General features: G+C 39.9%; 61 protein-coding genes (1 of these 61 only partly in view). 41 read left to right on the top strand and 20 right to left on the bottom strand.

The genetic code is table 11. The features are described 5' to 3' along the window. Both J2S77_RS00865 and J2S77_RS00860 read left to right on the top strand, forming a co-directional pair. Positions 1-421, top strand: the 3' portion of a protein-coding gene (locus tag J2S77_RS00865; RefSeq protein ID WP_306973770.1) for a MetQ/NlpA family ABC transporter substrate-binding protein. Its footprint begins 398 nt before the window's first position; only the last 421 of its 819 coding nucleotides appear in the window; the start codon falls outside the window, past its left edge; its stop codon occupies positions 419-421. 115 nt (positions 422-536) lie between these two features. After that, entirely contained in the window at positions 537-1,244 is a 708-nt protein-coding gene (locus J2S77_RS00860; RefSeq protein ID WP_306973768.1) for a DsbA family oxidoreductase, read from the top strand. Between the two features lie 43 nt (positions 1,245-1,287). Here J2S77_RS00860 and J2S77_RS00855 read toward each other — a convergent pair whose 3' ends face one another. Together J2S77_RS00855 and J2S77_RS00850 are read right to left on the bottom strand one after the other, a co-directional pair. Next, positions 1,288-1,935, bottom strand: a complete 648-nt coding sequence (locus J2S77_RS00855) for a GDSL-type esterase/lipase family protein (RefSeq protein ID WP_306973766.1) — start codon at positions 1,933-1,935, stop codon at positions 1,288-1,290. Positions 1,936-2,011: 76 nt separating this feature from the next. Continuing rightward, positions 2,012-2,365, bottom strand: a complete 354-nt coding sequence (locus J2S77_RS00850; RefSeq protein WP_306973763.1) for a hypothetical protein — start codon at positions 2,363-2,365, stop codon at positions 2,012-2,014. 152 nt (positions 2,366-2,517) lie between these two features. On the opposite strand from J2S77_RS00850, the gene J2S77_RS00845 reads away from it, so the two are divergent. Beyond that, complete coding sequence (locus J2S77_RS00845; protein ID WP_306973762.1) at positions 2,518-2,751, top strand: hypothetical protein; 234 nt, start codon at positions 2,518-2,520, stop codon at positions 2,749-2,751. Positions 2,752-2,870: 119 nt separating this feature from the next. After that, a complete protein-coding gene (locus tag J2S77_RS00840; protein ID WP_306973760.1) occupies positions 2,871-3,173 on the top strand; it encodes a hypothetical protein in 303 nt (100 codons plus the stop codon). Positions 3,174-3,189: 16 nt separating this feature from the next. Here the strand turns inward: J2S77_RS00840 and J2S77_RS00835 are convergent, their stop codons facing one another. Next, positions 3,190-3,669: a hypothetical protein gene (locus J2S77_RS00835; RefSeq protein ID WP_306973758.1), complete on the bottom strand. Its 480-nt coding sequence runs from the start codon at positions 3,667-3,669 to the stop codon at positions 3,190-3,192. 223 nt (positions 3,670-3,892) lie between these two features. Here J2S77_RS00835 and J2S77_RS00830 point away from each other — a divergent pair, with 223 nt between their 5' ends. The 3 genes from J2S77_RS00830 (at position 3,893) to J2S77_RS00820 (ending at position 7,455) form a co-directional block, all read left to right on the top strand. Further along, a complete protein-coding gene (locus J2S77_RS00830; protein ID WP_306973756.1) occupies positions 3,893-4,831 on the top strand; it encodes an MBL fold metallo-hydrolase in 939 nt (312 codons plus the stop codon). 147 nt (positions 4,832-4,978) lie between these two features. Beyond that, positions 4,979-6,238, top strand: coding sequence for a YeeE/YedE family protein (locus J2S77_RS00825; protein ID WP_306973754.1), 1,260 nt, complete (start codon positions 4,979-4,981; stop codon positions 6,236-6,238). Positions 6,239-6,450: 212 nt separating this feature from the next. Further along, entirely contained in the window at positions 6,451-7,455 is a 1,005-nt protein-coding gene (locus J2S77_RS00820; protein ID WP_306973753.1) for a DUF3231 family protein, read from the top strand. Between the two features lie 450 nt (positions 7,456-7,905). Here J2S77_RS00820 and J2S77_RS00815 read toward each other — a convergent pair whose 3' ends face one another. Next, positions 7,906-8,550, bottom strand: a complete 645-nt coding sequence (locus tag J2S77_RS00815; protein WP_306973752.1) for an HD-GYP domain-containing protein — start codon at positions 8,548-8,550, stop codon at positions 7,906-7,908. Positions 8,551-9,144: 594 nt separating this feature from the next. Here J2S77_RS00815 and J2S77_RS00810 point away from each other — a divergent pair. Together J2S77_RS00810 and J2S77_RS00805 are read left to right on the top strand one after the other, a co-directional pair. Next, positions 9,145-10,224 (top strand): alanine racemase, encoded by a 1,080-nt coding sequence (locus J2S77_RS00810; protein ID WP_306973750.1) that lies wholly within the window; start codon positions 9,145-9,147, stop codon positions 10,222-10,224. Between the two features lie 87 nt (positions 10,225-10,311). Then, positions 10,312-10,563, top strand: coding sequence for a hypothetical protein (locus J2S77_RS00805; RefSeq protein WP_306973748.1), 252 nt, complete (start codon positions 10,312-10,314; stop codon positions 10,561-10,563). A 36-nt stretch (positions 10,564-10,599) separates the two neighbouring features. On the opposite strand, the gene J2S77_RS00800 is transcribed toward J2S77_RS00805, so the two are convergent. Together J2S77_RS00800 and J2S77_RS00795 are read right to left on the bottom strand one after the other, a co-directional pair. Continuing rightward, positions 10,600-11,508, bottom strand: a complete 909-nt coding sequence (locus J2S77_RS00800; protein WP_306973746.1) for a pseudouridine-5'-phosphate glycosidase — start codon at positions 11,506-11,508, stop codon at positions 10,600-10,602. A gap of 1 nt (position 11,509) precedes the next feature. Beyond that, complete coding sequence (locus J2S77_RS00795) at positions 11,510-12,601, bottom strand: carbohydrate kinase (RefSeq protein WP_306973744.1); 1,092 nt, start codon at positions 12,599-12,601, stop codon at positions 11,510-11,512. Between the two features lie 230 nt (positions 12,602-12,831). Between J2S77_RS00795 and J2S77_RS00790 the strand changes: the two genes are divergently transcribed. The 14 genes from J2S77_RS00790 to J2S77_RS00725 all read left to right on the top strand — a co-directional run bounded on the left by J2S77_RS00790 (position 12,832) and on the right by J2S77_RS00725 (position 28,157). Continuing rightward, positions 12,832-14,418 carry an ATP-binding protein gene (locus J2S77_RS00790; protein ID WP_306973742.1) on the top strand — a complete coding sequence of 529 codons (1,587 nt, stop codon included), beginning with the start codon at positions 12,832-12,834 and terminating at the stop codon, positions 14,416-14,418. Positions 14,419-14,423: 5 nt separating this feature from the next. Then, positions 14,424-15,104: a response regulator gene (locus J2S77_RS00785; protein WP_306973740.1), complete on the top strand. Its 681-nt coding sequence runs from the start codon at positions 14,424-14,426 to the stop codon at positions 15,102-15,104. A gap of 450 nt (positions 15,105-15,554) precedes the next feature. Continuing rightward, complete coding sequence (locus J2S77_RS00780; RefSeq protein ID WP_306973738.1) at positions 15,555-16,619, top strand: tripartite tricarboxylate transporter substrate binding protein; 1,065 nt, start codon at positions 15,555-15,557, stop codon at positions 16,617-16,619. Between the two features lie 76 nt (positions 16,620-16,695). Further along, entirely contained in the window at positions 16,696-17,154 is a 459-nt protein-coding gene (locus J2S77_RS00775) for a tripartite tricarboxylate transporter TctB family protein (protein ID WP_306973736.1), read from the top strand. Between the two features lie 12 nt (positions 17,155-17,166). Next, positions 17,167-18,660: a tripartite tricarboxylate transporter permease gene (locus J2S77_RS00770; protein WP_306973734.1), complete on the top strand. Its 1,494-nt coding sequence runs from the start codon at positions 17,167-17,169 to the stop codon at positions 18,658-18,660. A gap of 12 nt (positions 18,661-18,672) precedes the next feature. Beyond that, a complete protein-coding gene (locus J2S77_RS00765; RefSeq protein ID WP_306973733.1) occupies positions 18,673-20,076 on the top strand; it encodes an SLC13 family permease in 1,404 nt (467 codons plus the stop codon). A gap of 106 nt (positions 20,077-20,182) precedes the next feature. Beyond that, the gene (locus J2S77_RS00760) at positions 20,183-21,319 is read left to right on the top strand and encodes a sensor histidine kinase (protein ID WP_306973732.1); all 1,137 of its coding nucleotides are present in this window, start codon (positions 20,183-20,185) and stop codon (positions 21,317-21,319) included. A 1-nt stretch (position 21,320) separates the two neighbouring features. Further along, a complete protein-coding gene (locus J2S77_RS00755) occupies positions 21,321-21,956 on the top strand; it encodes a response regulator transcription factor (RefSeq protein ID WP_306973730.1) in 636 nt (211 codons plus the stop codon). A gap of 113 nt (positions 21,957-22,069) precedes the next feature. After that, positions 22,070-22,999: an ABC transporter ATP-binding protein gene (locus J2S77_RS00750; RefSeq protein ID WP_306973728.1), complete on the top strand. Its 930-nt coding sequence runs from the start codon at positions 22,070-22,072 to the stop codon at positions 22,997-22,999. Positions 23,000-23,016: 17 nt separating this feature from the next. Beyond that, entirely contained in the window at positions 23,017-24,276 is a 1,260-nt protein-coding gene (locus tag J2S77_RS00745; RefSeq protein WP_306973726.1) for an ABC transporter permease, read from the top strand. After that, on the top strand, positions 24,273-25,376 hold the full coding sequence (locus J2S77_RS00740; RefSeq protein ID WP_306973724.1) for an ABC transporter permease: 1,104 nt from the start codon (positions 24,273-24,275) through the stop codon (positions 25,374-25,376). Before J2S77_RS00745 ends, J2S77_RS00740 begins: the two co-directional genes overlap by 4 nt. A 198-nt stretch (positions 25,377-25,574) precedes the next feature. Beyond that, on the top strand, positions 25,575-25,757 hold the full coding sequence (locus J2S77_RS00735; protein ID WP_306973722.1) for a hypothetical protein: 183 nt from the start codon (positions 25,575-25,577) through the stop codon (positions 25,755-25,757). A gap of 119 nt (positions 25,758-25,876) precedes the next feature. After that, the gene (gene putP, locus J2S77_RS00730; RefSeq protein ID WP_306973720.1) at positions 25,877-27,400 is read left to right on the top strand and encodes a sodium/proline symporter PutP; all 1,524 of its coding nucleotides are present in this window, start codon (positions 25,877-25,879) and stop codon (positions 27,398-27,400) included. A 136-nt stretch (positions 27,401-27,536) separates the two neighbouring features. Then, complete coding sequence (locus J2S77_RS00725) at positions 27,537-28,157, top strand: metal-dependent hydrolase (RefSeq protein ID WP_306973718.1); 621 nt, start codon at positions 27,537-27,539, stop codon at positions 28,155-28,157. A 19-nt stretch (positions 28,158-28,176) separates the two neighbouring features. On the opposite strand, the gene J2S77_RS14415 is transcribed toward J2S77_RS00725, so the two are convergent. The 3 genes from J2S77_RS14415 to J2S77_RS00715 all read right to left on the bottom strand — a co-directional run bounded on the left by J2S77_RS14415 (position 28,177) and on the right by J2S77_RS00715 (position 30,879). Further along, positions 28,177-28,476 (bottom strand): TIGR04104 family putative zinc finger protein, encoded by a 300-nt coding sequence (locus tag J2S77_RS14415; protein ID WP_370871755.1) that lies wholly within the window; start codon positions 28,474-28,476, stop codon positions 28,177-28,179. Between the two features lie 14 nt (positions 28,477-28,490). Next, positions 28,491-30,407 carry a 3'-5' exonuclease gene (locus J2S77_RS00720; protein ID WP_306973716.1) on the bottom strand — a complete coding sequence of 639 codons (1,917 nt, stop codon included), beginning with the start codon at positions 30,405-30,407 and terminating at the stop codon, positions 28,491-28,493. Positions 30,408-30,522: 115 nt separating this feature from the next. Beyond that, positions 30,523-30,879 (bottom strand): hypothetical protein, encoded by a 357-nt coding sequence (locus J2S77_RS00715; RefSeq protein ID WP_306973713.1) that lies wholly within the window; start codon positions 30,877-30,879, stop codon positions 30,523-30,525. A gap of 247 nt (positions 30,880-31,126) precedes the next feature. Here J2S77_RS00715 and J2S77_RS00710 point away from each other — a divergent pair, with 247 nt between their 5' ends. The 3 genes from J2S77_RS00710 (at position 31,127) to J2S77_RS00700 (ending at position 35,359) form a co-directional block, all read left to right on the top strand. After that, positions 31,127-31,537 carry a (deoxy)nucleoside triphosphate pyrophosphohydrolase gene (locus tag J2S77_RS00710; protein WP_306973711.1) on the top strand — a complete coding sequence of 137 codons (411 nt, stop codon included), beginning with the start codon at positions 31,127-31,129 and terminating at the stop codon, positions 31,535-31,537. 10 nt (positions 31,538-31,547) lie between these two features. After that, positions 31,548-34,436: a DEAD/DEAH box helicase gene (locus tag J2S77_RS00705; protein WP_306973710.1), complete on the top strand. Its 2,889-nt coding sequence runs from the start codon at positions 31,548-31,550 to the stop codon at positions 34,434-34,436. Between the two features lie 71 nt (positions 34,437-34,507). Continuing rightward, positions 34,508-35,359 (top strand): patatin-like phospholipase family protein, encoded by an 852-nt coding sequence (locus J2S77_RS00700; protein WP_306973708.1) that lies wholly within the window; start codon positions 34,508-34,510, stop codon positions 35,357-35,359. Between the two features lie 35 nt (positions 35,360-35,394). On the opposite strand, the gene J2S77_RS00695 is transcribed toward J2S77_RS00700, so the two are convergent. After that, positions 35,395-36,330: an NADP-dependent oxidoreductase gene (locus J2S77_RS00695; protein WP_306973706.1), complete on the bottom strand. Its 936-nt coding sequence runs from the start codon at positions 36,328-36,330 to the stop codon at positions 35,395-35,397. A gap of 366 nt (positions 36,331-36,696) precedes the next feature. Here J2S77_RS00695 and J2S77_RS00690 point away from each other — a divergent pair, with 366 nt between their 5' ends. The 3 genes from J2S77_RS00690 (at position 36,697) to ggt (ending at position 40,883) form a co-directional block, all read left to right on the top strand. Next, positions 36,697-37,632: an acetamidase/formamidase family protein gene (locus J2S77_RS00690; protein WP_306973704.1), complete on the top strand. Its 936-nt coding sequence runs from the start codon at positions 36,697-36,699 to the stop codon at positions 37,630-37,632. Positions 37,633-38,176: 544 nt separating this feature from the next. Next, positions 38,177-38,941: a MerR family transcriptional regulator gene (locus J2S77_RS00685; RefSeq protein ID WP_306973702.1), complete on the top strand. Its 765-nt coding sequence runs from the start codon at positions 38,177-38,179 to the stop codon at positions 38,939-38,941. Positions 38,942-39,269: 328 nt separating this feature from the next. After that, positions 39,270-40,883, top strand: coding sequence for a gamma-glutamyltransferase (gene ggt, locus J2S77_RS00680; protein ID WP_306973701.1), 1,614 nt, complete (start codon positions 39,270-39,272; stop codon positions 40,881-40,883). 39 nt (positions 40,884-40,922) lie between these two features. Here the strand turns inward: ggt and J2S77_RS00675 are convergent, their stop codons facing one another. Beyond that, complete coding sequence (locus tag J2S77_RS00675; RefSeq protein WP_167261264.1) at positions 40,923-41,372, bottom strand: Lrp/AsnC family transcriptional regulator; 450 nt, start codon at positions 41,370-41,372, stop codon at positions 40,923-40,925. Between the two features lie 123 nt (positions 41,373-41,495). Between J2S77_RS00675 and J2S77_RS00670 the strand changes: the two genes are divergently transcribed. The 3 genes from J2S77_RS00670 (at position 41,496) to J2S77_RS00660 (ending at position 43,349) form a co-directional block, all read left to right on the top strand. Further along, positions 41,496-42,068 (top strand): chromate transporter, encoded by a 573-nt coding sequence (locus J2S77_RS00670; RefSeq protein WP_306973698.1) that lies wholly within the window; start codon positions 41,496-41,498, stop codon positions 42,066-42,068. After that, positions 42,065-42,598 (top strand): chromate transporter, encoded by a 534-nt coding sequence (locus J2S77_RS00665; protein ID WP_306973696.1) that lies wholly within the window; start codon positions 42,065-42,067, stop codon positions 42,596-42,598. The genes J2S77_RS00670 and J2S77_RS00665 overlap by 4 nt, the downstream gene beginning before the upstream one ends. A gap of 592 nt (positions 42,599-43,190) precedes the next feature. Beyond that, the gene (locus J2S77_RS00660) at positions 43,191-43,349 is read left to right on the top strand and encodes a hypothetical protein (RefSeq protein ID WP_306973695.1); all 159 of its coding nucleotides are present in this window, start codon (positions 43,191-43,193) and stop codon (positions 43,347-43,349) included. A 300-nt stretch (positions 43,350-43,649) separates the two neighbouring features. Here the strand turns inward: J2S77_RS00660 and J2S77_RS00655 are convergent, their stop codons facing one another. Continuing rightward, positions 43,650-44,585: a DMT family transporter gene (locus J2S77_RS00655; protein WP_306973693.1), complete on the bottom strand. Its 936-nt coding sequence runs from the start codon at positions 44,583-44,585 to the stop codon at positions 43,650-43,652. A 15-nt stretch (positions 44,586-44,600) separates the two neighbouring features. Beyond that, positions 44,601-45,203 carry a YczE/YyaS/YitT family protein gene (locus tag J2S77_RS00650; RefSeq protein ID WP_306973691.1) on the bottom strand — a complete coding sequence of 201 codons (603 nt, stop codon included), beginning with the start codon at positions 45,201-45,203 and terminating at the stop codon, positions 44,601-44,603. 162 nt (positions 45,204-45,365) lie between these two features. Here J2S77_RS00650 and J2S77_RS00645 point away from each other — a divergent pair, with 162 nt between their 5' ends. Both J2S77_RS00645 and J2S77_RS00640 read left to right on the top strand, forming a co-directional pair. Further along, a complete protein-coding gene (locus J2S77_RS00645) occupies positions 45,366-45,845 on the top strand; it encodes a PaaI family thioesterase (RefSeq protein WP_306973689.1) in 480 nt (159 codons plus the stop codon). A gap of 16 nt (positions 45,846-45,861) precedes the next feature. Beyond that, on the top strand, positions 45,862-46,122 hold the full coding sequence (locus J2S77_RS00640) for a hypothetical protein (RefSeq protein WP_306973688.1): 261 nt from the start codon (positions 45,862-45,864) through the stop codon (positions 46,120-46,122). A gap of 21 nt (positions 46,123-46,143) precedes the next feature. On the opposite strand, the gene fni is transcribed toward J2S77_RS00640, so the two are convergent. Together fni and J2S77_RS00630 are read right to left on the bottom strand one after the other, a co-directional pair. Then, positions 46,144-47,169 (bottom strand): type 2 isopentenyl-diphosphate Delta-isomerase, encoded by a 1,026-nt coding sequence (gene fni / locus J2S77_RS00635; protein WP_306973686.1) that lies wholly within the window; start codon positions 47,167-47,169, stop codon positions 46,144-46,146. Positions 47,170-47,373: 204 nt separating this feature from the next. Beyond that, entirely contained in the window at positions 47,374-47,550 is a 177-nt protein-coding gene (locus J2S77_RS00630) for a hypothetical protein (protein WP_306973684.1), read from the bottom strand. A 145-nt stretch (positions 47,551-47,695) separates the two neighbouring features. Here J2S77_RS00630 and J2S77_RS00625 point away from each other — a divergent pair, with 145 nt between their 5' ends. Continuing rightward, positions 47,696-48,643, top strand: a complete 948-nt coding sequence (locus tag J2S77_RS00625; RefSeq protein ID WP_306973682.1) for a nucleoside hydrolase — start codon at positions 47,696-47,698, stop codon at positions 48,641-48,643. 101 nt (positions 48,644-48,744) lie between these two features. Here J2S77_RS00625 and J2S77_RS00620 read toward each other — a convergent pair whose 3' ends face one another. Continuing rightward, positions 48,745-49,593: a VOC family protein gene (locus J2S77_RS00620; RefSeq protein WP_306973680.1), complete on the bottom strand. Its 849-nt coding sequence runs from the start codon at positions 49,591-49,593 to the stop codon at positions 48,745-48,747. A gap of 202 nt (positions 49,594-49,795) precedes the next feature. Between J2S77_RS00620 and J2S77_RS00615 the strand changes: the two genes are divergently transcribed. Then, positions 49,796-50,788 carry an HNH endonuclease domain-containing protein gene (locus J2S77_RS00615; protein ID WP_306973678.1) on the top strand — a complete coding sequence of 331 codons (993 nt, stop codon included), beginning with the start codon at positions 49,796-49,798 and terminating at the stop codon, positions 50,786-50,788. 96 nt (positions 50,789-50,884) lie between these two features. Here the strand turns inward: J2S77_RS00615 and fosM are convergent, their stop codons facing one another. Beyond that, a complete protein-coding gene (gene fosM, locus J2S77_RS00610) occupies positions 50,885-51,307 on the bottom strand; it encodes a FosM family fosfomycin resistance protein (protein ID WP_306973676.1) in 423 nt (140 codons plus the stop codon). Positions 51,308-51,522: 215 nt separating this feature from the next. Next, positions 51,523-51,846: a nucleoside triphosphate pyrophosphohydrolase gene (locus J2S77_RS00605; RefSeq protein WP_306973674.1), complete on the bottom strand. Its 324-nt coding sequence runs from the start codon at positions 51,844-51,846 to the stop codon at positions 51,523-51,525. A gap of 136 nt (positions 51,847-51,982) precedes the next feature. Here J2S77_RS00605 and J2S77_RS00600 point away from each other — a divergent pair, with 136 nt between their 5' ends. From J2S77_RS00600 to J2S77_RS00590, 3 genes are all read left to right on the top strand, one after another. Further along, the gene (locus J2S77_RS00600; protein ID WP_306973672.1) at positions 51,983-52,627 is read left to right on the top strand and encodes a YusW family protein; all 645 of its coding nucleotides are present in this window, start codon (positions 51,983-51,985) and stop codon (positions 52,625-52,627) included. A gap of 110 nt (positions 52,628-52,737) precedes the next feature. Then, on the top strand, positions 52,738-53,259 hold the full coding sequence (locus tag J2S77_RS00595) for a YusW family protein (RefSeq protein ID WP_306973670.1): 522 nt from the start codon (positions 52,738-52,740) through the stop codon (positions 53,257-53,259). A gap of 75 nt (positions 53,260-53,334) precedes the next feature. Continuing rightward, entirely contained in the window at positions 53,335-54,009 is a 675-nt protein-coding gene (locus J2S77_RS00590) for an HAD family hydrolase (RefSeq protein ID WP_306973668.1), read from the top strand. 41 nt (positions 54,010-54,050) lie between these two features. Here J2S77_RS00590 and J2S77_RS00585 read toward each other — a convergent pair whose 3' ends face one another. Continuing rightward, the gene (locus tag J2S77_RS00585) at positions 54,051-54,506 is read right to left on the bottom strand and encodes a nucleoside deaminase (protein WP_306973667.1); all 456 of its coding nucleotides are present in this window, start codon (positions 54,504-54,506) and stop codon (positions 54,051-54,053) included. Between the two features lie 173 nt (positions 54,507-54,679). Between J2S77_RS00585 and J2S77_RS00580 the strand changes: the two genes are divergently transcribed. Both J2S77_RS00580 and glyA read left to right on the top strand, forming a co-directional pair. Continuing rightward, a complete protein-coding gene (locus J2S77_RS00580; RefSeq protein ID WP_306973666.1) occupies positions 54,680-55,330 on the top strand; it encodes a GntR family transcriptional regulator in 651 nt (216 codons plus the stop codon). A 14-nt stretch (positions 55,331-55,344) separates the two neighbouring features. Beyond that, a complete protein-coding gene (gene glyA, locus J2S77_RS00575) occupies positions 55,345-56,679 on the top strand; it encodes a serine hydroxymethyltransferase (protein ID WP_306973665.1) in 1,335 nt (444 codons plus the stop codon). A 155-nt stretch (positions 56,680-56,834) separates the two neighbouring features. Here glyA and J2S77_RS00570 read toward each other — a convergent pair whose 3' ends face one another. Beyond that, the gene (locus J2S77_RS00570) at positions 56,835-57,005 is read right to left on the bottom strand and encodes a type II toxin-antitoxin system RelE/ParE family toxin (protein WP_306973664.1); all 171 of its coding nucleotides are present in this window, start codon (positions 57,003-57,005) and stop codon (positions 56,835-56,837) included. Positions 57,006-57,016 lie beyond the last annotated feature (11 nt).

The raw sequence follows: 57,016 nt of genomic DNA, 5'->3' as shown, positions 1-57,016 counted from the left end.
AACCAATATGGGACGTGCGTTATTATTGCTTGAAGAAGCGGGTGTCATCACACTAGAAGAAGATTTTAATGGCTATGGGGACCTAGATAAAGTTGTTGAAAACCCTAAAAATATTGAATTTGAGCCGATTGTTGCTGCACAGACGCCTCGGGTCCTGCCTGATGTTGATGTGTCGTTAATTAACAATGGTGTAGCGCGCGAAGCAGATTATCAACCGAATGAAGACTCGATCTTTATAGAAGGTGATACGGCAACGCCATACATTAATATAATTGCGGCACGTGAAGATAATGCTGATCGTGAAATTATCCAACGAATTGGAGAAATTCACCAGCAGGAGCGTGTTCATGAATTAGTTATAGATTTGTATGACAATGCATTGATCCCAGTTTCAGCTAGTTTAGAGGAAATTGGCTGGTAATATGGTAGCCACTGACTAAGGTCAGTGGCTTTTTATGTAAAATCGAATCAGTTGATTTTTCAGTCCTATATCCTTAATAATAAGAGTTGAATGGATGTCAGAGGAGGCATGTTTTATGAAGGTAGATATTTGGTCGGACGTGGTTTGTCCGTTCTGTTATATAGGGAAGCGCCGATTCGAGCAAGCGCTAGAACAATTTGAAAATCAAGATGACGTGTCAGTTGCATTTAAGAGTTTCCAGTTAGACCCAAACGCTAAACCAGGTCAATACCAAGATATTCATGAAATGTTAGCGACGAAGTATGATGTTCCGTATGAACAAGGGCGTGAAATGAATCAACAAATGGCTCAACAAGCCAAAGAGGTTGGCCTCACGTTTAATATGGATCAGATTATTCCGACGAATACTTTGAACGCGCAACGCTTGATTCAGTTTGCGAAACAAGAAGGTAAAGGCAATGCCCTAAATGATTCACTGATGCAGGCGTATTTTACAGAAGGTTTAGATATGAATGATGAAGAAGTTTTAGCCGATCGCGCTGAATTAGTTGGATTAGACCGTGAAGAAGCGTTGAATGCCTTGCAATCAGGAGCTTATCAATCGAATGTAAACCGAGATATTCAAGAAGCAGGCGATATTGGGGTTCAAGGTGTTCCGTTTTTTGTTTTCAATGAAAAATATGCGGTAAGTGGTGCTCAACCTGTTGAAACGTTTGTCGAAGTACTTGAAAAAGTTTATGAAGAAGAAAAACAAGAACCGAAACTTCAAATGATGCACACACCATCTAAAACCGAATACTGTGATGACGACAATTGTCAGTAAATATTAAAAAGACCCGAGTTCATCGGGTCTTTTTTTAGTATATTTAAAGTTGCAAATAACTCAAAGGTTCATACCCTGTTTCATTAATTTTTTTAGCAATCAATTGATAGCCTTTGCGGTTAGGGTGTACCCCGCCAAAAGACAGTACACGGCGGCCCCTAATCGAAATGGGCGTTAAAACGTCAACATAGCGAACGAGTGGTGATTCCATCGAGTGTAAGATGGCATTAAATCGATTGATCCAAAAAGCGCTATAAGGTAAGTGGGGGAACGGGTTGTATAACCCAATTAATCGAATGAAATAAGGTGAAGGGTGATAATATTTAATGAGGTGAAGCGTCCAAATGATTTCAATCAAATTTTTATAAAAAGTTTCTTCTGCTCGTTCAAAGACAATGGGGTTAAACGTATTTAAAAAATGATCGTGAGCCTCTAGCAAATCGTTACTACCAATCGTGATCGTGATAATATTAGCTGGAGCCAATCGCCTTTGAATAGTCGAATCATTTAACAGTTGTTTTAATTCGCTACTCATCATGCCTCGCTGTGCAAATAGCTCTGTTCGAACGGGCTGTTTAAATACATTGGTAATCGCATTGCTATATGAATGAATAAAACCGCGATGAAAAAACGCTCCAGTTCCGAGTGTTATTGAATCGCCTAATGGTCGGTAATAAATGGTCCTTTCCAAACTGAAAACCACCCTTCGTATCGCCTTATTACATAAGATGCAAGTGAAGGCGAATACGTATGGGTGGTTGTGAAGATTAGTAAAAGAAAGGGAAGAAAATTCGATTCAAAAAGCGGAACGGAAAGCGATGACGTCTAAATCGTCTGAACCGTCTTGGGTAACGTCCTGGTCCGCCGTAGCCTTGACCATATCCAGGGCCACCATAGCCCGGTCCATAACCTTGCCCGTAACCACCTCCATAACCGTCATCAAACCGATCCTGTTCCATGTCGCCCCATGGCATTATTAAAGTCACACTTTGATCATCCACGTCATCAATAATACCATCGAACATTTGACCATCTTGTGTTTCGAGATGAACAAAATGCATCTGATGCTGTCTGCAAAGATGGTGGAAATCCTCTTCCTTTGGCTTCTTATATGGATTCATACAATCCCTCCTTAACGTATCACTCATACGATATGCAAGATAGCTTGATATGTTTAACTAGGACATTTGTCACAACTTCGACAAATATAGTTTAACAACAAAACTAAAGCGGGTAATTGATGAACATAAAGTTAATTAAAGGAGGATCAAATATGGCTGATGAAAAGAAAGAGTATGTTGAAAAACATGAAGAACCAAGTCGCACAGGAGCAACCGCGATTAAATCAGTAACCGCAATTATTATTACACTATTAATCTTAGGTTTCTTAGTATTTTACGTCTTCCCAATGTTCGGTGGTGGCAATAGCCAAGGCGTTGATGGAAGTAATGTTGAAATGAGTTTGAATGAAAATTACAGCAATGTGATCAACTTAGATGTTTCATAATGATACGGTAAAGTGAAACAGTGTTCCCTAAAATGTTTTTGTTCAGTTGTACAACTGTTTTAAATGTAGTCATTTAACCGTAAAAGACGGGACATTGTATTAGATGAAGGAGGGTTAGCATGGTAGATGAAAAAAAAGAACATGTGGAAAGACATGAAGATCCAAGCCGTACTGGTTCAGCGGCAATCAAGGCGGTTACAGCAATTGTTATCACTCTATTAGTTTTAGGCTTCTTTATCTTTTTTGTATTTCCAATGTTCGGAGATGATGGCGGTGGTGATGAAGAAGATGTTAATTTAGAAGTTGATATGAACGAAGATGGTAGTGATGGAGATAGCGGTAATAGCGGTGACAGCGGTGACAGCAGTGACAGCAGTGATTCTGGTGATGACAGTAGTAGTGATGACGAAGGCGAAGAATAATTCAAAACACGCTGACTCAAAGTGTCAGCGTGTTATTTAATGAAGCTACAAAAGTAAAGTAATGTTCTTTCTGTTCCAAAACATCCATATTTAGCCACTTGGCTGCTTGCATTAAGGCTTCGTTTTCTGTTGGTACATGTAAATAAATGGATGTAAAAGAGTTGTGGCTTATATGAAGAAGTTCTTCTAAGACAATTTGTATTAAGGTGGTAGAATAATAGAGGTTATTTAAATAAGGACCGACCACCCATGCCTCATAGTCTCCCTCTTCATAAAGTAATCCCGTGAATCCTATGGAATCTTTGTTTAAATAGATCATCATGGCGCAATGATGGAAATGATTTTGATAGGATTCGATGGCCTTTTCTAGGTCTTTAACATTATTTAAAAATGGGTAACCATTTTTTCTTGATGAATCGTTTGCATTGATATGAATGATGTCATCAATCGTGTTAAAGTCGTTTGGTCCTGCAGGCCTAATGTTTAATGGTCCCATAAAGCGACCTCCTACAAAAAGAGTAGTTAAATAATACCATATAACTAGAAATTTTGCAGTTATTAGATACTAATATTACCAAATTTAAATTATTTAATTCCTATAGGTTGTTCAAAATTAATCAAATAATGACTAAAACGGAAAAGGTTATTCATTAAGAAGGAATATAAGCGTTTACAAACGAATGATATAACTAAAGTAGATCTTAGAAATGAGGGGTATGATGTCGAAGTTAGAAACGCTAGATTACGGTGTAACGTTAATTGACTTATATGATTTAAATCTACCTAATCGGACAGGGAGTTATATCATTCGAGATGAGGCATTAACAGTCATAGAGACGAGCGCAAGCCCGTCAATTCCTTTTTTAATTGAGGGATTAAAAGAAATGGGGGAGGACCCTGGAAATGTGGAACATATTATTGTGACGCATGTCCATTTAGATCACGCAGGAGGAGTAGGGTTGTTACTCCAAAATTGCCCGAACGCAACAGTACATGTTCATCCACGGGGAAAACGGCATTTAGCTGATCCTACTAAACTTGTTCAAGGAGCAAGAGCCGTATACGGTGACCAATTTGATGAACTGTTTGATCCTGTCTTGCCTGTGCCTGAAGATCGATTTGTTGAGCAGGAAGATGGGAGTGAACTGACAATTGGTTCACGGTCACTCACATTTTACGATACACCAGGTCACGCCAAACATCATCTGTCGATTCATGATTCGAAGGCGAATGCGATTTATACGGGAGATACGATCGGCGTTTATTATCCGCATCTATTACCTTATGGTGAAACATTCGTCTTACCATCGACGTCTCCTAATCAATTTGACCCAGAAGCCATGTTAGAATCGCTAAGACGAATCGAAGCACTTGAAGTAGATGCGATTCATTTTGGCCATTTTGGACGTTCGACGGAGCCACAAGTTGTTTACGAGCAAATGCGGGATTGGTTGCCGATATTTTTGGAGCTAAGTGAAGAAGCGGTTAGAACGGAACCAGATCATCAAGTTGAAGCTGTTCGTCAAGCTTTGATTAATCGGGTTGTAGCGTATCTAGATAGTCTTGGAGTAGCGCGAGATGATGAGGTGTACCAACTCCTTGAAATGGATATGAGTGTTTGCGCGCTTGGTTTGGTGGATTATTTAAAGAAAACTTAGGTGGACGATAATCTCCTGTTAAAAAATAGCAGGAGATTTTTTATGTGATTTGAAGTTTTTTGATTGACGAAACAAGGGTGTAGCGAATATAGTAATCTATGTAATTATAATTCCGATTAAATTTATCAGAAAAAGGTGGTTTTCAAATTGGCAACAAAAGTACAGCCGGTTGATGAAGTAAAAGACCCTGTTACTGTCAAAGAAGACGAGACAGGTTTAAATAAACCACAAATGAAGCTAATTATTGCTGCGTTAATTGTAGCGGCAGGATTAATGGTTCATTTGATGGTCTCTTATAGTGGCGTTCAAGCCTTATTATTAGTGATTGGTCTCTTGTTAGGCTATACGCTGTTTCATGCGCGCTTTGGTTTTACCTCAGCATTTCGTCGGTTAATGTCGGTCGGTAATGGTAAGGCAATGCGCTCGCATATGGTCATGTTAGCGGCAGCTGTGACCTTGTTCGCTCCAATTCTAGCATTTGGTGTTTCATTTTTTGATACACCAGTGTCGGGGTATGTATCTCCTGTTGGTGTGAGTTTACTAGTGGGTGCCTTTTTATTTGGAATTGGCATGCAGTTAGGTGGTGGCTGTGCATCAGGTACGCTTTATGCCGTTGGTGGCGGTCGTACGGTGATGCTTGTGACATTACTATTCTTTATTGTAGGTTCAACGATTGGAGCGGCTCACCTGCCGTTCTGGACTGAAGATTTACCAGCTTATCAACCCGTATCACTCGCTGAAACAACTGGTTTCGGTTATGGTGGTGCGTGGTTGTTGTCGATAGCAATTTTCGGGTTTGTCGCTTGGTTGACGCTCGTCATAGAACGTCGTCGTAACGCGCCAAAAATGGCGACAGTTCCATCGACTAAAGGATGGAAACGTTTATTCCGTGGCTCTTGGCCATTATTCGCAGCAGCGATTGCGTTAGCTGTCTTAAACGCCCTTACCCTTATGACGCGTGGTTCACCGTGGGGTGTCACGTCAGCATTTGCTCTTTGGGGATCTAAAGCAGCAGACTTTATTGGCTTTGATGTCGCAAGTTGGGCTTATTGGTCAGGCGAAAGTGCTCAGGCGCTAGAAGCATCGATTTTAACGGATTCAACGACGGTGCTTAACTTCGGTGTCATTATAGGTGCGTTTATCGCATCAGCAGCAGGTGGCTTGTTTAAATTTACTCGTCTAACAAAAGGCAATGTTTCGGCTGCTGTGATCGGTGGTTTATTCATGGGCTATGGTGCTCGTTTGGCCTTTGGTTGTAATATTGGTGCTTACTTTGGTGGTATTGCATCATTTAGTCTACATGGTTATATCTGGGGCATTCTAGCTCTAGCAGGAACATTCTTGGCCCTGTATCTACGGCCTCTCTTCGGTTTATCCGTACCCAAATCTAAAGATTCATTCTGTTAAACAAATCCCTCATGTGCCTGAAATCGCACATGAGGGATTATTTATGGATTGGAATAGTGAACCAAAAGGTATTGCGATTGCCGTGACTCGTGATTCCGATGTTACCTTGATGACTTTCAACCATTTCTTCAACAATCGTTAACCCAACTCTTCTGTTAGAACTTCCCTTATAAAGTCCAGTATTTTGGGGAGGGTATTAATGAGGTGATTACATGGATAAAGAAGAATTAAAACTCACATCTGCTGAAGTCGGGACATTGTGGGGCGAATATGTAAATGGAACAGCTGTTGATATTATCAATAGATACATGCTATCCATTGTCGAAGATGATAAAATAAAATTACTTTTCGAAGATGCGATCAAGATATTTGATACACAAAAAAATCAGATAAAACTATTTATGGAAAACGAAGGATTTCCAGTCCCAGTTGGTTTTACTGAATCAGACCTTAATAAAGGGACTAAAAGATTATTTTCTGATATTTTCTGTTTGCACTATTTACAAATGATGACGCTTCATGGCTTATTAGGACATTCTACTTCACTTAGTTCTTCTGTTAGAAAAGACCTAAGGCATTTTTATGATTCATGTAGTAATGATGGGATGAGCATGTACCATCGAACAACCGAGTTGCTACTGGAAAAGGGACATTTACAACGAGACCCTTATTTTTATCCTGATAAGAAACCTGAATTTGTTACAGGACAGGAATTTATAGATGGTTATTTTGGAGATAAACGTCCATTAGCCTCAACAGAAATTATCGCTCTATCTCTTAATTTAAAAAAGAAGATAATGGAAAAAACGCTTTCTATCGGATTTAGCCAAGTAACACAATCGAAAGAGGTTAGAAAATTTTTAGAAAGCATCCAAAATGCATCTGACAAGCAAATTCAATCATTAGGAAAAATACTAAAAGGAGATAATTTGCCCGTTCCTGTGTCTTGGGAATCAGAAGTTACTTCTTCTCAAGAATCTCCCTTTTCAGATAAATTAATGTTATATCATATTGGGGTCTTATTACAATCTTCACAATCTTACCACGGGTCAGGTCTTTCATCTGCGATGCGAATAGATCTCACGACAACATATGAGAAAATTATATTAAAGAATCTAACGATTACAAAAGAATGGTTCAATTTAATGACTGAAAATAAATGGTTAGAACAACCACCACTCGCTCCGAATAGAAAGAAACTCGCAAAAGACAAATAGTATATATAATGTCTACTTAAATAAGGAATTTATATTTTCAGGGGTTTTTCAATGTTATCTCCATAAAATGAGATTTATAAGCTTGTGGTTTTATCAATTACTGTAATATTATGAATAAAAAATGTGTAACGTAATGATTATTCTTTTGTCAGGTATCTTTTTGGGTTAGAACGTCTGTCTAACTTTAATTGGCAAACTGTCATTTAAACCTTGTTCTTTATATGATTTCACTAGGTCCTTAACATAAATTTTATTTGCTCTAATTGGTGTTGTAGGTTCACCCATCCTCCTATATTTATCATTGAATTCATCATCGAGTAGGAATTCTTCATATGTTATTATTTTACTGTCTAGATAAATATAAGCTAATGAATTAATAAAAAGTGCTCCCAACTAAAAACAATTAAAGCCAGGCTAAAGCTATCTAATGCAAGTATATTGATTCTAATGTTACAAAAAGTCTGTCGGTTCTTCAATTTCTTTATATATTTTCTCTAAGAAAGCTGAATCATAAGTATCATACCAAGAATCAGGAAGCTCTAATTTTATTAACAAGTCAATAAAAGTTTCTACCAAATTACCATCAAATTGGGTCCAAGAACACCTCTTTAGTTCTTCGAAAGCCTCATGATAGGACATTTTGGTTAGTTTGTAGTTTCGAATATCATAAGTCATCGTATCGAAGGAATCACATATTCGAATAATACGCCCTTGCACTGAAATTTCTTCTCCTACTAAACGACGTGGATAACCAGTGCCATTCCAATCTTCATGATGGTCTCTGATAAACTCAGCAGCACGTGTTCTCCCAAGCTCTTTTCGAACAATGGAATTGCCAATATGGCTATGACTTTCTACAATAGTTTTTTCAATAGTATTAAGCTTACCTGGTTTTAATAATATTTCTTTCGCGATACCAATTTTACCTATGTCGTGTAAAAAAGCTGCAACTCTTAAATCATCATCATAACACCCCACTTTTTTAGCTAACATTGTGGATAGATACATGACACGTAATGAGTGATGTTTAAATAACTGTAATACCTCATTATCTTGGGCTATGTTTTCAAAAAGCGATTCTGGACTACGTTTCATAATAAATCCTCCTATTTGAGCCTAATTTAAGATGATTAATCATTTTAAATTAGTTTACCAAAAAACTGTAGAGAAACAAAATTTAAAAATATCATCTTTTCAATCTCCCCACTTTATTATTTTCTCATTTTTGAGTGTAGGGCAAATCCTGAATTATTTATGTACAATACACGAATCTATCTTAACTGAAATGCATGTCACGAAAAACTTTTGTTAATCGTGTATCCCTTTCCAATGTTTATAATAATTTCACTTCTTTCTTGAACTTCTACCTATATTTATTGCCCATTGTGAAACAAAAATCAGTGAGACACCGAATAAACAAGATGAACGAAATGATTACGGCAAAATATAAAGCATTCGCTAAGCTAGGATACGCTAATGCTGCAAATAGTCGGCCAGTTAATAGACCGGCTAGCCAATTAATCAGTAATAAAAGGGCATCAATGATTGCTGTTGTGATTGCCGCAGTGTCCCTCCTCTAATGTCTTGATGATACATAAGAAATATGAAAGTTTGATGAAAGCGATGAAGGATTTTCATTAATTTAGAAAGCTCATGTTACGATTAGGATAGCAGAGGAGGGAGTTCATGATGACTGAAGATACGCCACAATTATGTCTGAATGCCAAGGTTATGGAAAGAAATTTAGATCGATTAGCGACGTTTGCTAAAGAGAATGAGTTAAGTTTCAGGCCACATGTCAAAACCCATAAAAGTAAACAGATTGCACGAAAGCAAATGGACGCTGGTGCTGTCGGAGTAACGGTTGCTACTTTAGATGAAGCGGAAGTGATGATTGATGCTGGGATTCCATCCGTGATGGTTGCTTATCCCATCACAAAAGCCGAAAAGATAGCTCGTTTAAAAACGTTAGCTGAAAGAGCGCATATGATTGTCAGTATTGATACAACAGTTGGTGCCGATCTCTTAAGCGAAGCGTTTGTACAAGAATCAGTGGATGTCTGGTTGAAAGTGAATTCAGGCCTTAATCGTTGTGGGGTTGAACCAGGTGAAGAAGCAGCTAAGCTCGCTCAATATGTGTCGGAATTACCAGGGTTGAATTTGACGGGAATTTATACGCATGCAGGTCATGCCTATGGTGCTACATCAGAAGATGAACGACTGGCAATAGCAAAGCAGGAAGCGGAAAGTGTCGTTACAAGTGCTGGACGCTGTGAAGATGCTGGCATCACGATCCCTCATCGTAGTATAGGCACCACACCAACTGTTTTTGATGCAGGTGTGTATGATGGTGTCACGGATATTAGGCCTGGGAATGCGATATTTTATGATATGGTTCAAGTTGGCTTAGGTGTCGCAAAGCCTGAAGATTGTGCTGTGACGGTAAAAGCAACCGTCGCTTCGAAACATACGAACCGACTTGTGATTGATGCAGGAAGTAAAGCCCTATCACTAGAAAAAGGCGCTCACGGTAATGAATCAGTCGTTGGATTTGGCTATGTCGCCGAACACCCTGAACTCATGATCGAAAAATTGTCTGAAGAACATGGCGTAATCCCGATTGACCCCGATTCTAATTGTCCGTTAGCGATTAACGACACGATTCACATCATTCCTAATCATGCTTGTGTGACGGTGAATTTATTTGATTCATATGTTGTTTCGACAGGTGAAATTTGGTCGGTCGATGCTCGAGGCGGCTCGAAGTAATGACTACTCGTCGTTTTCTATCCACCTATTTCAAAGGAATAAATATTAAAGCAGCCTCGCATATTAAAGGCGAGGAGGCGATGGGTTATGAGCGAAAAAGAAAAATCAACCAGTGAAGGTCGGCCAGAAATGATAGACCACGGCGTCATTGTAAGGCCTGAAGGAGAAGATTGGCATGTGTATATAGTGGATCAAGAAGATGATGTAGAAACCTTCGACACAAAAGGAGAAGCGTTAAAGCGAGCGGATGACATCTCAGATGAGTATGAATCATTTGTTCAGTTGCTCGATGAAAACGGCGATGTGGATAATAATTTAACTTATGATGATGTGCAATAAAAAAGCAGTGGCAACGGAGCCACTGCTTTTACATATTTATTGATGATATGAAGCGGCGATTTGACCTGCAACTTCAGCATTGTGATAGACAAGCGCTAGATTAGTTTCTAGACTTTGTCCATCAGTAAGTGATTTCACTTTGCTTAGGATGTAGGGTGTCACATCTTTACCTGTCACATTCTCAGCTTTAGCATCACTTAAAGCTTGTTCGATCACGCTTTCGATTTGATCGAAAGGGATCTCTGAAGCTTCAGGTACAGGGTTCGCGATCACAGCGCCACCCTCTAAGCCAAGCTGCCACTTCGTTTGTAATGTTTTCGCCACGTCTTCAGAATTGTCAATTTGGAAGTCGACATCGAATTCGCTTTCGCGTGAATAGAACGAAGGGAAAGTGCTCGTCTTGTAACCAACAACTGGTACACCATGTGTTTCTAAGTATTCAAGCGTACGGCCGATATCTAGAATCGATTTCGCTCCAGCACAGACGACTGCTACGTTAGTTTGAGCTAATTCTTGTAGGTCAGCTGAAACGTCCCAAGTATATTCACCTTCACGGTGGACACCACCAATACCGCCTGTCGCAAAGACACGAATACCTGCTAAATTAGCTGCAATCATCGTTCCAGCTACGGTTGTCGCACCAATTTCTTTCTTCGCAATGACGTGACCAAAGTCACGACGGCTTACTTTATGAATGCCTTCTTCTGTCGCAAATGTATAGAGCTCTTCTTCTGTTAGACCAATCTTAATCTTCCCGTCCATAAGACCGATCGTTGCAGGTACAGCTCCTTGATCACGAATGATATTTTCAACTTTTTTCGCCATATCCATATTTTCTGGGTAGGGTAATCCGTGTGAAATGATGGTTGATTCGAGTGCAACGACTGGCTTTCCGTTTTCTAGAGCGTCACGCACTTCTCCTGTATAAGATAAAAATTGTTCCATCTTAATTCAACTCCTTTAATTTGTTATAAACCGTTTCGACGGACAAATCTTCTGCACAAGATTGTTCTGACTCTAGGGTGACGGTTGCGCAACCAAGTCCAAAACGACAAGATTCACTGAGTGACATTTGTTGTGTTGCCCCGTAAATCACACCTGAAGTAAAAGCGTCACCAGCCCCTGTGACATCCTTCACATCAACGGGTAAGGCTTCAATAAAACCTGATTCGTCTTGGCTATAGTAATAAATACCTTTTGCGCCCAATGTTAAGACGACTTGTTGTACACCTTGATCAAGCAACTTTTGGCACGCTAAAGCGTAATCTTGTTCATGATTAATCGTGATGCCTGATAAAGTTTCGGCTTCTTCTTGATTAGGTAAGATTGTGTGTACGCCTGTTAAATCTTTAGGTAATTTCTCTGCCTTAATGGATGATACTGGGTCAACAAAAACTGTTAATTGCTGTTTAGCTGACTGTTCAATGACTTCTTGTAAGGCATCAGTAGCAATATTCGTATCAAGGAAAATCGCATTGGCTTGCTTTATATGCGACCATTTTTGCTGAATAAGCTGTTTGGTTAATGCGTCATAAATGGCCATATCTGCCATAGAGACAACGAGTTCACCACTAGGGTCAAGGAATGCGCTGTATGTTCCTGTTCGCTCTTGAGATAAGGTCATCATCATTTGTGTATCTAGCCCAAGTTTGAAAGATGCATCACGCAACCATTCGCCTTCTTTATCCTGCCCGACAACAGTGGTCAAGCCAGGCCTTAGATTTAAGCGGGCTAAGTTTTCGGCAACATTACGAGCGACGCCGCCTAAGGATTCCTCAGTTTTTACAGGGTTTGATGACTGAAGCCGTACTGCTTGTAAGGCGTGGGCTTTACGGTCAACATTAGCACCCCCGACGCAAGCAATCGTTTGTTCATCATTAAGGACGTATGCACGACCTTTAATGCGTCCGGCTTCGATTAATCGCTTGATATAATTTGCAACAGCTGGACGCGATAGCCCAATCTGATCAGCAAGTTCCTGTTGGGTAATATATGGATTGAATCGTATGATTTGTAGAATCTGTTCCTCTTTATCCACAGACTCACCTCCTTAAAATGAAAGCGTTTCACTAACTATAACAAAAGTTTAAGATATAAACATATGTTTGTAAAGTAAAAAATGTTCATGTTTTAAACTTTTTATCAGTTAATAGAGTTTGAGTAAGTCTATTGTATAGCCCCTTGAAAGCGAGTTAACGAGTTTCCTATTGTCGCATTTAAAATTTAAGGATAAACTGAATGTGATTATAATTAAGGGAGCTAAGCTCTATGCTGAAAAAAGTCTCACTCCGAACAAAAATATTAACGTCCGTTATTTCTCTATTATTAATTGTGACAGTCTTTATTACAGGCGTTTACTCATACATAGAATGGAATCAGACGAAGGACCAGATGGGGCAACGTGCGCTTGATGTGGCGACTTCGATTTCTTTAACGCCAGAAGTCATAGAAGCGTTTGATGATGAGAACCCATCTGAGACGATTCAGCCCATTGCTGAGAGTATTCGTGAACAAGTCGGAGCAGAATTTATCGTTGTCGGAAATAAAGATAGCATTCGTTACTCACATCCACTTGAAGAACGAATCGGTAAACGAATGGTTGGTGGCGATAATGATCAAGCGTTAATTGATGAAGAGTACTATACCTCAGAAGCAGTTGGATCACTCGGGCCATCCTTACGCGGGAAAGCGCCGATTTTTAATGACCAAGATGAAGTGATTGGCCTTGTATCTGTTGGGTTTATGATCGAGGATATACGAAGCGTGATTTTCAGTCGCCTACAAATCGTCTTTATTATTGCAACTATTATTCTAGGTGTCGGTATAGTAGGTAGTATCGCCTTAACGCGGAGCATTCGTGATGATATTTTAGGACTTGAACCGCATGAGATTGTGAATTTCTACCGCGAACGAAAAGCTGTATTACGGTCAGTGAAAGAAGGCATCATCGCAATAGATGGCGATGGCTATATCACGATTATGAACCATTCTGCACGGGAAATGTTAGATTTAAGCGAGGACATGAAATATCAACATATCAATGATATTCTACCCAATACGAAAATGCTAGATGTGCTTCATCAGGGCGAAGCGGTCTATGATGATGAAATGATGTTAAAAGATCGCGTCTACATTGTGAACCGTATGCCGATTTTAGAAGAAGGAGAGGTTGTAGGGGCTGTTGCCAGTTTCCGTGATCGGACAGAATTACAGGGTATGATCAATACGCTGTCAGAAGTGAAACGGTATTCTGAAGATCTAAGAGCTCAAACACATGAGTATACGAATAAATTACATGTGTTATCCGGCCTACTTCAATTAGGGCATTATGATGAAGCCATTAACATGATTCAAGAAGAATCGAAACAACATCACCAGCAAACGAAAACATTATTTTCTAGCATTGAAGATCAAGCTGTACAAGCAATTTTACTCGGAAAGCTAGGGAAAGCTTCGGAGCAAAAAGTCAACTTAGCCATTGATCCTGCAAGCACATGTGCTCCGTTACCAGCTCATGTAAGTACGTCGAAACTTGTGACGATATTAGGTAATTTAATTGATAATGCATTTGAAGCCGTTCAAAACCAAAATGATCCTCATGTGACCTTCTCTGTATTAGATTACGGTCGAGATGTGATTTTTGAGATTAGCGATAATGGTCCGGGTATCCCAATAGATGAGCAACAGACCATTTTTGATAAAGGTTTTTCTACAAAGGATTATGATCATGACCGGGGTTATGGATTATCTGTTGTCGATGAAGTGGTCAATGAATTAGACGGGTCGATTGAATTGTCGAGCCAAATCGGTCAAGGTACAGTCTTCACTGTTTATATTCCGAAAGAAAGCAGGTGATGAAAGTGGCGTTAAAAATAGCCATTACAGAAGATGATTACCGTGTTGCTTCTATTCATGAAGGGTTTTTAGAGAAGGTGCCTGATTGCGAGGTTGTCTTCAAAGCTTTGACAGCAGAAGACACATTAACGAAGTTGAGTCATCATGATGTGGACTTGATATTGTTAGATATTTATATGCCTGATCGTTTAGGGACAGATATCATAACTGAAATAAAAGCTATTCATCCTCATATTGGTATCATCATGATTAGTGCTGGAACTGACCGTGACATCGTCGAACAAGCCTTACAGAATGGTGTTTTTGATTATATTATTAAGCCTGTAACAATCGAGCGATTTGTTGAAGCGGTTGAATCCTTTAAAGAATTTCGGGCTTCATTAGACGAACGAGACGAGGTTGATCAACGTTTCTTAGATGACTATTTCGGTAGACAAAAAGGTGGAAAAAATGAGTCCTTGCCAGAAGATACACCAAAAGGCATTGACCCATTAACACTTAAAAAGGTTCAAGACATCTTGCAAAAAGAAGTCGGCATAACAGCAGAAGAGATGGGCGAACAAATGGGGGCATCTCGCACAACAGCTAGACGCTATTTAGAATATTTAATTTCAGAAAATGAATGCCAAGCAGAATTAGAATATGGAATCGTAGGTCGCCCAGAACGCCGCTACTACAAGAGCTGAGGATTAACCTCAGCTCTTTTTTTAATAGCCCTGTTAAAGTTTAGTGTTGATTTTCAAATGGTGTAGCACTTAGTTGTTGAATTGTGAGAAGCGAAGGTGGCGACTCCTGGTCGACTAAAAGCGGTCACGTCCTGTGACCAACGTCGACATTAGGCCGTCCGGGCCGTCACAGGAACAGCACGTGTCTCGAGACCCCGCAGGCCGCGTTTTTTGGCCGAGGAGGCTCGAGCCGTGCCCGCGGAAAGCGTCCACCGGTAGCGGATTACAATATCAACAACGGACTTTAACAAAGCCTTTTTTAATAAAAACGTGAACAAAATGAACAAAATGCTAAAAATGTATCTAATGTTACTTATTTTGAAAACGGTTACATAACTAATTGTTTGAATTATCATAGAAATCACTTAAGAAATTATGACAATTCATTAAACATTTTTGGGAGGTTTACTTATGAGGAAGGTTCTTGCAAGTTCACTATTTGCGCTTATGCTCATTGTTTTAGCAGCATGCGGTGGGGGAGATAGTGAATCAGCCGAAGGAAACGGAAGTGACGAGTCATCAGAGAGCAGTGGTGACAATGGAGAGTCAAGTTCAGAAGAAAGTAGCTGGACACCAGCTGGTTCAATTGAAGTCGTTGCACCAGCTGGAGCAGGTGGTGGCTGGGATACGACAGCTCGTATGACCGCGCAAACGCTTACAGAAGAAGGCATCATTGAGCAAGACATGGGTGTTGTAAACAAACCAGGTGCAGGTGGTGCTGTTGGTTGGTCTTATATCGCAAACCAAAACGACCCACATAATATTTTCGTATCATCTTCACCACTATTATTAGTGCCTTTAAACGGTCAATCAGAACATACTTATGAAGATTTTACACCAATCGCAAACGTGATTGCAGACTACGGTGCATTTGTGACAGGCCCAGATGCTGAATGGGATACATTAGATGAATTATTCCAAGATATGAAAGATGGAAATGCTTCAGAAATTACGGTAGTTGGTACATCTGCTCCAGGTAGTATGGACCATATTCAATTTATTCGTTTCGCACGTGCAGCAGGTGTTGACGTGTCAAACATCAGTTATGTATCTGACCCAGATGCAGGTGGTGTAACGCAGGTCATGAACGGCAGTGCTGACGTATTTTCAACAGGAATTGGTGATGTGACAGAGCAGATCCGTTCAGGTGATGTGAAGCCTTTAGCTGTTACATCTGAGGAACGCTTAGACGGCGACACTTTAGGAGAGATTCCAACAGCAAAAGAACAAGGTATTGATGAAACGTTCGTTAACTGGAGAGGTTTCTTTGGCCCGCCAGACATGACAGATGCTCAGGTTGCCTACTATGAAAACAAACTTAAAGAAATGAGCGATTCAGAAGCCTTTGCTGATATTCGTGAGAACTATGCTTGGGATGAAATGTATATGGATAGTGAAGAGTATCAGACATTCTTAGAAGAAGAAAACCAGGTATTCAAAGATATTCTAAGTGACTTAGATATGCTAGAGGAATAATGAATGGTTTGGAAGTCAACGGATATTCCGTTGGCTTCTGATTATTTTTTGATATATGCCAGAGGAGGTGTCATTGATGACCCGAAACGTCAACAGAATAATTGGGCTGATTTTAGCGTTATTGGCTACAGGCTATTTATTGCTGAGTTATCAGTTACCAACGTATGACTATATTCCAGTTGATGCTGATGTGATTCCGAAAGCTTTGGGTTGGTTGTTATTAATTTTGTCAGTCGCCTTATTCTTTTCAAAGGATCAAGATTCAGAAGAGCAGAAAGCGAAGCGTCATGTCGCTAAAAAAGATGTTAAAGCTATGGCCGGCGTTTTTGGTATTACTTTAATTTATATCATGCTACTTGAAGTGGTTGGCTTTATTGTGATGACGTCTATATTTGTCTTTTTCTGTTCACTCTTTTTAGGATATCGTCAACATGTTGTGAATGCGATTGTATCGATTAGTTTTCCTATATTTATTTATAGTATTTTCGTCTTTTTACTCAATATTAATCTACCGCAAGGCATATTACCGTTGTAAAGGAGGGGAACCATGGGTAGTTTAGAAGAAATCTTAACTGGCTTTCAAGTAGCCATTAGTTTAGAAGGGATCATGTTTGTGTTGCTCGGGGTCTTTGTCGGGACATTTATCGGAATGTTGCCCGGTTTAGGACCAATTACAGCAATTGCTATTATGATTCCCATTACATATGGAATGGATCCTGCCTTAGCCCTTGTTATGATGGCTGGTGTTTATTATGGTGCTGTCTTCGGTGGGTCAACCTCATCTATATTATTAAATGCACCCGGTATTTCAGGAACAGTAGCCTCGTCATTTGATGGTTATCCGATGGCGCAAAACGGTCAAGCTGGTAAAGCACTCGCGATTGCAGCGATTTCGTCATTTATTGGTGGTACAATCAGTGTTGTTCTACTAATGGCTTTCGCTCCAATGCTTTCAAGTGTGGCGGTCTCGTTTGGTCCTCCAGCTTATTTTGCCTTGATGTTACTTGGGTTAACAGCTATTGCTAGTTTATCAGAAGGTTCGACTTTAAAAGCATTAATATCTGCTGTCGTTGGTTTTATGGTCGCGACGATTGGAATCGACCCACAAACAGGTACGGCTCGATTTGATTTTGGTGTGCCTCGTTTATTAGATGGGATTGATTTCTTAGTCATTGCACTCGGTTTGTTCGCGATTTCTGAAGTTGGTTATCTCGTGATTAATCGCTTCAAAGCTTCTTTCGCCAGTGCTAAGGAGCTAGGCAGTTTAAAACTATCAAAACAAGATTTGAAAGATATTAGTGGCCCTGCTGGACGCCAATCGATTCTAGGGTTTATTTTAGGGATTTTACCAGGTGCAGGAGCAACAATCGCTTCCTTTATCGGGTATATTTCTGAGAAGCGTATTTCTAAAAATCCTGAGAAGTTCGGTAAAGGGTATATCAAAGGCTTAGCTGGTCCAGAGACCGCAAATAATGCTGCAACAAGTGGTTCATTCGTTCCGTTATTAAGCTTAGGTATTCCAGGTTCAGGTACGACTGCTGTTATGCTAGGTGCTTTCTTAGTGCTAGGGATTCAGCCTGGACCAATGTTAATGGGGGATCACCCTGATGTGTTCTGGGGTGTCATTGCCAGTATGTACATTGGTAACATCTTTTTATTAGTTTTAAACTTACCGTTAATCCCGTACATTGCTCGAGTGTTAACAACGCCTAGGCCGCTCCTTATTTCACTTGTCATGATGTTCAGTTTAATCGGTGTTTATTCAATAAGTTTCAGTACATTTGACCTTTACTTATTACTAGGTTTTGGTGTGCTTGGTTTCTTAATGCGTATGTTTGCATTCCCAGCGCCACCATTTATTCTAGCATTTATTCTAGGTGGCATGATGGAGCAATCGTTTAGACAGGCGATGACGAGTTCGCAAGGTAATCTATCTGTCTTCTTTACGAACAATATTTCACTAGCGCTTATTATTCTATCAGTGCTTTCATTCGCATTCCCGATTATTCAATCGATGCGTCAAAAGAAAAAACAAGCATAGAAGGTCGTTAATATGTTAGACATTTTAAAATCAAATCGTGCGATGTTGATGATTTGGGCGGTGATGATTGGTGGATTTATTGTTGCGAAGCAGACCGTTTTAGAACCGCTCGCATCTAATCAACAATACACATTATTGGTTTTAGTGATTGCGATTTATTTATGGACTTTATCAACGATGCCTCAAGGTGCTGCTAGTATCTTTGTACTGGCACTCATGATTGCGCTAGGGGTTGTTGATGAACCAGATCAGGCGTTCCAAGGTTTCTTGACGTCTGGTCTTTATTTTATTGTGCTTTTATCATTGATTAGCCAGGTACTCGTCACGGTTGGATTAGACCAAACGATCGCGAGTTGGTTCCAACGGTTTAGTGGTGGTCATCTTGGACGAATTATCATTAGTTTGCCAATACTGATGATTTTGTTGCCGATCTTTTTACCGTCTGCAGTTGCCAGGTATAAAATTTTGGCGCCGTTAATTACCAAAATGAACGAATTTAATGGCTTAGGGCACGATAGTTTGTTTCATAAATTTGGTTTGTTTGTGATTAGCTTTTTAAATCAGAAGGGAACGTTCATTGTTTTTACGGGAGGCGGTTTTTCCGTCATTGCTTATCAGCTCATGGTGGAGTATGGTGTTGTAAATGCCCAGTGGTTAGAATGGATTGGAATCATGGCACCACCATTGATGGTGATGGCCGTATTGTCTTCAATATTCGTATGGTTATATTTAAAGGCTAAAACAGATGTCCCTTATGAAATGACTGAAACTAATAATAGATCATTCAACCAAAATGAAAGTAAGTATAATCGGCATCCCCAGTTTAAGATTGTGGTGTTAGCTTTTGTGGCTATGGTGTTAGCCTGGATTGTGACAGATCCCGAAGCTGTTCCGATTATTTTACCACCTATGGCGATGATTGTCTTTTTGGCTTTGCCTGGTATTGGTTTAGTGGATAATCAGTTGATTCGTCAATTTGATTGGGAAACGTTTTTACTGTTAGGTACTTCATTTTCATTAGGGTTTATTATGGCTGATAATGGGACGGCGGATGTCATTGCACAAGGTTTGCTACAGCTTGTGCCAAGTGACTTCAATAGCGTGTTGATGGTCGGCCTAATTGTATTATTCATCATTTTATTACGGTTGATGTTTACCAACGGATCGTCAGCTATTGTTGTTATTTTCCCAATTGTGATGTCGTATGCTGATTATGTGAACGTCAGTCATGTTGCGTTGGCTTTTCTTACGATGATGGTAGTTGGAGGGACGATTTTAATCCCGATTCATGCCCCAACCACGTATTACGCAAGTCAAACTGGCATTTTTTCTAAAGGTGAGCAATGGATTGTTGCGCTGATATCGACTTCAGTGACGGCTCTAGTTGCCATTCTTGCTGCATTCTTTTATTGGTAAATCAATTAATAAATCGCCCAACTGACTGTTACAAAAATCATTTGTAGCAGTCAGTTTTTTGTTACACTTTAAATAGATATGTGTTCTTATTAAGGTGGGGAGCTTTTTGAAGCAATTTATTATTTGGATCGTATTACATATAATCTTTTGGGGAGTGTTAATATCACCATTTTTCACTAATGTCAGTGATCACATATGGCGTATAAGTGGTGTGGCAGTCTATTTTACATTGATGTTTATGACACCGTTATTCCGCGATAAACAGCGCGTACTTGTTGTGATATTCGCTTCGCAAATCATGTTGATTACTAGTATTTTCTTTCCTTTTGGTGCTTTTAATTATTATCTAGTTGTATGGTTGGTTTTAGCGTTGGTTTTGGTAGAGTCAGCGGTATTGTTAAGCTTCCGAGCGTGGCTAGTGGTGATGGCGTTTAGTCTGTTACCAGTCGTGAGCCTTATCATGCGGGCTGAAATGGGAACAAGTTTGATGACCTTTGTATTATTATATATGACCTTGTTGTTAACGGGCGTCGCCTATTATCACTGGCAAAATCAACGGCATCGAGACTTAATAAATCGCTATGAAGAGCTTTCGAGTGATTTCCGTCAACTAAAGCGTCGAGTGACGGATCAAGAAGAGCTTGTACGTCAAGAAGAGCGTCATATGATTGGTCAAGAAATCCACGATTCTGTTGGTCACAAGTTAACCTCGATGATTATGCAAATAGAAGCGATTCGCTTAACATCGGAATCAGTTAAAGCGTCAGAAACTGAACAATTGAAAGCTTTAGCCGAAGATAGTTTGAATGAAACGCGCAAGGCTGTTCAAACCTTTAAGCAGAAAGAAGTCGGTGGCTTGCAAGGTGTGTTGCGTCTCATTCGTAAACTAGAATTAGAGAGCTTTATTCAAATTCACTTCTCGGTGAAACATGGTGCTTTTGCTGCGCCCTTAACGGGTGAACAATCATTTGTTGTTTATCGGTGCGTCCAAGAAGGGTTAACGAATATTATGAAACATAGTCAAGCAAGACATGCCCAAATCACTTTCGATGCTCCTGGAGGTAGTTTATTTCGTTTCGAGATTGTTAACCCAATTGAAAATGCCGTTTCGTTTGAAAATGGTTATGGATTAAAGTCGATGCAAGAGCGTTTAGAAAAAGTTGGTGGTGGCGTGAAAGCATACCATGTTGAGAACGAGTTTGTGTTAAAAGCTTGGATTTATCTGAACGAACGGGAGGGATAAGATGATTAAAGTGTTGTTAGCTGAAGATCAAACGATGGTCCGCCAAGGGTTGAAAGTCATGATCGAATCAGACTCTGGGATTCAGGTGACTGGTGAAGCTGGTGATGGGAAAGAGGCGATTGACCAGTGTGAAAGTAAATTGTTTGATATAGCGATTTTAGATATTCGTATGCCTGAGATGGATGGAATTGAGACGGCAAGAATTATTCGTTCACGTTGGCCGCAGATGAAGATTCTTATGTTAACGACTTTTGATGATGATCAATACGTGATGGATTCGCTCAAAATCGGCGTAAACGGCTATATGCTAAAAAACGGAGATACTGAATCGTTAATTCGTTCGATTCGAAGTGCCTTATCTGGCGGCTTGACGTTAGAGGATCATGTGGCTGCCAAAGTAGTCCCCTCCCTTATTAATGGCCAATCAGAAGAACCGACAGTCGCAGAGCATATTACACCTCGTGAGCGAGCAATACTTTCTTGTATTGGTGAAGGATTGAATAATCAAGAGATTGGTGAACGACTGGGGTTGTCGATCGGTACAGTTAAAAATAATACGAGTATCATCCTGGATAAGTTAGAATTACGTGACCGAACGCAGTTAGCTATTTATGCAATCCGTCATAATCTGGCGTAAATTTAAATGACTGAAGTCATGATTATATGACAGTGAATGACTAGAGTCAGTATTGGCTCTAGTTTTTTTCGTATACAATGAACTTAATTAGATGAAGGTGAAGGAGTAATCACATGTTAGAAACCGTGCAATTAAGCAAACAATTTAAAGGTAAAACGGTTGTCGATGAAGTTGACTTATATTTAGATCAAGGGGAATCAGTAGGGTTGTTAGGCCCGAATGGTGCGGGGAAATCAACGACTATCTCAATGATTTCATCCCTGTTAAAACCAACGTCAGGCGATGTGACTTTAAACCAGCAAAGTATTATTAAAAACCCAGCTGAGCTAAGGGCAGTTCTCGGAGTCGTTCCGCAGGATATTGCCTTATACCAAGAGTTATCGGCTTATGAAAATCTCAAGTTTTTTGGTCGAATCTATGGTGTTCCCAAGCAGCAACTTGAATCAAGAATTCAAGAAACACTTGAGATTGTCGGCATTAAAGAAAGGCAACAAGGCTTAATTAAGACATTCTCAGGTGGAATGAAACGACGCGTTAATATTGCAACAGCCTTGTTGCATAACCCGAAAATACTAATCCTAGATGAGCCGACAGTTGGTATTGACCCACAATCAAGACATTATATTCTCGAAATGGTGCGTCAATTAAACCAACAGGGAACAACGGTGTTATATACGAGTCACTACATGGGAGAAGTCGAGCAACTATGTGACCGCGTGTATATTATGGATCATGGTCAAGTAATCGCAAAAGGGACGAAGGCAGAGTTATTAAGTATATTATCGAATGAAGATACCATCAACGTACAGTTGGATCGTATAGACGACGAATTTTTATCGTCTGCTCGAGCAATTGATGGTGTTCGTAAAGTTGAAGTGTCTGGCAATAGTATTCATATTATTGCAAAGCAGGAACGTCAAATTGTTAGCCAATTGGTAAAAATAAGCGATCAGTTTGATGTCCAAATTAAGAACTTCCAAATGGAGACGCCAAGTTTAGAAAATGTGTTCTTGCATTTAACAGGACGAACATTAAGAGATTAATAGGGGGTGGAGTCAGCATGTGGGCGTTTCTTACAAAAGATTTATTATTGTTTTGGCGTGACCGTAAAGAAGTAGCAGTTATTATTTTATTACCGATTGTTTTAGTGGTCTTGTTGAGTTTAGTCGTGCCAGGCATGTTTGGTGAAGAAACATCAGAATCATATGATCTAGACTTGGCATTGGTCGTTGAGGATCAGCAAGACCAAGGATTTGAACGATTTCAGGAAGAAGTCGAACCATCTAATGATCAGTCACAACAAATGATAGATCAACTACAAGCGATGCCTCCAGTCGATGGGCTAGTAGCTTATTTAAATAGCCCGGAACTTGCAGAATGGGTCACTGTTAATCAGATGGACCTTGACCAGGCGCAAACGCAAGTAGACGAGGGAGAGCTAGATGCAGCTTTAATTATCCCAGAGCATTACACCTATCAGTTGCTAAACGAAATGGTGTTGGATGAACCATCTGAAGCGACATTGCAGTTTCAAGCTAGTGGGCAATCGCAAGAGGTAGATATGTTGCGTCAAATGATACAACGTTATCTGGATCAAATCAATTTGCAATATGCGGTCGCCAGTTCTGGCAGTCAAGTTGACTCGGCGAATGACAATTTACCTGAAGGTGGTGTGGAAAACGTAGAAGGTCAATCGATGTTCAGTATGGAGCATTATTTTACGTTCTCAATGGCCGCGTTGTTCACATTATTTTTAGCAGCAACAGTTGCTACTCGAACAGGGATCGAAAAACGTGAGCAGACATTTAATCGAATTGCTTTAACTAATGCGCCACCACTTTATTATTTAATGGGTAAGACTATTAGTACGTTTATTTTAGCGTGGCTGCAAATGATGTTCGTTCTGGTAGGGGCTCATTTGATCTTAGGCGTATTTACAGAAGAAGGGCCGACATTTTGGGTTGGTTTAATCGTGATGGCAACTTTATATGCATTAGCTATTGCTGCCATATCGTCGATTATGACGTCTACGATGTTACGTGTGAAAAATAACGATACAGGTGATGGAATCTTTATGGCTGTTGTGATGGTATTAGGTGTAATTGGCGGGAACTTTGTACCGATTAATGTATTACCAAACTGGTTACAACAAATTGGTGAATTGACACCGAATGGCTTAATATTAGCGACATTAACCGAATGGGTGCAAGATCAAACGTATTCGTTGCTGGTAATGCCTACTGTTATATTAGTTGCCATCATTGTCACAGCCTTATCGATTGGTATTGCGGTGTATCCGAAGCGAGGTGAACAATCATGAAACCCATTTTTCTAGCCCAATTAGCTAAAGACCGGCGCAATCCATTTTTAATCATTTTGTTAGTTGTTGTTAGTATAGTTGCGACTGTTCTATTTACAAGCGGTACTCAAGCGCCGATGACTATTCAGATTTATAGTGAAGCGGATCAAGCAGAAGCGATTGAAGATAAGTGGGCGGACCTGTTATCAGAAGGGACTGATATGACATTTGAAGTCACTGAAGCGGATCAGGTCAAGGAGAATATTAAACAAGGACAATCAGAAGTCGCCGTGAAGTTGTTGGAGGATGACTATAAACTTGTGACGGCATCGAACACACCAACGATTTATTATGTCGAACAACATGTTCGTGCTGTATTTGAACGTGAAGCTCGCATTGAAGCGGCTGTTTCTGATGCTGACCAACAGGGTGAAATGAGAGAGGCAATACAAACGGAATTGAATGACCCGCTCATGACAATGGATGTCCAATCTACATCAGGTGAACCGTTAACTAATTACGATATGGGTATACAATTAATGTTTGCCTTCACTTTGCTTGTCGCGATGTTCATTATCGGCTTTCGTGTTAATAATGTATTGAAAGACAAAGTGTATCATATCTGGAACCGTGTCATTCTATCACCTGTGAGTAAAACGAAAATGTATGCTGGTTATTTGTTGTATGCTTTTACAATTGGGTTTGTCCAAACAGCTGTTGTCTTAGTGATTTTTAATTATGTGTTGGATTATGATCTCGGTGAGCGATTCGGTTTGGTGTTATTGGTTTTAGCGGTGTTCACATTTAGTATGGTAAGTGTCGCGATGTTGTTCACCGGTTTCGTCAAAGGACCGGAACAATTCTATGCACTTTATCCATCAATCATTCCGCTTATTCCATTAATTAGCGGCGCTTACATGATGCCAGGTACGATTAGTAACCCTGCACTCGTTTTCATTGGTGATCTGTTTCCTTTATCGCATGCTATGGATGCCCTGGTTGATTTGGCGATATATGACGCCACTTTTCAAGAAATCGTGCAACCGATTATGCTTATGATTTTGATTAGTGTCATTTCGATGGGAATTGGTATTAACTTAGTTGAACGAAGAAGTAGTTAATACAATCCACACGAACCCATTCGCTCCTCCAATAAAGATTGATGGTTTAGTTTAAAGATTTAGCAGGTAAAAGCAATTTTGTGTCGAATAAGATGCATATAAACATGAAGTCTCTTAGACAATCATAAAATATATTAGCGTTCACACGACAACTCTTGATATGATGAAACAAAGGAGCTTCTTTAGGAGGCGTTTCTGATGTTCATCACGCATGAAATAGTCATCATAATCGTCGTTTTTGGCTTTGCGGCTTTGGTGACTTACGTGTTGAAAGATGTTGTTCAGAGTGAGAAAAGTGGATACTCATATCTGTTGATTGTGATCGCCGTATTCATTTATGTGATTATTGGCTTCGTTGTATTTGAACTACTATTAAATTAAGGGGGAGATTGGATGGAGTACAGCATTTCATTTGGTACGTATTTCTGGCTATTTGTGCCGATGTTGCTTGTCGTCGTTCTATCGTTCATATCATGGGTGAAAGGACGTGACAAATCATAATGGGTACAGCTACTTTAACGACGTTTATTGTGTATCTCGTTGGGATGTTGGTGCTTGGTATTATTGGTTATCGGTTAACGAATAATCTATCAGACTACTTCTTAGGTGGCCGTAAGTTAGGCCCAGGTGTAGCCGCATTAAGTGCAGGGGCATCTGATATGAGTAGTTGGCTGATTCTCGGTTTACCAGGGGCTATTTACTTAGGTGGTTTCGGTGAAGCCTGGCTTGCTGTTGGTTTAACGATTGGTGCGTATTTGAACTGGCAGTTTATTGCGAAACGTTTGCGTATTTATACAGAGGTGTCTAGCGATGCGATCACATTGCCAGACTTCCTAGAGAAACGCTTTCGTGATAACTCGCGTTTATTACGTAGCGCTTCAGCAGCCGTCATTTTGATCTTCTTCACAGTTTATGTCGCCTCTGGTCTAGTGGGTGGCGCTGTCTTATTCAGCAATACATTTGGTTATGATTATATGGTCGCATTACTCATTGGTGGAGCTGTCATTATCGCGTATACGTTCTTAGGTGGCTTTATTGCGGTAAGTTGGACGGACTTCATACAAGGAATTCTCATGTTCTTGGCTTTAATTGTTTTACCGTTTGTCGCCATATCCGAACTAGGTGGCTGGAGTGAAACTGTGAGCGTAGTGGGTGAATTATCAGAAGGAAGCCATTTAAACATGATCCAAGGTGTTAGCATGATTGGCATTATTTCCTCACTCGCATGGGGGCTCGGTTATTTCGGTCAACCACATATCTTAGCACGTTTCATGGCGATTCGGACACATAAAGATGTGCCAAAAGCACGTTTAATCGGAATGAGTTGGATGGTCTTCTCATTATTCGGTGCGATTTTTGTGGGGATTGCAGGTTTTGCCTATGTTGGAACAGAAGCGGTCCAATCGGAATTAGCTAATCGTGGAATTGAAGCATCAATGGACGGTAGTATGTTGATGCTTGCCAATGAAGAGGCAGTCTTTATTGCGATGACCCAATTATTAACGCATCCTGTCGTAGCTGGTGTATTACTAGCAGCGATTTTAGCGGCGATTATGAGTACGGTTGACTCCCAGTTACTCGTGTCATCATCAGCTGTTGCCGAAGACTTTTATAAAGGCTTTTTCCGTAAGAATGCTTCTAACAAAGAGTTAATCTGGGTGGCGCGTATTTCAGTTATTGTGATTGCGTTAATCGCCTTAATCATCGCAAGTGACGATGAAAGTCGAGTGCTTGATCTCGTCGCCAACGCCTGGGCCGGCTTTGGTGCCTCGTTCGGTCCGATTGTCGTGCTTAGTTTATTCTGGAAACGTTTAACGCGAAACGGTGCTTTAGCAGGTATTGTTGTTGGTGCTGTGACTGTCTTAACATGGGGCCAAATCGATCCGTTTGATGGCTTGTATTCATTAGTACCTGGGTTCTTGTTTGCGACGATTGCAGCAGTTGGTATTAGCTTGCTTGGTCGCGGACCTTCAAAAGAAATTCAAGATGAATTTGAAAAGACGAGAGAAATGTCTAGATCATAAAAGTTACGTTACAGTTGAAATCCTTCCTGCTTTTAAAGTGGGAAGGATTTTTTGTGTCTAAAGGCTGATGGTGCTGAATACGGGAGAGTTGGTATGATGATAAACGTCACTCACAACAAGAAAGGGTCGAGACATCATGATGGCAAAAGGGCATCAAGCCATGGGGTTAACGTGGGGTGTAGCTGCGGTTACATTCGAGAGATGGTTACCGCTCGATTTAAACGGTGTACCTGAAACGTTATTATTTTTAACGGTCGTTTTAATAGGTGCTTTATTACCTGACGTTGACTCTAAACAATCTAAAATAGGACGCTATGTGTATCCGATTTTCGCTGGTGTGGTCGCTTTAATTGTTATAGGGGCTATATGGCGTCCTGATATGTTAGCCATTTTTACAGAACAACGCACGAGCTTTTTATTAATCGGAATGGGACTCATCTTACTCATGTTAACGTCACACAGAACGTGGACACATTCTTTAGTTTTTGTCGTAATTGTAGGCGTGGTGTTAACGACGTTGCAGACGTCATTTGATATTTCGGAAACGCTGCAATACGGATTTTTAATCGGTGTCGTATCGCATATTTTCGGTGACTACTTAACTAAGCAAGGAGTACCACTACTTTATCCACTCAGTCAGAAGAAGTTCAAGTTTATATTGTCTTTTAAAACAGGTTCACCAGTTGAAAACGTCGTGGTCATGGGATTAGTAGGACTATGTGTTTGGATGTTGGCTAGTTCTGTGATGCCTTTTTAATGAAACTTGGAACATTTGATTAAATGATATTCTGTTCCTCATTCGATAAGGTCAGCATTGAACAATAAGCAATGAAATAAACTGGGGTTAAAACTGCCAACATAGTAATCCCCCACCAAGGTGATATATTAAAGAGCAAAGGGAGAAACATCGTGATCGGGATAAATAAGGTGGCCACCCCAAATCGTCTATGTGTTTCCTTTGATATAAATTGTGTGCCACCACAGTAAGGGCATGATAGGCGTGTGTCTAATACAAATGCGTGCTTCACCGTGTCCTTAAAAGTCCATGTATTGAAGCAGCGTTGGCATGTTGGCATAATTAAACAACTCCTTAACCTGAGCGTTCATCTTGTGAATTGGTTTGCTGGGCTTTTGCTTCTTCTAAATACTGGGTGAAAGCTGATTCATGTGAATATGACAAGCATAGATACTTGTGTGCTCGCGTCATGGCGATATAAAGTAAAGCAGCCTCTCGCTGTGTGTCCTCTTCGTATTTGAAAGGCATTTGATCTATATTCACGATAAAGACAGCTTGAAAATCGAGGCCTTTACTTGATTCGATCGTGCTAATTTTGACCTGACCGTCGCTTTTTTCATACTGTCGTTTACTTGAAGGACTTTCACTAATCCAATAATGTGGGATATCATGTGTCTTCAATTGGTGCTGTATAGCCCCGATATAATCTTGATGTGACGTTCGTTTCACACGATACAAGATGACCATCTCATCGAAGGGGACATGATGATCTTGGTTTAATTTATGAATAATACGTGAAACTTGCTTCATTTCATCTGTGAAGCGGTCAGCTTGAAAAATAAAGGGTTCAGGTCCTTTACGTGGCGTTGTTTTTGGTGCTATGATCTCACCTTCGAATTCGTGCTCTGCGACTTTGTGCTGTAACTCAGAATTATTTCGGTAGAAGTCCCATGCAAAACGAACAATTTGCTGTGTGTTACGATAATTAATTGATAAAATTTTCGATCGTCCTTGAAAACTAAGCCCCGTATCCTCTACATAACTGCGTTTTCGTTTATAAATATTTTGTGCACGATCTTCAACGATTAACAGTGATTGTGTTGCTGGATTAAGTAAGTGACTAACAAGTGTGAGCCATTCTTGTTCAAAGTCCTGGCCCTCATCAATTAGAATCGCATCATACTGTTGAGCTAATTGGTTATTGGATTTTAGTGATTCGATTAAGTTTGGGATCTGTTCGTCTTTGACCTTGAAATGGTTATATAAAAACGAATGAAAATTATAGACTTCGATACTGCCAAACGACTTTCGGTCTTGCATTTCATTGTCAAAGAGAGACCCTTGATCCCCTTCACTTTCAAGCTCGTGTACTTTTATATCGATTTGTTGTTGTAAATAATTCGCTAGCGAAATGTTGTAGCACAGAATGAGAATATTCCAATCAGGATTTTCTCTCGCTAAAATGGCAGCCCGGGTCGCTAGGATCAATGTCTTGCCACTACCAGCCACACCACGAATAAGACGATTTCTATCTCCTAAATTCTTCGCATAATTCTCCTGATGAATATCCATCGTTTTTAAATTATGCATTGATAACAAGATTTGATCTTGATGTGGTGCCGATTGTTTAAACTCACCACTAATTCGCACTTCAGGAAACAATTTGTGACGGATTGCATCAATATCAGCTTGCGGAAGTGGTTCGCGTAACCTGAAATTCACTTTAAACATATTCATCAATTTTTCGATTAAGACCGATTCAGAAAAGTGACTATGTTCTGGGTCAATTTCATCCCGTGCAAAGCAGAACTGCGGATCGATCACGCTGTACAATTGTTCACGTGACATCTGTTCGGTATATAGTCGTGAAAATACAGCCCCGTACCCACACGGAAATTTTAAGTTATGTTGATTTTTACCTTCTGATTGCAGTAAGTGATTGTCTTTTTTGAGATGATTCATTAAATGGAACGTGAACTCCTCCGCCTTTTTATACGGATTCTTCTCCATTGCCTGTTGTTGATTACGTCCAAAAATCAACCACTCATCCTTGTTCGCCTTCACAATCGTATTCAGTGTCCAATCCTTCACCTCGATCACAACCACACCTAAATCCGGCCCGATAATGACAAAGTCCGGCCGTCTCCCATGAATCTCAGGTTCATAATACACGATGTAATCCTCTGGTAAGTAGTCTTTTAACGTACGAAACAAAATTCGTTCACCCGTCGTTGCAGACGTCCGAATCGTTTCCGGTACTGTATGCGCCATTGTCGTCACCTTTGTTTTGTTTGTTAGGGATATTTTAACATAATATGGGACTAAAGGTGTGTTAGTAATAGGATTAACTCAAAAATTTAAATAGATATAATTAATTGGATATAGGTTATTGTTTACGCTTAAAACTTTTTAGGCCTCGTGCAACCATACTGATTGGGACGAGAATAAAAAAGAAGAACGGAATGAGATATCCTAATATATGGTCTTGGCTAATAAATCCTTGTTGCATTGTTATGGCTGAAAACAAGACGATAATCGAAATTAATAGATATATATAATTGAAAAGGTTGTTGTTATATTTTCTTTTTATGATGATATAAATAAATGCTAGTGTAAGAGCAATAGATGAAACCATCAAATAGTTTAACATGTTTGTTATTAGTATAATGTCAAATAAAGTTAAGAAGGATAAGCTCCAAAAGGCAATTATGACGCCTACTAATAATTTTTCATATGTTTTCATGAATAGCCTCCGGTTTAATAAGACTTGTTTACAGAGATACAACTATTATTAAAAAAAGGTTCATTCTTCATTTTTTCATAAAGATATAGGTTCAATAGAGTTGAATCCTTATCGTTCAAATGGTAAGTCAATATTAACATATTATGGAACTATGGGTTACATGTTACTTCTTAAAATGATATTTTATTTTTAATATTCTTATTTTGTTATAATGTAAGTATAATATTGCTTAGTTCGGAGGATTCGTATGAAAAAAGATATATATGTTGTTGGAGCAGTAATTATAAAAGATGATAAAATTCTCTGTGCTCAAAGAGGAAATAAATCGACCCTTGCCTATAAATGGGAATTTCCTGGTGGCAAAGTGGAAACCGATGAAACACCTCAAGATGCATTGAGACGGGAAATTGATGAAGAGTTTCAGTGTCCGATTCACATTGGCGACCAGGTAGAACATACTGTTTATGAATACGATTTTGGTGTGATTCATTTAACTACGTTTTACTGCACATTAGTCGAAGGTGAACCTATTTTGACGGAACACGTGAAAATAGATTGGTTAGCAGCAAATGAGTTATCTCTATTAGATTGGGCACCAGCTGATATACCAGCTATCGAGCAAATTGAATTAGACTTCTCTGTAAAGAACAGTTCCTAAGGGGGATACCATGGAGAGCTTTGTACAGGACCTAGAAAACTCACTGCGGAAAGGGTTTATTGACCGCTATGTAAAAAGTAGTGAAGCTTATAAACCACAATTATTGATCAATGACCAACAAAGTCATCACACGGTTTTATCGGCATTTCATGAAGAATTAGAGAATTGTGATTCATTTATTTTTTCTGTTGCATTCATTACTGAAAGTGGACTGGCAGCTTTGAAAGCATTACTGCATGACCTTAAGAAAAAAGGAATAACAGGTAAAATTTTAACGTCAACATTTTTGCATTTTAATCAACCAAATGTGTTCCGCGAGTTGTTAAAAGTTACAAATGTCGAAGTACGATTAACGGATGTTAAAGGATTTCACGCAAAAGGATACATATTCGAACACGATTCATACCAATCCTTAATCATCGGTAGTTCAAATCTGACAGCGCACGCATTGAAAGTGAATCATGAATGGAATGTGAAGCTGAGTTCACATGATAATGGCGAGTTAGTCAATCATTTTAAAGAGCAATTTGAAGATGTTTGGGATGGGTCTCAGCCTTTAACGTCTGAATGGATTGATCAATATGAACTGATGTATCGACCAATAGAACAAGAGCGATGGTCAGAAAATGTCTTTGAATTTCCTGGAGAGTATCAATTTAATTCGCTAGAAAAAGCAGTAAATGTCACGCCGAACAAAATGCAAGAAGCAGCCTTGCATGAAATAGAAGTAGTTAGAGATCAGGGACATGATAAAGGGTTAGTCGTATCTGCGACCGGAACAGGGAAAACCTTTTTATCTGCGTTTGATGTCAGGCGCTACAAACCGAAGCGAATGTTATTCATTGTTCACCGTGAGCAAATATTGAAAAAAGCATTAAAAGATTATAAGACGATTCTGGGTGGTAAAGATGATGATTTCGGCATATTGTCTGGTTCAAGCAAGGATCTGAATGCTAGATATTTGTTTGCGACGATTCAAACAATATCTAAAGATGAAACATTGCAACAATTAGATCCAGAATTATTCGATTACATATTAGTTGATGAGGTCCACAAAGCAGGTGCTCAATCTTACCAAAAAGTGATCAATCATTTCGAACCACAATTCTTAATGGGTATGACTGCAACGCCAGAACGTACAGATGATTTTAATATATATGAGCTATTTGATTACAACATTGCTTATGAAATACGCTTACAAGAAGCTATGGAAGAGGATATGCTTTGCCCCTTTCATTATTTCGGTGTGACAGACTTCGAAATCAACGGAGAAACAATCGACGATACGACTAAATTATCCCAGTTAGTCACGAAAGAACGAGTTGAACATGTTTTAGAGAAAGTGCATTATTACGGTTATTCAGGGGACCGTGTTAAAGGCTTAATCTTCTGTAGCCAAAGGGAGGAAGCTAAAAAATTATCTGTGTTGATCAATGAACGAGGTTATAGAACGGTTGCCCTAACAGGTGAAGACTCTCAAGATGTGAGATTAGAATATGTTAATAAACTAGAAAGTGGAGAGCTTGATTACATTCTTACCGTCGACATTTTTAATGAGGGAATTGACATTCCATCGATCAATCAAGTGGTTATGTTACGTCAAACGGAATCAAGCATTATTTTCGTCCAACAATTAGGAAGAGGGTTACGAAAACATGATTCGAAAGACTTCGTAACGGTGATTGATTTTATCGGTAATTATAAGAAAAACTATTTGATTCCCGTTGCTTTATCAGGTGACCATTCACAAAACAAAGATAATATTCGCCGTAAAACAGTGGATACAAGCTATATTACAGGTGTATCAACCATCAATTTTGAAGAAGTCGCTAAGAAACATGTTTTTGAATCTATTAATAACGAAAACTTATCCCAATTAAAGATTTTAAGAGAAGAATTTAAACAACTTAAACATAAACTGGGTAAAGTTCCTTATTTATATGATTTTTTAAACCACGACTCAATTGACCCAGATGTAATTGCCGAAAAATACGATAATTATTTTGAGTTCTTGCATAAAGTAGGGGTGAAGGAACTACCTAGTATCGGTTTACAGGAATATAAGGCACTAACAATGCTATCGAAAGAGGTTTTAAATGGAAAACGACTTCAAGAGATCGTTTTATTAGGAATGTTAATCGAGCACGGTTCGATCACAGAGGAAGACTATATAAATAGGTTATCTAGCATCGGGTGTGAAACAGACCAGAAGACTATTAATTCAGTAAAAAATATGCTCAATTTATCGTTTTTCAAAGACACTGATGTGAAGAAGTATGGTGGTGAAGCATTAGTCGTTATTGATCAAAAAGTTTTTACACTAAATAATACTTTCATTCAAGGATTAAAAGATGAATTATTTAAAACGTTAGTGTTAGACGTATTGGAAACGGCTAAAGAGAAAGCTAAAAAGTATAATAATTATGAGCCGTTTACGTTGTATGAGAAATATTCTCGTAAAGATGCATGTAAGTTATTGGGATGGGATAAGGACGAAAGCTCAACAGTATATGGATATAAAGTGAAACACGGCACTTGTCCAATTTTTGTAACGTACCATAAACAAGACGTTGAATCGAGTATTGATTATGGCGATGAGCTCTTAAGTCCTGACGTTTTTAAATGGTATACAAGAAGTAATCGTTCATTAAAGTCACATGAAGTACAAAGTATTATTCATGCTCAAAATCAAGGCATTGATATTCATATTTTTCTAAAGAAAGATGATGATGAAGGAAAAGACTTTTATTATCTGGGGCAGGCAACACCTGACCGAGAAACTGTAGTTGAAGATAAGATGTTGGATAAACACGGTAAACAAATTCCAGTTGTTCATATGAGCATGTTGTTGGAAGAGCCTGTAGTTTATCATTTGTATAAATATTTAACAGATAAATAATACTCGTATAAGTGGTATAGATATGATAGTTTTTTGAATAGATGATTATATAATAATGAACGAGGGATACGATGAAACAATCAGGATTAGTACTAGAAGGTGGCGGCAGTCGAGGGGTTTATTCGGCTGGTGTGTTGCGTTATATGATGGAGCAGGATTGGTATTTACCTTATACGATAGGCGTATCGGCAGGGGCTTGTAATGGCTCGTCGTACGTCGCGAGGCAGTTGGATCGGAATCGGCAAGTCAATATTGATTTTGTGGATCATCCGGAATATTTGTCGCTTCGGAATTTGATTCGGAAACGTCAGTTATTCGGAATGGATTTCTTATTTGATCGGTTGCCGAATGAGTTAGCGCCGTTTGATTATCAGACGTTTGATCAGGCGACAGAGGATTTTGTTGTTGGTGTAACGGATTGCATGTCAGGCGAAGCGTTGTATTACCGGAAGTCGGATTATCCTGATGATATGGTCACGTTGCTGAGAGCATCGAGTTCTCTACCCTTAGTCGCGCCTGTCGTTGAGTTTGAAGGACAGTATTTAATGGATGGTGGGATTGCGGATCCGATTCCACTGAAACAATCGGAGCGTGATGGGAACTCGAAGCATGTTGTTGTGCTTACCAAGGAACGAGGGTACTATAAAAAACCGCAATCATTTCGTAGATGGATTCGGCGAAAGTATCGGGATTATCCTGGGTTACTTGAGGCGTTGGACCACAGGCATCATGTGTATAATCAGACGCTTGATTATATTTATGAACAGGAAGCGAAAGGTAATGTGTTTGTGATCAGTCCGTCCCGTGCGCCAGAAGTCGGTCGTGTGGGGCGAAATAAGCAAAAGTTAACGGCACTTTATAATCAAGGTTATCATGACGTGGAATATTTGGCGTCATCGTTAAGAGAATTTTTGGATCAATAAAAAAGCTGGATGAGTGCGCTCATCCAGCTTTTCGTTTAGTCTATATCGATAATGATTTTACCTTTAGCGTGATGGGTTTCGCTTAACGCATGGGCGTCGCGAATGCCTTGTTCAGATAGAGGGTATTGATGCCCGACGATTGGCTTGATTTTTTCGTCTTCAAGCAGTTTTGCGATGGCGCGCATTTGTTCACCCACAGGTTCTAACCAGACAAAGCCTGCTTTTACCCCGTGTGCTTCAGCTTGTTCTTGTTCAGGTGGAGCTGCTATAGAAGCGAGCTGACCGCCATTTTTCAGCACTTTATAGCTACGTTCTTGAATTTCTCCGCCAAGTGTATCGAGAACGAAATCGACATCCTCTAATTCGTCGTCGAAGTCTTGTTTTTTATAATCAATGACTTTATCAGCGCCAAGTGAATAAAGGAATTCAACGTTGTGTGTGCTTGCGGTAGTGACGACTTTTGCGCCTGTTACTTTGGCTAGTTGAATCGCCATCGTACCAACACCGCCAGCACCAGCGTGAATGAGGACTTTGTCACCTGGTTGAATGTCAGCGAAATCGTATAGACATTGCCAAGCTGTCATCGTTGTAAGTGGGACACCTGCAGCCTCTTGGAAAGTGAGGTTTTCAGGGATATGTGCGAGTAGATGAGCATCTACTGCTGTGTATTCCGCGTATGTTCCTTGATTGGTCAGTTCTGGACGTGCAAAGACACGATCGCCAATTTCGAAATCAGTCACGTCGTCTGCCACTTCATCAATGATACCTGCTGTATCCCAGCCTAAAATCACAGGAAATTCGAATGGGACCATATCTTGTAAATATCCAGCGCGAAGCTTCCAATCAATCGGATTAATAGAAGTTGCGTGCTGTTTTACAATGACCTGACCTGCAGCTGGCCTTGGTTTCTCAATATTTTCTTCAATGAGCTGTTCTTGCCCACCGTAATTGTGTATTCGAACGGCTTTCATAGGGCCGTACCCTCCTTGTGGTGTATAATTCGTCACTTTTTAATTGTACGTAAAAATCGATGCTTTAGCCAAATGATGTGCTTGAGGAGGGTTGTTCCTCTTTATGATGGGTCGCTGATATATAGTGGCAAGTCGCTGATAAATTTCAGATGGCGCCGATATATTTTGTGAGACGCCGATAAAAATTAGAACTCGTCGATAAATCTCTCAGGTCGCCGATAAAGCAAAAATATTGGTTACTATATTGAAAAACTCGCTGATAAACATAAAATGGCGTTGATAACTGATGAGCTTAATAGTCCTCATAATTATTCACTAAAAATTCTGATCAATTTATGCTATGATGCTTGAAAAAGGAGTGATTCGATGCATAATCATCAACATACGATTCATAAGCACTGTCATCACACGGTTTGGGATAACAGTATCGAGCCTATTCAATCGGTGAAGCCGGGAGAAAGTGTGCATTTTGAAGTTCATGATGCATCTGGCGGTCAATTGTCAGCGAAATCGACGGCTCAAGATGTCGCGAATATGGATTTTAGTAAAGTGAATCCTGTAACTGGTCCAATTTATATTGAAGGTGCTGAGCCGGGGGACACGTTAGAAGTTGAGATTGAGCATTTCGGAATGATGAGCTGGGGCTGGACCGCGATCATTCCTGGTTTCGGTCTGTTAAGTGATCAATTCCCCGATCCTCATTTGAAAATTTGGGATTTAAGTGGCCAGCAAACAGCTCAGTTTGCGGATGGCATTGAGATTCCAACGAAGCCGTTTCCTGGAACAATTGGTGTGGCGTTACCTGAAGCGGGCGCGCATAGTTTAGTACCCCCGCGTCATAATGGTGGCAATATGGATATTCGTCATTTAACAAAAGGCACGCGATTATTACTACCAGTCTGGGTTGCAGGTGCTTTATTTTCAGTCGGAGATACTCACGCGGCGCAAGGAGACGGTGAAGTGTGTGGTACTGCGATTGAGGCCCCGATGGAAATTCAACTTAAGTTCAAACTCCATAAAGGGAAATCAATCCAAGAACCTCGCTTTATCACGCCTGGTCCTTTGACGACTGATTTGGATGAGCAGGGTTACTATGTGACAACCGGCCATAGTGACGACTTAATGACAGCTTCGAAAAAAGCAGTTGAATACATGATTGAACACCTTGGTGAAACGTATGGCCTGAGCGATGCCGACGCTTACACATTATCGAGTGTAGCTGTTGATTTGAAAATTAGTGAAATCGTTGATGTGCCAAATTACCTTGTGTCAGCTTATTTACCGCAGAAGATCTTTAAATAAAGAATGATTTGCATCTCCTTAGTCCTGTGACTAGGGAGGTGTCATTTTTTATCGGCGTGATTTTAGGGATTACCATCGACTAAAAGTGATTTACCATCGAGCCTAATTAAAATACCATCGAGAAAATAATTTTACCAGCGACTGGGCACGACTTATCATCAAGTTCGGGTGAAATATCATCGACAATAAGGATTTACCATCAACTATTCACAACTTACCATCGAGTCTGATTAAAATACCATCGCTAATGCACCTTATACCATCGCCAATCCACAATTATCAGCGTACATAAAGGGTAAAAGAGTCCGCCACTGTGCATAACTAGTGAGTTTTTCACTATGATTTTGTGGAAAACTTCACATTATACACAGGAAAATGTGTGCAAATGTGCATAAGTGAGCGTTTACATAGTGTTTTTCCACAAGAAATAAAGGGTTATCCCGGATTTATACACAAATTAAGTGGAATTTTCCCAAACCTATACACAGTTTTCCGCTGTTTTATCCACGATAAAATTGTTGACTTTCACGTTACGTGAGGGATTATGCTTCTAGTGAAGGGGTTGGTCAGATTGAAAGTACAGGATGTTGCGCAATTAGTCGGGATCAGTGTGCGCACGCTTCATCATTATGATGAGATCGGTTTATTAACGCCTGAGAAGGATCCAGACACGGGCTACCGTGATTATCATGACGAGGATTTAACGGTGTTGCAGCATATCTTATTTTTTAAAACATTAGGCTTTTCATTACAAGATATTAAGGAAATCATCCACAATCCGGATTATGATCAACTCGAAGCTTTAAAACTCCACCGTAAAATGTTAATCGATAAACGGGATCAACTTAATCAAATGTTAGAGACGGTGGATGAAACGATTCGTGCACAAGAAGGGGGTGTATCTATGGCTAATGAAGAGAAGTTCAAAGGATTTGATTTTAGTCACAACCCTTACGAAGCTGAGGCGCGTGAGCGTTGGGGCGATGCGAAGGTTGATGAAGCCCAGGCAAATGCGATGCAGATGGGCGAAGATAAACAGGAGCAGATGAATGAGATTTATCGTGAATTAGCTGCGATTAGACTTGAAGATCCAGCCTCCAAAATAGCTCAGGACGGGATTAAAGAGTGGTATGACTTTTTGAATAATTATTTTACGACGTACACGCCAGACATGTTTAAAGGTCTAGGGATGATGTATGTTCAAGATGAACGTTTTCAAAAGAACATCGATCAATTTGGTGATGGTTTAGCACAGTTTATGAGTGAGGCGATGGCTGTTTTTGCTGATCGTAAGAATTCTGAAGCATAAACGTCGGACACCCTTCATATTATGATGGGAAACGATATGATGGAGGGTGTCTATGGAAAGGTGTCGCTATTGTGAGAAGAAGGCGATTGCTAAATGCAGCTCATGTCGCAAACCGTTATGTGCACGCTGTCGCGTAAGAGAAAATAATCTGACGTATTGTAATCAAGATTGTGCGAAAGTAAGTTAAGACGAGTGGCTACGGCTGCTCGTCTTTTTTAGTAAATCCATCATTTTTGTCTAATAAACACTCGATTATCTTAACTGAATGTGGTAGGATTGATGAAAATGATTAATCATTGTTAGTTGTTTGAAGGGAGATAGAGACAAAATGGTAGGTTATGATGCACAGTATTATCCATATGGTTCACGCCGAAATGTTGTATACGGGCGAAACGGGATGGTCGCAACGTCTCAGCCGTTAGCAGCAGAGGCTGGGCGCGATATTTTAAAACAAGGTGGTAACGCGATTGATGCGGCTATTGCGACAGCGGCTGCACTCACCGTATTAGAGCCGACATCGAACGGAATCGGATCAGATGCGTTTGCGCTTGTGTGGGTTGATGGTAAGATTCACGGGCTAAACGCGAGTGGTTATGCACCGCAAAATATTTCTGTCGATCAGTTAAAAGAAGCAGGTTATGAGGAAATGCCGACGTTTGGTAAAGTGCCCGTAACGGTACCGGGAACGCCAGCTGCTTGGGCGGAGTTATCGGATAAATTCGGGAAATTACCGTTAACAGAAGTCATGGAACCTGCCATTACATATGCTGAACAGGGTTATCCATTATCGCCGACTTTAGCGTTTCATTGGAAAGCGGCCTATAATAAATTTACGAAAACGTTCCAGGATGATATTTATAAACATTGGTTTGAAACGTTTGCGCCTAAAGAACGAGCGCCTGAGGCTGGGGATATGTGGTCGTCACAAGGTCATGCCAATACACTACGCAAAATTGCTGAAACAAAAGCGGAATCTTTTTATCGCGGGGAATTAGCGGATCAAATTGATGATTTTTTCAAGCAGCATGATGGTTATCTAACGAAAGAAGACCTAGCTGGCTATAAACCAGAGTGGGTTGATCCGATTAAAGTGAATTATCGTGGCTATGATGTGTGGGAAATCCCTCCGAACGGCCAAGGCTTAATCGCTTTAATTGCACTTAATATGTTAAAAGGCTATGAATTCAGTGAGAAAGATAGTGTTGATACGTATCATAAGCAAATCGAAGCGATGAAGCTCGCGTTTTCGGATGGTTTAGAATATATCACGCAACAAGATCACATGGATGTCTCTGTTGATGATCTACTATCAGATGATTATGCGGAACAACGACGGGCATTAATTGGTGATGAAGCATTACAGCCTGAAGCAGGTGAGCCGCCACGTGGTGGAACGGTGTATTTATCGACTGCTGATGGTGAGGGCAATATGGTCTCGTTTATTCAGAGTAATTATATGGGCTTTGGTTCTGGGGTTGTGATTCCGGGAACAGGCATTGCGATGCAAAATCGGGGCCATACATTCTCGCTTGATGAAAATCATGCTAATGTGCTTAAGCCAGGTAAGCAGACATTCCACACGATTATTCCAGGCTTTTTATCGAAAGACGATCAACCAGTTGGGCCATTCGGTGTGATGGGTGGTTTCATGCAACCTCAAGGTCACGCGCAGGTGGTCATGAATACGGTCGATTTTCATTTGAACCCACAAGCAGCGCTTGATGCCCCGAGATGGCAGTGGGCAGAAGAGAAGAAGGTAAAAGTTGAGCCGACATTCCCAGATCATATCGCCCAAGCACTACAGCGAAAAGGGCATCAAATTCAAAAAACACTCTATCCATATGAGTTTGGACGCGGGCAAATTATTTGGCGCGACCCAGAAACAGGTGTCTTAGCAGGTGGAACGGAACCACGAACTGATGGTAATGTCGCTGCATGGTAAAGCAAAAACAGGCTGATTGCTCAGCCTGTTTTTGAGTGATTATAATTTGAGACCCGTGCGACTTTTGAAGCGACGCAAGAGAATATGGCTTTCGACGCGTGTAATGCCTTCTAATGCGTAAAGCTCTTCGTTGATAAATTTCTCTAACGCTTGGAAGTCTTCGACAAGGACATGTGTGTGCAAGGTGCTTGGTCCCGTCATCTGATAACAACTCGCCACGTTAGGATGGTCGGCTAACTTTTCTGCTACATAAACGAGTGAGTTTGGCTCACAGTCGACGTTAAAGAAAGCAGAAACCCCTTTACCGACCTTCTCAGAGTTAATCACGACGCTGAATTTTTCGATGATCCCAGCTTCTTGCATTTGATTAATTCGGTCGCGAACCGCAACACGGGATAAGCCAAGCTCTTTGGCCAAGTCAACATAGGACATGCGCCCATTGTCACTTAGTATATTTAAAATTTTAAAATCGGTATCGGTTAATTTCATTATAGCACCACGCTTTAGTTAAGATTACTTATTTTAATTATAAAAGAAACGTCGCAATATGTCATACTATAGTCCAATGAATAATAATTCTGTCATTTTCGAATTTAGAAAGGGGAGACTAGAGTGGGATTTGCTTTACAAAAAGATATCTTCATCAGCTTTTTTAGGGCTGGGATGTTAGGATATGGCGGTGGACCAGCGACAATTCCACTCGTCCATAAAGAGGTTGTCGATACATATGGCTGGCTCAGTGATGAGGAATTCTCAGATGTTCTAGCGATTGGTAATTCGCTACCAGGACCGATCATGACCAAGATGGCCGGTTATATCGGGTACCGCATCGGTGGTTATGTCGGACTTACGACAGCTCTAGCTGCGACTGTATTACCAACTGTTTTGATTATGATTGCACTGATTAGTGTGTTGATTAATTACCGTGACTCTCCTGTTGTGCAGGGGATGACCAACGCGATTGCACCCGTTGTCGGTGTGATGCTATTTATGTTGGCATACAATTTCTTACGTCGTTCACAGGGTGACTTAGGTTGGCCAGTTGTAATCGGCTTAAGTGTCGTCAGTTTAATAGCATTTGAACTTATTGGACTGCATCCTGCTATTTTAATTGCAGCTCTGATTATTTATGCGTTAGTTAAGAAGACCCCGTCATCTGAAGCGAAAGAAGGTGACGCGTCATGATCGAGTATTGGCACTTATTTTTAGCATTTTTAATCCCTGGGGTAGTTGGTTATGGCGGTGGACCTGCATCTATTCCGCTTATCGAATACGAAGTCGTCCAGCGCTATGGATGGATGACAACGCCCGAATTCGGTGAAGTATTAGCACTAGGTAACGCTCTGCCAGGACCAATTGCGACAAAAATGGCTGGTTATATCGGTTATGAAGTCGGAGGCGTCTTCGGTGCAATCGTTGCCATTACCGCAACGGTTCTCCCATCCCTCATTGCGATGATTATTTTGCTGAAACTTCTTATGCGATTTAAAAACTCGCCGAAAGTGAAGCGGATGACGACTTTAATCAGACCTGCCATTGCGATATTGCTAGGTGTATTAGCCTTTCAATTCTTCTCTACATCCTATGAAGGCGCAGGACTTGTCCAGACGCTACTATTAATTGTCCTCAGTTTCCTAGCACTCGAACGCTGGCATATTCACCCCGCGTTTGTGATCCTTAGCGCTTTATCCTATGGCGCAATCTTTTTATCGTGATTTTGGATGAAAAGCGAGATTCCTACTTTAGGAATCTCGCTTTTTTATGTCGTAGTTGCTGCCACGGGAAAATTATCTTAACTCGATGATAAAAAACATAACTCGATGGAAAACCACGTTTACTCGATGGTAAGAAGCTCTAACTCGATGGTAAATATTAAATATCGATGGAAAGCTGCGCTAGGTCGATGGAAAACATCCAGTTCCCGATGGAAAATCCCCCCGACTCGATGATAAATCATAAAATTGTCTCATCAATCCGTACCAAATTTAGAGAATAGGTGAACAATTGGATGAATTTAAACGCATATAGCCATTTATTACTTTCTAAAGTAAGTATATTCCGTTTGGTGCCAAAATTCCCCTAAAAATGAGTAAATTTAAAAATCGAATCATTATGAAACTGCTTACAATGGCGTCCTGAGCGCTTATTTCAGATTCGATTTAATTTTGGAGAATGTATTAGCATTTGATAGTAATTAAAAGAATTTGTAAGAATGAACTTTTTCACTTGTAATAACCGATAAATGTGATACTATATAGTAGGAAATCATGATAAATGATAATTTTTACTGGAAAGGGGTAGATGAAGATGACAACATCTTTAATTCTTGTTTCAACGATTGTGTTTTTCTTTTTAGCGACTGTATATTTTGTTGATAGTATCATGAATCGCATCAAGAAGAAGAAATCCGATCTACGCCTAGACCCAGCTCATAGTGAACATGAAATGGATCTAGCACACCGCTAAACAAGTTAGATAGAGAACCTATTTCATACTATTCAAATAGATGAAGCAACTGCCACCGGTTAGTCTGAGCACTAACCGGTTTATTTTTTGCTCAAAAAAACACACAACTGCTCGCAGTTGTGTATCATTTGTCATGAATCGTGCCGATATATTTTAGGTAACGGCGACTTTTCAATAATAACGGCGGGATTCTAAATTTATCAGCACCATTTCAATTTTAACGGCGCCATCTAGAATATATCGACGCCCGCCGATAAAATAATGGCTTCCGTCCAATCCTCGATCACGATATGCAGACCTTCACGCTGATTCATCGCGTCGAACACTCTTTGCTTCCTTCTTCCGTTTAAACATCGACAACCTCACATTCGTTGCAATCAAAACTCCGGCAACAACGACGACACCACCTGCGACTTGAGCGAGGCTGACGTTTTCACCTAGGAAGATCATCGCTCCAATCGTTGTAAACACGGGTAATAAGTTTAAAAATACACTCGACAAGGACGGCCCCAGATTTTGAACAGCTGCATTCCAAAAGTAAAGAGCAATCACCGATGGGAAGATTCCGAGATACAGTAAGCCTAGTAAACTCGATCCGCTAAACCAGTCCATACTTGGCTTTACAAATAACCATTCGACCGTAACGACGGGGATCATGAGGAGTGCGCCTAGGCCGATCATCGCGAACATCGCCCCGTAAATTGGATATTTGTGATTATGTTGTTTTAAGAATAACGAGTAGAACGCCCAAACGATCATGGCTAAAAGCATTGTCAGGTCACCTGGATTAATTTGCAAAGCTAGCAAACGGTCAACTGACCCCTCAATCAGTACCCAGACTGCACCAATAAAAGACAAGCCAACACCTGTTAATTGCCGTGCTGATAAGCGTTCTTTCAAAAAGATATAACCGACAATAAGCGCGAAAACAGGTGTCGTCGCTTCAACGATTCCAGCATTCGTCGACGTCGTATAATTTAAGGACAAATAAATAAGAACATTAAAGGTCGTAATACCAGTCAGTGCAAAGCCTAATAATGGCTTCCAATCACGGCGAAAGATATCGTAATTTTGGCGAAATTGTCTCAAGCCGAATGGCATAATCACAAGAAAAGCAATCACATTCCGGATGAAAGCCACTGTAATAGGTGGTAAATCGGAAACAGCTTTTCCGACGATTAAATTCCCTGAAAACATCATCACGACTAGGATGAGAAAGACATAATACTTAGCCATTTAGTCATCTCCTCTTTACTGTACGCGTGTTGTATAAGGCTTGATGGCGAAAAATACACGTTGATAAATCGGACTTTGAATAAAGGTGAAGATAAACGTAAACACGAAAACGGGTCCACCTAACACAAGCCCTAATATAAGCACGCCCGTCTCGACATAAATTCTTATTCGTTGAATGGATTTCCCGGTCATATCGGAGATCGACAGCATAAAACCATCACGTGGTCCGAGGCCAATCTGGGCAGCTGAATATGTACCACCGCCGATTCCCATCGCAACAATGGCCAGTAACATAATCGCAATATCACCAACCAGAACATCTGAAGCCGGAAACCATTCCAAATATAAAAACATATCGACGAAAACCCCGACAAGGAACGTGTTTAGAAAAGTACCTATGTTGATGTATTCGCGTCTGGCGAACAAAGTGAATAAGATAATAGCAAGCCCGATAATGACCGTCCAAGTCCCAACTGATAACCCGAATAAATCGTAGAATGCAATGGTCAGCACATCCCACGGGTGAATCCCGAGATACTGAACTTGGATCGCCAATGCAATCCCATATGAAAAAATAGATAAACCAATGAAGAAAATGGAGAACTTTTTCAAAATCATAGTCAAAGCCTTCCTTTATGTTGAAATCTTAAGTTGCTAGTGTTATAAACTCGGTAACAACCTTTATAGCAATCTGGAGCCATTCAATTAGCACGTGATTTCTATTGTATCAGATTTCGTGATAAAATTTTGACTAGAATACTAGAAAGGTGGCTTCAAAATATGAGTGAGATTAAGCATGCGATTCAAGATTATTATCCTCAAGATTTAGCCCATTGCTTTGGCTGTGGACGGAATAACGAATTAGGTCATGGCTTTCGAACAGGCTGGAACGGCACGGAGACACTAACGGTATATCAACCACCTGAAGAATACACCGCAATTCCGGGTTATGTATACGGTGGATTAATCGCATCACTAATTGACTGTCACGGGACAGGATCAGCATCATTAGCACTTCATCGTAAAAATGGCCATGAGCCAGAAGATGGCGTGGAGCCACCACGATTTGTCACAGCTGAGCTTAATGTAAAATATTTAAAACCAACACCACAAAATACGGAATTGCGCGTCACTGGTGAGGTTGAAGAAGTTCACCCGAAGAAATTCAATGTGCATACCGTCGTTTATGCGGATGGTGAAGCGGTTGCGAAGGGAGTTGTCGTTGCTGCTGTCATGCCAGACAACTTCGGACAATCATAAGATGAGGTGATAGCCTATGACTATCGCAATAATACTATTTAGCATCATCGCGATCGTCTTAATTATATTCTATGGTCTCGATCGTTTGCGAGGCGTTTCGCGTAATTATTTCAGTATGTTTAGCACGATGTTCACCTTAGCAGTCATCGCTTATTTCTTAACGGAAAGTATGCAACAAGAGGGATGGGCTCTAAATGGTCAATCGATGACATTATTTGTGGTTGCCATTGGGCTCTTAGTCATTGATTATAACTTTCAACACAAAAAGAAAGCGTGACTCGACCCAAACTCAGTCGGGTCACGCTTTTTCGATGCGATCTGTTGATTTAAGTGCAGATAAGTCACCAGCCCCAATTCCGAACATCACCATTTGCAATTCGAGTTCCTTTACCTTCATCCATTCGACCACATGTTCAGGTGATTCAACTGCTTCGGTCAAAACTTTACGCGCAAAGCCGACGTGATCTGCGCCTAATGCTAATGCTTTCGCTGCATCTAATCCGTCACGAATACCACCACTAGCAATTAATGAGGCGTTCGGTAAATCATTTCGAATCTCGGTCAGACACCTCGCTGTCGGATTGCCCCAGCCTGCAAAAGCCTCAGCTGCTTGCTTTTTAATCGGATCTTGTGAGCGAAGTTTTTCAACCTGACTCCAAGATGTCCCACCAGACCCAGCCACATCAATGAAAGCAATGCCTACATCACGTAATCTTCGAGCATTATCCGCGTCTATCCCGAAACCAACTTCTTTAGCACCGACTGGAATATCTAAAGCTGTCGTCAGTAGATCAATCTTCTCAAGTAAGTTTGCGAAATTCGTATCGCCACTTGATTGAATCACTTCTTGAATCGAATTCAAATGAAGCACTAAAGCATCAGCCTCAGTTAAATCGATCATGCGCTTAACTTGATCCGCTGTGACGCCATAATTTAATTGGACAGCACCTAGATTAGCAATAATCGGAATGGTCGGTGCATATGAACGTAACTGGAAAGAAGATAGAAAGTCTTTTTTCTCTAAAATCACACGAGTCGATCCTAAGCCTAACGCCCAACCACGTTCCTCAGCCGCGATAGCTAAATTACGATTAATCGTTTCAGCCATTTCCGCGCCACCTGTCATTGAACTGATTAAAAATGGTGTCCTCACACCTTTATCAAACATAAAGGTCTGATAGTTAATTTTCCCAAAGTCTAGCTCAGGTAAAGCATTATGCCGAAATCGATAAGCATCAAAACCATTAGACGCATGACCTAAAGATTCCTCAGACAGGCTATATTGGATATGTTCACTCTTCCGTTTATGAATGTCATCTGTCATCGTCACGACCTCCTGAAAGCATCTACCGTCTATTATAAAGGATTATAGCATTGTTATGTACGAAGATGACTTAACCCGGCACCACTCCCTGACCAATCTATTTGAATGGGGATATTTGTCTACGAAATAAAACACAACCATCTGTACGTAAGAGGTTGTGTTGATCAGCTATAACTCATTATTATAAAGTGATCTTTACGTCGCTTACTTATTTGGCTGATCCCGACTCATTCGTCTCTCAAATAAACCTACAATCGGACTTAACAAAAATCCTAAACCTAGTCCTAAAATCACACCAGCACCTGCTTGGTCGAAAAACATTCCGATCCCTAAACCAACAAACATCCCACCTGGAATGACATAAGCTTGACGATAATCCATGTGAAGTCCTCCTTAAAAAACTCTCTAATTCTATATATTCGACAAGTTAATCAAATATCCTTTGATGCCCTTTACCGAAAGAGGTTATTGAGTTCTTAATCAAAAACTTCTATAATAATCATAAAAGTTAGAGAGGGTGAGGGAAATGTCCAAAATCATTATTGATACAGATACAGCTGGCGATGATACGATTGCACTACTCACAGCCATACATCATTTCAAAGTTGAGGGTGTCACGGTCACAGGAGGAAACGTTGACTTTGACCAAGAGGTAGAAAACGCCCTTTACACCATTCAAGTAGCTAATTCAAATGACAAAATTCCTGTATTCAAAGGGTATGAAGGGCCAGTCTTGAATGTAGATAAGGTTTCACATACCACAGTTGAAGATGTCCACGGACGTGATGGCATGGGCGATTCATTTTTTGATAAAGCCCTACAACGTCCAGAATCGGAACATGCAGTCGATTTTATCATCAAAACGGTGAAAGAAAACCCAGGTGACATATCGTTATTAGCAATTGCGCCCCTTACTAATATTGCGATGGCGATTAAAAAAGACCCTGCGATTGTGGAGGATTTAAAACATATTTATATTATGGGTGGTACGAATAACTCGCTAGGCAATATCACAGCAGCTGCAGAGTATAATTTTTATGTGGATCCAGAAGCAGCGCGAATTGTTTTGCATTCTGGCGTACCCATCACGATGGTCGGTTGGGATATGTGTGTTGGATTCAGTGTAATAAATGATGACGAACATCGCGAAATAGAAGCATTAGAGACTTCTGGTTCCGAATTTTTCCGCCAAGTGAACCAAGTCGTTAAACGTTTTAATAAAGAAGTGCACCAATTAGATGGTACGACTCACCCTGACACTTTACTCGTAGCTATTGCGGCTGATGAATCCATCATGACTCAATCTAGTCATTATTATGTTGATGTTGAAACAGATGGTAAGTTGACACGTGGCTATAGTTTGGTGGATGTGAATAATCGAAGCGGTTATCCACCAAATGTCCGAGTATGTGAAGCTGTTGATCGTGAGCGATTTAAATCAACATTGCACGACGTATTGCGTGCGATTACATAATAAAATCCCCCTTCAAAGTAATGAATTCTGAGTGAGGATAAAAACTCACTTTTGTGAATTCGTTACTGGTTGAAAGGGGGATTTGCTATATCGTGAGTTGATTAAACAACGAGACGTATCCGATTACCAGATGGATCAGTCGCAATCGTTTCACCATTTTCCTCAGTCACATCAGCACGAATACCTTCTAATTGTTTTAACACTGATTGTTTCTGCTCATCACTATTTAGTTGAATGGTATAGAATTTTAGTCCAGGTGAATCGTCAGCTGATGGCGGTGCACCCACGCCATTCCAAATATTGATGCCAATATGGTGATGGTAATGGCCATCAGCGATAAATAATGCCTGATCGCCTAAGCGACAGACAATTTCCATGCCTAAACCTTCTGTGTAAAATCTTTTTGTTTCTTGTAAATCAGCAACATGTAAATGAATATGACCCATAATTGTCTTTGCCGGAAGCCCTTGCCAGCCAGAGTCAGTCGCATGTTTTAAAATATCAGCTGCATCAATCGGATCGACTGCCATATCCACCTGACCATTTTGCCAATTCCACTCGGATGGATCACGGTCAGCATAAACTTCGATGCCGTTTCCATCTGGATCTGAAAAATAGATAGACTCACTCACTAAGTGATCAGATGCCCCAATCGGAACATTTTGAGCTGATATATGCTTGATGAAATCTGCCAAGTCAGAACGTGTAGGCAATAAAATCGCGAAATGATATAGCCCAGCTGTGCGACGTGACTTCTCACTTGGCTGATCTAATGCATGTAACGTTAATAACGCCGTTTCACCGTCAGCTGTTAACTGAGCAGTTGATGCCTCTTGATTCAATACTTGAAACCCTAAAATCTGTTTATAAAACGCAGTCGCTCGCTGTAAATCAGTGACCTTCAAATCAACATGACTCACATGTGCAATCGGTGCTCGATGGAATTGCATGTGGAAAATCTCCCTCCGATTATTTACTTACTTTATGTAAGTTAGTTTAATGTAGTAAGTTGATTAAGTCAATTAAAATAGGTTGGTACTTAAATTAAATATTAAATTTATGAAACAAGAACAAATTTAACTATATTCTTCCTTTTAAGATGGTTGTTGCTAACACACATAGGTTGTAAAGTGTTAGTAAGGTGGTGTGACAATGTATCATAAGTTAAAGGTTGCAGAATTAAGCGAATCTTATTTAACTGATGAAGATATTTGGCATGTTTTAACAGTAGTGCTATCAAATAAATCTGCAAAGTCTGCTACATATAAATATGCTCTGATTAAAGCCATGATTGAAAATTTATATCAGGTCAATAACCAATATGAATTAACTTATGATCAGTTAGCTTATAGTTTTGCAAAGATATATTGGAATTTAATCATTCATCATGGTCTTGTGAAACAAAATAGCAGTCATAAGCAAGCTAGAATTGTCACAGAGTTATTGGCTTTTCAAGAAAAACATGGCGTACCTCAAGATTTTAGCTTCGATAAATTAAAATCAACCTTGCAATTAAAATTAGTATCTAAAGTCAAATCGGTTATGAAAATTAATGTTTTTGGAGCGTTATATGGCGATACCCAAGAAGTTTTCTATGAATTTAATCACCAGACTGAATATTTTCGCTTTCAATCTCAAGTACATGAATTCATGATGAAGTATCAGCGCCTAATCGTTAATTTAACTAATTATCACATGGCAAAAATGATTGAGGATCTAAATGAATATCCATCTACTAGTTACTTACTCGGTAAAGTTGAAAGTATTGCAAAACGAAGTTCTTTAAAGCCATATGAGCAAGTGTTGTTAAACTACTTTGAAGCTACTTGCTTCTACTGTGGGAAGAGTTTGTCTAAGGGTAAACGAGAAAGCCATGTCGATCACTTTATTCCTTGGTCATTCGTTCAATCTGATCAAATTTGGAATCTCGTAATGGCATGTGGAAGGTGTAACGCTCAAAAGAATGACAAGCTACCTGAACGGGATTATTTGGATGCTATTATTTCTCGAAATGATCAGTTACAAGAAATGATTGCAGATCAAGATTACGACCCTTCTTTAAGGAATTATCATGATCAAAAAATCATTATGCTGTACGATTATTCGATTAAAAATGGTTTTGATGATATTTGGGTACCGAAATAAAAAAGATATTTTTATTTGTAAATTAATGTTGGGTTATTACAACATGAGAGAATATTTTATTGGAAGATAAAAATCTATATTCTACAGGAACTCCTATTAGTTATAAAATTCCATATGCTTTTTCTCTTGCTTATAGTAATCTAACCTATCTTGTAATGTTCCTGTATGAAATTCAAATTTATGTCCATCGGGATCGGTGAAATATATAGACTTTTTATCTTTTTCATCTCTAGGACGACCTGACAAGATATTTACATTTAGTTTCTCTAGTTTGTTATACATTTTATCAAAATCTTCTTCTTCAATAGAAAAAGCAATATGTGTGTAGGATTGATGTATTTCATTTCGGGGGATATCTTTCTCTTCATTAAGAGCAAACCACATTCCATTTACATCGAAATAGACCGTTGAGTTGCCCTTAACTAATAATTTTGCATCAAATACCATTTTATAAAATTCAATAGAACTATTTAAATCAGAAACTGAAAATAAAAAATGGTTAAGTTCCTTAATTTCCATATTCTCACCTCAATAAGTATTTCTTTTAAATATACTATAAAAAATTTCTTTATTTAAGAAACAGTAAATTAACAAAAGTTGTTTGTATCATTTTAAAGGGAAAATAGTAGTTATATTAGCCAAACCGAATTGTTCGCTAAACACACTTCAACTTAATATAGGGATGAATGGTAACGCTGAATACTAAACATACCATTTTTAAGGGTATTAACTTTTTAATCTTCAACCTCTTCTAAAAAGATCTTCTTATCAAATCCACCTCGTTCAGAAGCTTTCTTTTGACGGATCTCTTCGATTTCACCGATGTCAGCGTTATGTACTTTGGCTAAAGCGTGAATTACCTCAAGTGCGTCGGCAAGTTCTTCTAATACTTCCTTTGTGTTATCAGCCTCATGAATTTCACCAACTTCTTCGTAGAGTTTCTTTTTTAAAGAATCAACATATTCTTCAGTATTTAATACGCGTGTAGAATAGGACTTTCCAGTGTTTTCGATAACTTCTGGTATGTAATCGCGAACTAATTTTTGATAAACGGGCATTGTTTTCGCTCCTTTGTATAATTTACAACCATTGTAAACAATTTGGATGAGCGATTCAATTTGCATTAAGCGTATAAATGATGCAGTTATGGACACCCCAATAAATAGAAGAACTTAATCATAAGGGGTGGACTGAATGAAAAAAATTTTCGCTTTAATATTAGGTATGGGATTGTTTTTAACAGCCTGTGGGACGGCTGACGGAACGGATTCTGGCGTGGGTATGACGGATCCTAATGAAGATAATGAAGAGTTAACGAGTGAGGATGAGGATGGAGTGGCTGATGGTGATCAGGCGACAGAGATCAATGATGGGCCTGATGAATCAGGTGAGGATCCTGATAAGCCACAGGATCGTGATGGTCAAGAAGGGACAGGGGTAACAGATCAAGATGAGGAATGGGATAACGATGTGGACGACATAAAGCGTGAAGCTGAAGGTGGTTTGCGTCATGGTGTTGTTGATTTTGAGTTAGAAATTGATTTTCAAAATGATCAGGGCGAATGGCAGTTTGATTATGAAGTGAAGCAAGATGGTAAAAAGGCGAAGGTTGAAATCGATCAGGATCAGGAAACGGATCGTGAAGGGAAGTTAGCGGTCGAAGAAATTGAAGCGATGATTCAGAATATTAAGCCGACACCTGATCTATCTAAGGAAGAAGCGTTTCAACGGGTTTATAATCATTTAGAGATTATGGAAGAAGAAGTGCTGGAGATTGAGTTGGATATTGATTTTGATGATGGTGACACGTTGGAAGTTTCTCATCATTATTCGAAATAAATTTGTGTTGATAAGGGATATTATCTTGATATCAACTGGCTGACAAGTGGCTTAGTGATGGAAAATATAGGGTATATAACTAGTAAACGAAGTTCATTGAGGTGAATGATATGAGATGGATGTTTATCTTTATATTAAGTTTCATTTTAATTCTGACCGCTTGTGGTGGCAATGACACAGGTAATTCAGGTGGAGATGCGTCTAGTGAAGAGAATAGCACGACGACTAATCAAGAAGATGAATCGGCTTCGGATGGTTCTAATACGGAAGATACACAAAGTGACGCATCGAATTCGGATAATGAACGTGACTTATTTCATGATGTTATCAGTTATGAATTGGAAATTGAATTTAGTAATGGTGATGAGTGGAGCTATGATTATGAAGTAGAAAATGACGGTAAGGAAGGCGAGATTGAACGGGATAGTGAATCAGATCTGGACGGTCGTGACGCAATTGATCAGATTGAAAATATGATTGAAGCGGTTCAGCCAGCCCCGGATTTATCTTATGATGAAGCATTACAACGAATTTATGATCATTTAGAAATTAATCAAGAGGATGTTCAAGCAGTTGAATTGGATGTTGATTTTGGCAATGGTGACACATTAGAAATCGAGCGAACATTTTAATCGATTAGCTTTAGTATGTCTCTGTCTTTTTATGTGCTAGAATGGTAAGAAAGCATGTAAAACGGAGGCATAAACATGGCAGTCGTAACAGTCGATTTCGATGGAACATTATATCAAGGTGATTCGTTTAAAGTCATGTTTCAAGTGGCGAAAAAGGATTATGGAGTAAAAGAATGGTCTGTCGTGGGCGCCGGCTTAATAAAAAGTTTTGTCCTAGGTGTTGTAAAAGGGAAAACAGCATTTAAGCATGAATTCTTCAGAAGTTTTGCCAGGTCTTTTAAAGGAAAGACGCAAGAAGAGTTAGCAGAGTTTTTTGATCAATTAGCACGTCATGATTTGGAACGTGTGAATTATGATTTAGTTGAGACGGTGAAACAGCATCAAAATAATGGTGATGATGTTGTTGTATTATCAGGTGCGCTTATGCCATTTTTAAAAGCTTTTACACGAGAAGTTGGTCTAAATGATGTTGAAACGATTGGGACACAGTTAGTGTTCGATTCAGATGGCGTGTGCCGAGGTCAAATTGGTCGTATTGTAAATGGAGATGAAAAAGTAGAACATTTACAAAATTGGCTGAAGTCAAATGGACGCGATCCAGAAACTGAAACCTTGTATGCATATGCCGATAGTGAAACGGACGCACCATTATTTCAATTTGTCGATTACCCTTATGTGGTCAATCCAGATGAAAGGTTGAAACAAATGGCAGTACAGAAGAGTTGGTTAACGTACGAACCGACAAAATAAGATAATCCGGGTGCTGAGTAAAATGAGCACCCGGATTATTTTTATTGATGACGTTTTTTATACATTTGCATTGGATTATAAGTATCTTCTGTTAAAGTCATTTGTTTCATTGGATGTGTGCGTTCTGCAGGGGCTTTTTGAAGATCGTCAGCCACTTGTTTTGATTTGCCGAGACCTGCATCAACGGCTTCATCTGATGATTGAGCATAATAAGTTTTCTGAATACCTGCATATGCCATAGCGGAATAGCACATCGGACAAGGTTCACCGCTCGCATACATCGTGACACTTGATAAATCATTCGTTTGCAGTAATTTTTGTGCTTGGCGGATGGCAACCATTTCAGCATGACCACTGACATCATAGCGATTGTGCAACTGGTTCACACCTTCAGCGATGATTTCGCCATCTTGTACGAGGACAGCCCCGAACGGTTGGCCGCCTTCTTTGACATTGTTGGCAGCTAATTTAATCGCGTGTTGCATAAATTCGTCCATTATTTGAGCCTCCTAGGATGAGTAGCATGTCTGATTTATTTTAACATATCATGCGTGAGTGAGTTATGAGATAAGTGCGTCTAATTTTGAAATAAACAGGCCTATTTATTTCATTAAATGGACTAATTTCAAAATTATTTGACTTTTCATACTAAAACCGATATATTGGTTTTATGAAGAAGAAAACATTTCAGACAATCGAAAGACCATCGCTACGTGAACAAGTCTATCAACAAATCAAAGATGCTATTGTCCGACTTGAATTAGAACCAGGTCAGAAGGTAAGAGATCAAACGTTGGCTTCGGATTTTGCGGTCAGCCGTACACCAGTGCGTGAAGCTTTAAGGCGACTAGAGGATGAAGGATTAGTCGAGGCAAAGCCAGGATCAGTCACCAAAGTGGCTGAAATTGATGAGCAGGAGGTGAAACAAGCGACAAAAGTAGTTGCGTCTTTACATGCTTTAGCTGCTAAAGAAGCATGTCCTATGCTGACGCAAACTGATTTGGATGAGTTGGTCACTATTAACGATAATCTTGCTAAGTGCTTAGAAGAGCAAGACTTAACAGAAGCGGTTAAATGTGATGATCAATTTCACCAAGTTTTTTTATCGCGGGCAGGTAACCATGAAATTATGCGTGCACTAGAACCTGTCCAGCCAAAAATTAGACGTCTGGAGTTTGCTAAGTTTAAGTCTGTGGATGGAATAAACTCGGTTAGTGATCACCAAGAGATCATAGAAGCTTGTTACAACCAAGACGCCAACCTTGTCACAACCCTCGTAGAACAGAACTGGTTGAGTTTATTCGAATTATTAACTCAATAATGAGGAGGATGACGATGAGCGTAACGGAGCAAAAGCATGAAGTTCATGATTCGAAGGTGTTAGATTGGGCGAAGGATATTATTGATAAATCACCTTCAAATCGCCTTGTGGCAGATGAAGTGTTGAATGCAGTTAATCGGAACAAAGTTTGGCGAGGTGATGAGTGTTTAAATTTATTGGCACCAGAAGCCCCGACAAGTCCATTAGTTCGAGATCTATTGTCATCGGAAGTAGGGACGCGAGCTGCTGAAGGTCATATCGGCCGGATGGAACGTTGGTTTGCTGGGACACAGTATATTGATGAAATAGAAGCGCTTTGTATGGAGTTATTGAAAAAAGCATTTAATGTTAATTATGCTGATCACCGTTTAGTGGCTAGCATGATTGGGAACATGACAGTCTACTCTGCTATGGCTGAACCAGGTGATCATATTATGAGTCTCTCACAACCTTATGGCGGCCATTCGAGTAACCGTAATGATGGTCCTGCTGGGATTCGTGGAGTCAATATACATGATGTGCCGATGGATGGACATGAATTGACGGTAGATTTAAATGAATTCGAACGTGTTGCACGTGATGTAAAACCTCAGTTGGTATCGCTTGGGGCATCCATGACATTATTTCCGCTACCAGTTAAGGAGATCTCAGAAATTGTGAAACCTTGGGGTGGCAAGGTGTTCTTTGATGGGGCTCACCAGTTAGGGCTAATTGGAGCTGGGTTATTTCAAGATCCGTTGAAAGAAGGGGCAGATATTATTACGGGCTCAGCTGGTAAAACATTTAGTGGTCCACAAAGTGGCATCATTTTATGGGATGATCCTGAATTAACAGAGCCGATTACTGATACGATTTTCCCAACGCTAGCAGCGACTCACCAGGTAAACCGTGTAGCAGCATTAGCTGTGGCAGCAGCTGAATTTATCGAGTTTGGGCATGATTACATGTCGCAAATCGTAAAAAATGCTAAAGCCTTGGCTGCTGCCTTGGAAAATGAGGGCATACCAGTCTTAGGTGCGCACAAGGGCTACACAGAAACACATCAAGTGATTGCAGACGTCAGTCAATATGGCGGCGGTTATGATGTAGCGAACCAATTAGCTGAAGCGAATTTGATTGTGAATAAGAATCTAATTCCACAGGATCGACCTGAGGATTGGGATACGCCAAGTGGCCTTCGAATTGGTACAACTGAAGTCACACGTCTAGGCATGTACGAAAAAGATATGCAAGATATTGCTAAACTGATTGCCGATGTTGTAAAAGGCAACGACACGGTAGGTAATGTGAAACAGCGTGTGATGAATATACGGCGTGAACATCAAACATTATATTATTGTTATCGATAAGTAAAGATGATTTTAAAGGCTAATCGCTCAGGCGATTAGCCTTTTTTAGTGGTGTATTTTAATAAATAGATTTCGTTCAAGCTTATTTTAATTGATGGATATCTTGTGGATATTGAAATTGGTTTTTGGGAGGTTTAACCCTTTCGAATAGAAGGTTATGACATATAACGTTTTAACTCTTCGTAAAATGATTCTCTTGTTCCAGCTAAAATGACAACAATGATTTCTTCTTGATCGTTATATTCGATGCGATAAGCTAGTTCATAATGAATTCCATTGTAATGAATATCAAGACAAAAAATACCGGATAGATCTCCTGATTTCATTTCACAAGGTA

Origin of the sequence: Alkalibacillus salilacus (assembly GCF_030812915.1) — a bacterium.
GTDB classification, from domain to species: Bacteria; Bacillota; Bacilli; order Bacillales; family Alkalibacillaceae; genus Alkalibacillus; species Alkalibacillus salilacus.
Note: the sequence above shows the minus strand (reverse complement) of the source record. Positions and strands in the feature narration are given on the sequence as shown.

Excerpts from the sequence above, each read along its gene's own strand:
- J2S77_RS00860 (WP_306973768.1), top strand. The coding sequence starts at position 537 with ATGAAGGTAGATATTTGGTCGGACGTGGTTTGTCCGTTCTGTTATATA.
- J2S77_RS00850 (WP_306973763.1), bottom strand. The coding sequence starts at position 2,365 with ATGAATCCATATAAGAAGCCAAAGGAAGAGGATTTCCACCATCTTTGC.
- J2S77_RS00845 (WP_306973762.1), top strand. The coding sequence starts at position 2,518 with ATGGCTGATGAAAAGAAAGAGTATGTTGAAAAACATGAAGAACCAAGT.
- J2S77_RS00840 (WP_306973760.1), top strand. The coding sequence starts at position 2,871 with ATGGTAGATGAAAAAAAAGAACATGTGGAAAGACATGAAGATCCAAGC.
- J2S77_RS00835 (WP_306973758.1), bottom strand. The coding sequence starts at position 3,669 with ATGGGACCATTAAACATTAGGCCTGCAGGACCAAACGACTTTAACACG.
- J2S77_RS00830 (WP_306973756.1), top strand. The coding sequence starts at position 3,893 with ATGTCGAAGTTAGAAACGCTAGATTACGGTGTAACGTTAATTGACTTA.
- J2S77_RS00820 (WP_306973753.1), top strand. The coding sequence starts at position 6,451 with ATGGATAAAGAAGAATTAAAACTCACATCTGCTGAAGTCGGGACATTG.
- J2S77_RS00815 (WP_306973752.1), bottom strand. The coding sequence starts at position 8,550 with ATGAAACGTAGTCCAGAATCGCTTTTTGAAAACATAGCCCAAGATAAT.
- J2S77_RS00810 (WP_306973750.1), top strand. The coding sequence starts at position 9,145 with ATGACTGAAGATACGCCACAATTATGTCTGAATGCCAAGGTTATGGAA.
- J2S77_RS00805 (WP_306973748.1), top strand. The coding sequence starts at position 10,312 with ATGAGCGAAAAAGAAAAATCAACCAGTGAAGGTCGGCCAGAAATGATA.
- J2S77_RS00800 (WP_306973746.1), bottom strand. The coding sequence starts at position 11,508 with ATGGAACAATTTTTATCTTATACAGGAGAAGTGCGTGACGCTCTAGAA.
- J2S77_RS00790 (WP_306973742.1), top strand. The coding sequence starts at position 12,832 with ATGCTGAAAAAAGTCTCACTCCGAACAAAAATATTAACGTCCGTTATT.
- J2S77_RS00780 (WP_306973738.1), top strand. The coding sequence starts at position 15,555 with ATGAGGAAGGTTCTTGCAAGTTCACTATTTGCGCTTATGCTCATTGTT.
- J2S77_RS00775 (WP_306973736.1), top strand. The coding sequence starts at position 16,696 with ATGACCCGAAACGTCAACAGAATAATTGGGCTGATTTTAGCGTTATTG.
- J2S77_RS00770 (WP_306973734.1), top strand. The coding sequence starts at position 17,167 with ATGGGTAGTTTAGAAGAAATCTTAACTGGCTTTCAAGTAGCCATTAGT.
- J2S77_RS00765 (WP_306973733.1), top strand. The coding sequence starts at position 18,673 with ATGTTAGACATTTTAAAATCAAATCGTGCGATGTTGATGATTTGGGCG.
- J2S77_RS00755 (WP_306973730.1), top strand. The coding sequence starts at position 21,321 with ATGATTAAAGTGTTGTTAGCTGAAGATCAAACGATGGTCCGCCAAGGG.
- J2S77_RS00750 (WP_306973728.1), top strand. The coding sequence starts at position 22,070 with ATGTTAGAAACCGTGCAATTAAGCAAACAATTTAAAGGTAAAACGGTT.
- J2S77_RS00745 (WP_306973726.1), top strand. The coding sequence starts at position 23,017 with ATGTGGGCGTTTCTTACAAAAGATTTATTATTGTTTTGGCGTGACCGT.
- J2S77_RS00740 (WP_306973724.1), top strand. The coding sequence starts at position 24,273 with ATGAAACCCATTTTTCTAGCCCAATTAGCTAAAGACCGGCGCAATCCA.
- J2S77_RS00735 (WP_306973722.1), top strand. The coding sequence starts at position 25,575 with ATGTTCATCACGCATGAAATAGTCATCATAATCGTCGTTTTTGGCTTT.
- putP (WP_306973720.1), top strand. The coding sequence starts at position 25,877 with ATGGGTACAGCTACTTTAACGACGTTTATTGTGTATCTCGTTGGGATG.
- J2S77_RS00725 (WP_306973718.1), top strand. The coding sequence starts at position 27,537 with ATGATGGCAAAAGGGCATCAAGCCATGGGGTTAACGTGGGGTGTAGCT.
- J2S77_RS14415 (WP_370871755.1), bottom strand. The coding sequence starts at position 28,476 with ATGCCAACATGCCAACGCTGCTTCAATACATGGACTTTTAAGGACACG.
- J2S77_RS00720 (WP_306973716.1), bottom strand. The coding sequence starts at position 30,407 with ATGGCGCATACAGTACCGGAAACGATTCGGACGTCTGCAACGACGGGT.
- J2S77_RS00715 (WP_306973713.1), bottom strand. The coding sequence starts at position 30,879 with ATGAAAACATATGAAAAATTATTAGTAGGCGTCATAATTGCCTTTTGG.
- J2S77_RS00710 (WP_306973711.1), top strand. The coding sequence starts at position 31,127 with ATGAAAAAAGATATATATGTTGTTGGAGCAGTAATTATAAAAGATGAT.
- J2S77_RS00705 (WP_306973710.1), top strand. The coding sequence starts at position 31,548 with ATGGAGAGCTTTGTACAGGACCTAGAAAACTCACTGCGGAAAGGGTTT.
- J2S77_RS00700 (WP_306973708.1), top strand. The coding sequence starts at position 34,508 with ATGAAACAATCAGGATTAGTACTAGAAGGTGGCGGCAGTCGAGGGGTT.
- J2S77_RS00695 (WP_306973706.1), bottom strand. The coding sequence starts at position 36,330 with ATGAAAGCCGTTCGAATACACAATTACGGTGGGCAAGAACAGCTCATT.
- J2S77_RS00690 (WP_306973704.1), top strand. The coding sequence starts at position 36,697 with ATGCATAATCATCAACATACGATTCATAAGCACTGTCATCACACGGTT.
- J2S77_RS00685 (WP_306973702.1), top strand. The coding sequence starts at position 38,177 with ATGCTTCTAGTGAAGGGGTTGGTCAGATTGAAAGTACAGGATGTTGCG.
- ggt (WP_306973701.1), top strand. The coding sequence starts at position 39,270 with ATGGTAGGTTATGATGCACAGTATTATCCATATGGTTCACGCCGAAAT.
- J2S77_RS00675 (WP_167261264.1), bottom strand. The coding sequence starts at position 41,372 with ATGAAATTAACCGATACCGATTTTAAAATTTTAAATATACTAAGTGAC.
- J2S77_RS00665 (WP_306973696.1), top strand. The coding sequence starts at position 42,065 with ATGATCGAGTATTGGCACTTATTTTTAGCATTTTTAATCCCTGGGGTA.
- J2S77_RS00660 (WP_306973695.1), top strand. The coding sequence starts at position 43,191 with ATGACAACATCTTTAATTCTTGTTTCAACGATTGTGTTTTTCTTTTTA.
- J2S77_RS00655 (WP_306973693.1), bottom strand. The coding sequence starts at position 44,585 with ATGGCTAAGTATTATGTCTTTCTCATCCTAGTCGTGATGATGTTTTCA.
- J2S77_RS00650 (WP_306973691.1), bottom strand. The coding sequence starts at position 45,203 with ATGATTTTGAAAAAGTTCTCCATTTTCTTCATTGGTTTATCTATTTTT.
- J2S77_RS00645 (WP_306973689.1), top strand. The coding sequence starts at position 45,366 with ATGAGTGAGATTAAGCATGCGATTCAAGATTATTATCCTCAAGATTTA.
- J2S77_RS00640 (WP_306973688.1), top strand. The coding sequence starts at position 45,862 with ATGACTATCGCAATAATACTATTTAGCATCATCGCGATCGTCTTAATT.
- fni (WP_306973686.1), bottom strand. The coding sequence starts at position 47,169 with ATGACAGATGACATTCATAAACGGAAGAGTGAACATATCCAATATAGC.
- J2S77_RS00630 (WP_306973684.1), bottom strand. The coding sequence starts at position 47,550 with ATGGATTATCGTCAAGCTTATGTCATTCCAGGTGGGATGTTTGTTGGT.
- J2S77_RS00625 (WP_306973682.1), top strand. The coding sequence starts at position 47,696 with ATGTCCAAAATCATTATTGATACAGATACAGCTGGCGATGATACGATT.
- J2S77_RS00620 (WP_306973680.1), bottom strand. The coding sequence starts at position 49,593 with ATGCAATTCCATCGAGCACCGATTGCACATGTGAGTCATGTTGATTTG.
- J2S77_RS00615 (WP_306973678.1), top strand. The coding sequence starts at position 49,796 with ATGTATCATAAGTTAAAGGTTGCAGAATTAAGCGAATCTTATTTAACT.
- fosM (WP_306973676.1), bottom strand. The coding sequence starts at position 51,307 with ATGGAAATTAAGGAACTTAACCATTTTTTATTTTCAGTTTCTGATTTA.
- J2S77_RS00605 (WP_306973674.1), bottom strand. The coding sequence starts at position 51,846 with ATGCCCGTTTATCAAAAATTAGTTCGCGATTACATACCAGAAGTTATC.
- J2S77_RS00600 (WP_306973672.1), top strand. The coding sequence starts at position 51,983 with ATGAAAAAAATTTTCGCTTTAATATTAGGTATGGGATTGTTTTTAACA.
- J2S77_RS00595 (WP_306973670.1), top strand. The coding sequence starts at position 52,738 with ATGAGATGGATGTTTATCTTTATATTAAGTTTCATTTTAATTCTGACC.
- J2S77_RS00590 (WP_306973668.1), top strand. The coding sequence starts at position 53,335 with ATGGCAGTCGTAACAGTCGATTTCGATGGAACATTATATCAAGGTGAT.
- J2S77_RS00585 (WP_306973667.1), bottom strand. The coding sequence starts at position 54,506 with ATGGACGAATTTATGCAACACGCGATTAAATTAGCTGCCAACAATGTC.
- J2S77_RS00580 (WP_306973666.1), top strand. The coding sequence starts at position 54,680 with ATGAAGAAGAAAACATTTCAGACAATCGAAAGACCATCGCTACGTGAA.
- glyA (WP_306973665.1), top strand. The coding sequence starts at position 55,345 with ATGAGCGTAACGGAGCAAAAGCATGAAGTTCATGATTCGAAGGTGTTA.
- J2S77_RS00570 (WP_306973664.1), bottom strand. The coding sequence starts at position 57,005 with ATGAAATCAGGAGATCTATCCGGTATTTTTTGTCTTGATATTCATTAC.